Genomic DNA, 57,671 nt, shown 5'->3' with positions numbered 1-57,671 from the left:
CCGCATCCGACCGGCGGCTAGCACCTTGCCGCTCGACACTCACACCTCACCCAGCATGTCAAACCGTGATTGACCGCGCACTTAGCCTCCCGCCCCTCACCGCCGGCCAGCCAACATGGTAAGCTGACGCCACTGTTTGGGAACCGGTCCCAACGCTTCCGACCCGCAATTCGCAATGAGCCTAACATGGCAGAGCGTGGATGGAAACAGTTGCTCGCGAACCACACTTGGTTTCACGGCAAGGGAAAATACCCGATCAGCGCGTATTCCGAATACATGCCTCCGCCGCGCTTGGGATGCAAGCCCTACGGCTCGCACGATCGCACGCTGTTGCTGGACGACGACCCTTTTGGCTGGGGAATCACGGAATTCGAAGAAGCTTTTGAAATGCGGCCGGGCTTGATGCAGGTTGCCCGCCAGCTCGTGACCGTGCTTCATCATCTGGGGCGTTGCCAACCGGCACATGGCATCTCGCAATACAAGCTGCGTGACAACCCGTTTTGGACCGAGCACACGGTCGTTCCACAGGGCGAGCGCTACGTCGTGCTCGCCCCGCTCGCGCTTTCGCAAACGCAGGACGACAAAGGGCGCGTGCGCTGGACGCTGTTCGGCGCCAGCGAGCAAGGGCCGGCCAAGGCGTTTTGGCGCGGATTCTACACCGAGCCGGGCGTGGAATGGCCGGTCGAGCGCTCGCTGGATTTCATTCGCCGCTTGCTCGCTGCCGCGTATGGCGAGCCGATGGACAAGCTTTCCGATTTGAAGCAGGCTGGTTTTCGCGTCATGGCCGACGACAGCGAACCGCTTCTGCCACATTGGCGCGTGAAAGAGTTGCCGAATTGGACCGGGCCGCTGATTTGGAAGGTGGGGCAGAAGCTCGCGGGTGTGAAATACCTGCTCACCTTCGAGCCCTACGAGCGCCTTCCGGCGCCGGTGCGCCGTGCTTATCTCAGCGGCGATTTGCACCTGCTCCCCTTTCCCGGCAGCTTGGTGTTTTGGGGTTCAACGACGTACAACCAATTGGCCCAAGAACTCGCCTTTTCCGGCCAGATCGCGCTGTTGCATTCGATCGTTCGCCGCGAAGCGCCGGGCGGATTCCGCGTGCCGCAGTCGGGTTGGCTGCACGAGCCGCAAGGCAAACTTCCCCCGGGCGACCTGCACGGCCCGCTGCGCAACACGTTTCAGCGCACGCATCGCTGGAGCCGCGTTCATCGCTATGAAGACGAACTCGCATGCACGAGCGACGAAGATCGCGTGGCCCATGTGCTATTCAGCACGCAGGCCGACGACCTCGGTCTGTATGGCAAGCCGATGGCCCGCAATTGTCAATTCTGGACGCGCGATTTTCATGCCCTGCTCGATGGCCCACGCGGCTTCGAACGCGATCTGATCGCCACGGCGCGCCGGGTGGCTGACGGTGGGCTGTTTGGATATCGGTTCTATTATCCGCCGCTCCGCGTCGGCCGGCATGCGGTGTTTTATCATCGGCCGCTCGTGGCGTATTTGTCGAACGAGACGGGCCTGCCCGCCATGTTGCCTGATGCGCCGCTCGGGTATTTGACGGCTTACCGCGCCGACAAGCCCGACTTGGACCGCCCCATCGAGCTTTGGCCGCGACTGCTCGACCGCGAACCCCACCGCCTGGCCGTCGAAGCGTTTCAGCGCGATCATGATGCCCGCTACCATCGCACGACGATCAATCTGCGCAAGATTTTCGAAACGCGCGATTTGATGAACGCGGGCCCGCTCGAGCCGTCATTTGCGCGCAGTCTGGTGACTGCGGCCAAGCAAGAATCGTTGTCGGATTGGCTGAAATCGATCCCGATTCGGGCGAGCTCTCCGGCCGCCGGCGAGCGGATGGTGGCCTTATTGCACGAAGCGATTCAGCTGGATGACTCAGATTCGGCCAATGGAGATGCCGCGGCTGGTCGCGCGGCGGCCAATCTCGCCGCGTCGAGCGGCGGTTCGACGGCCGTCGTCATCAAATCTCGCAAAGCGGCGCGCACCCTGCGCTCGCTTTCCTATTCCCGCACGGCCAAGCGATCCTATGAAAAGGCGTATTGGAATTTGATCGCCGAATTAGCCACCGGCCAATACGTCAATAAAGACAACGCCGATTGCGTGCGCGACCCGGCCACGCAGTCCATGCTCGGCCATCATCACCGCGATCTCGAAGCGCTCGGCGATTTCATCCTCGATTATTATCGCGATCTCGTGCAGCGCAAGTGGCCCGGCAGCGATGTGCTGGTGGGCGATTTGCCGTTCCGCTGGCAAACCGAGTTTCCGTTTCCCTGGATGGGAGGCTGGCTGCAAAACCAAAATCGCGAGACGCACGAGCGCGATCTGATCGTCGTCATCCCCGGCGGCGACCGCAGCCGAGCCGTCGTCATGGCCGACCACTACGACACGGCCTACATGGAAGACACGTTTGGCTACGCTCACGGCGGCCACGGCCCACGACTTTCCGCCGCGGGCGCCGACGACAACCATTCCGCCACCGCCGCGCTGCTGCTCGGCGCCGAAGTGTTCTTGGATCTGAGCCGCGCGGGCAAGCTGGATTGCGATATCTGGCTCGTGCATCTCACGGGCGAAGAATTCCCGTCGGATTGCATGGGGGCCCGGCACCTCTGCCAGCAGCTCGTGCAAAACACACTGCAAATGCGGTTGCGCGACGGCACGATGCACGACCTATCGCGCACCCGCGTGCAGGGCTTGTATGTGCTTGATATGGTAGCCCACAACAACGACCGCAATCGCGACGTGTTTCAGATTTGTCCCGGCCATGGTCGCGAATCGATGTGGCTGGCCTATCAGGCGCATCGAGCAACTGAGGCGTGGAACGCGTCGGTGCCGCAGTGGAATCAGCGTCCGGAGCGGGTCAGCCGTGGCCGCGGCCGCCGCACCACCGACGGCACAATGCCCGAAGTGGCGGCGCACCCGCAACTGTCCGGTGAGGTTCGCACCCAGTACGACCCACACAGCACGCTGTTCAACACCGACGGGCAGATTTTCTCCGACGCCGGCGTGCCCTGCGTGCTGTTCATGGAAAACTACGACATCAACCGCAAGGGCTACCACGACACGCACGACACGCTGGAAAACATCGACCTCGACTACGGCGCCGCCGTCTCCGCAATCGCGATCGAATCCGTCGCCCGAGCCGCCACCGAACCGCCGCCGCGGGGAAATTGAGTCGGCGCGATACATGAAACCAGCGTTTTGCGAGGGTCGCGTTGGCGCTATACTGGCATGGATAACTGATTTTGCTGAAAGGGATGAAGATGTTGGAGCGGCTTCACATCGAGAATTACAAGTGCCTGAGGGACATCACCGTCGACCTCGGCGACTTCACCATCCTCGTGGGGCCGAACGACAGCGGGAAGTCAAGTTTCATGCAAGCCGTCAGGGCACTGGACTTGATGCTCGGAAAATCTTTTCCGAAGAATTTCAATCAGAACGTGCTTGGAACGCTCGTCTGGCGGCACCATCGCGACCAGAGAATCAAATGGGACGTAACCGGGCGCGCCGCCGAACGCGGCTTCCACTACAAGGTCGAGTTGCCGGCAGATGGGGGGCCGCCAATCGAGGACTTGGTAGTCGATCAAACAAGGACCGTTCTGACCGAGAAAGCAGAATCGCACGGCCAGTCAATGCTCGTTAATAAGCTTTTGAATGGCGGCCAACAACAGCAATCTCAGGCACTCCCGGGCTCCACGTTTCTAGCGCGGAATCGGCAGGCCGATCCATACAAGACGATCGCAAGGGCGCTCAGTTCGAGCATCGAGTATCGGTTTGACGTTGATCTTCTCAAGAAAGCTGCCGTTCCAAAGCAGGGCGACGTCTTAAGTTTCAATGGCGAAAATCTCGCGGCCGTGCTCGACATCATGCAAAACTCTGCAGACCGCTCGGATTTCGACGCTTTGCAGGGCAGTTTCAAAGAGGCGGTTCCGACACTCGATCGATTTATCCTGCCTCCGGCCCGTAACGGTCATGGGAAGGTTTTGGAATTTGTGCTCGCCGGCGGCAGTGTGCCGCCCGTGACAATCCCTGCTAGCCAAGTTTCGACCGGTGCTCTTTTACTAATGGCTTTCCTCACGATCGCGTATAGCTGCACAGCTGACGTACTACTAATCGAGGAGCCCGAAAATGGGCTTCACCCGTCGCGACTTGAGTTTGTCGTGAACCAACTACGCAAGATCTGCTCCGGCGAGATCGGTGGGCGGAAGCGGCAAGTGATTATCACCACCCACAGCCCCCTGCTGCTGAACTACGCGATGCCGGAGGAAGTAAGGGTTTTCATTCGCCGCGATAATACCCTAGGCAGCCAGGTTCAGACGATGAAAGACATCCCGGACCTGGAGGATCTGCGCAAGGAGTTTTCCACCGGAGAGCTCTGGTACCTCCTCGGAGAGAACAAACTGTTTGAAGAGAATCGGACGTGAAAATCCTGTTCGTGGGTGAGGGCGCAAACGATATCGGAGCCCCGACTAATATTCCCGGTTTCGTTCGGCCCGCAGGGGGAACGGTTTGTGCTCTCGCGCGCCGGGCGTCCGATGTGGTTGGCACGGATTCGATCGCCATGGAATGGCGCGAAGTACCGCGGTTCAGCCGAAACCCTTCGGCAAAAAGGAGCGGATATTCCGGTAAAATCGCTGCGGCGGCGTTGCTTGCGAAGATTCAATACAATTGCGCTGGAACGGTCGTAGTTGCAGACCGCGACCGCGACGCTGATCGGAATTTGGATCTTCAGGATGGAGTCGAGCGCGCAGCGAAAAGCGTGAAGGATCATGTGACGATTTGGGGGCTGGCAATCAAGTCGATTGAGGCTTGGACGCTTGGAGCGCCGGCGGCAATCGCTGGCGTACTTGAGGTTGATGTCGAACGTGTGCGCGAGCACTACCCGCGCGGCGTTGACGTCGAGTCTCTTTCCGAATCGAGCGGCAAACCGGAGTACCGACCAAAGCAACTTCTGGCTAGAATCGCTCAATTGAAGCATCAAGTTGACTGCACTGAATTCCGCGAGGCTGTCGCCGAGCGTACCGACGTGGATGAGTTGGCGCGCCAGTGCCCGCAGGGCTTCGCGCCGTTCTTGCAGCGGCTTCGCTCATTATTGGAGCCAATCAAGCCGGATTGAACTGCTTGCGTTTCTTCGCCGGTCGTTACAACCGCCTGCCGGGAAACCGCTTCGTTACGGCACGAACTGTTCGCACCAATAGATCGAGCCGTCGGCGGCAGTGTAGGCCGCGGCGCCGATCTTGTGGTAGCTGCCGTTCAAGATGTTTGCTCGATGACCGGAAGAATTCATCCAGTCGGCAACGATTTCTTGGGCCGATCGCTGGCCGAGGCCGATATTCTCGCCCACCGCGGCCGAACTGTGCTGTAGCGAGCGATTGTTCGTCATCCAGGCCGTGTGATTGCGGGCCTGCCGTTGCAAGGCCGGATCGATCTCCAATGCCGGCAACCCAAATCGTGCTCGCTCGGCGTTGGTACGGTCGACAATGCCCTGTTCAAACGCGTTGATATCCAGTTTCTTGATTTCGGGCCGGACGGCCAGGGTGCTTAGTGAAACCGGCTGGTTTGCGGTATCTACAAAGAATATGAAGGCGATCGTAGGTATCACTGCGGCCAATTGGAACATGATCGGGTCCTTGTTGCAGGGTTTCAGACTTGAAAACGAGGGAAAAACTGGCAAGAAAAGGCCGCCTTGGCCAGTCTTGGTAAATCAGCGGTAGGGTTGGCAAACTGCGTGAAGTTTGCCGGCAGGAGCGTCCACCTTAGCCGACTTTCGCTCCTTGGCAAGGGGGCGGATTGCAGGAGAAGGGGCCGCAGCTCGGTATCCCCGCCCTACACATGGCCTTGGCCGCGCGGCCGCTCGCCATTAAAACGAAGCTATCCGGCCGCATTCGTCGTGCATCACGCTGCAACCGCGTAACGAAACGTACCCACACTATCTATGGCTGTGCTGCTACAAATCAGAAACGCTCATAAAAGCTATGGCGAGCAGGTGCTGCTCGACGGCACCGACGCGACGCTCATCGATGATGTGAAGGTCGGCTTCATCGGCCGAAACGGAGCCGGCAAGAGTACGCTGCTCGGCGTGCTCCTGGACGAAGTCGAACTGGATGCGGGCGAAGTCATTCGGCACCCCAAGCTGCGGCTCGGCTATTTGCGGCAGCACGATCCGTTTTTGCCGGGCGAAAGCGCTCACGATTTCTTGATGCGCGACAGCGGCCAGCCGGAATGGAAATGCGGCGAAGTGGCCGGCCAGTTCGAACTGAAAGGGGATTACCTCACAGGCCCAATCGCCAAGCTCTCCGGTGGGTGGCAAACGCGCGTAAAACTTGCCGCCCTATTGCTGCATGAGCCGAATCTGCTGCTGCTCGACGAACCGACGAACTTCTTGGACCTGCGCACGCAGATCCTGCTCGAACATTTTCTCCGCAACTACAAAGAAGCCTGCCTGATCGTGTCGCACGATCGCGCGTTTCTGGGCGCGACCTGCACCCACACGCTCGATCTCTCGCAGGGCAAATTGACGATGTTTCCCGGCAAGATCGATGCGTTCTTGGAATATCAGCGCGAGCAGCGCGAGCATGAAGCCCGGTCGAACGCGTCGATCCTCGCCAAGCGGCGGCATCTTGAAGAGTTCATCGCCAAGAACAAGGCCCGCGCAAGCACCGCCACCCGCGCCAAGTCGAAAAGCAAACAGCTCGAGCGGCTGGAAACAATCGAAATCGCTGCCGACGAACTCACTGCCCGCATCCGGGCCCCGAACATCGAGCCGCGCAAAGGGCCGGCCCTGCGGTGCCGCGATCTGGCCATCGGCTATCCGGAACGACGGATCGCCACCGAAATCAATCTCGATATCGACCACGGCTCGCGAGCGGCGGTCGTGGGAGACAATGGCCAGGGGAAGACGACATTCCTCCGCACGGTCGTCGATTCGCTGCCGCCCTTGGCGGGCGAAATTCGCTGGGGCTATGGCTGCCAGATCGGCATCTACGCCCAGCACGTCTACACGAGCCTGCCGCAAGATCAAAACGTGCTCGATTACCTCGAGCGCAACGCGGCCTCGGGCACCAAGACGCAAGCGATCCTCGATCTGGCCGGGGCAATGCTGTTTCGCGGCGACCAAGTGAAGAAGCGGATCGCGGTGCTTTCCGGCGGCGAACGGGCACGGCTTTGCCTGGCCGGCCTCTTATTGAGCCAATACAACGTGCTGGTCCTCGACGAACCGGGAAACCACCTGGATGTCGACACCGTCGAAGCGCTCGCCGAAGCGCTCGTGGAATACAAAGGCACCGTGATCTTCACCAGCCACGATCGGCATTTCCTGAAGCGAGTTGCCAGTTGCATCATCGAAGTCCGCGACGGCCGGGTGACGAACTACAACGGACAATACGATGCGTATCTCTACTCCGTGAATAAAGAGATCGACGAAGGCGAGCGCGAAGCGGCAACTCGCCTCGCGCAGCCGCCGGCGAGCATCGGCACAACGGCGAAGACAGCTCCCAAAGGCGCGGCGAAGACGGCCCTAAAACCGCGGCGCAACGATCGCGAGCTGCGCAAGGAGATCGCCAACGTAGAACGATCGATCGCCAAGTTGGACGAGCAGAAGCGCGAGATCAACGGCCGGTTTCTCGCGGCGACCGATCCGGCCGAGTCGCTACGATTGCACGACGAGCTGGCAAGCGTGACCTCACAGCTCGCGGCGGCCGAAGAGCGCTGGTGCGCGTTGCAGGAAGAAGTCGGCGACGCCGAATAATCGCCGGCTCATTTTGAATTGAACGCGCGAAACCACAAGCGAGCATTGATCCGCCGTTTGATAGCAAAGCTCGCTTGCGGTTTCGCCCGTCGCCGCCCATTTTGACGGTCCTGCCTGGCCGCTCCGCTAGCATCAACCGGTCTTGGCAAGAAATGTCGGCTCTGCAAAGATGGGCTCCTTTGGCAAGGATGCCTCAGGGGGGCTGTCGATGCCCAAGTTCGTCTTAATCGATTCTTCGCTGCAAGGCGTCGGCGGCCATCATTTCGAATATGCCCGCCATCTGCTGCGCGCGGCAGAACAGGTCGGCTTCGAGCCGTGGCTGGCGACGCATCGCAAGTTTCGCGATTCCGCCGAGTTGCCCGAGCATTGGCGCGTGTTGCCGACCTATCAGCGAGGCATTTACTCGCGGCGGCGGATTCTGGCTAGAGCCGCTGCGGCGATCGGCTCCGTCTCGGCAGAACCGCGATTACCGGAATCGCGATCGTCTGCGGCAGAGCCAGCACAATCCGAAGCGGCTGAGGCGTCGAACCGGGGTTGGCCGATGCGCTGGCTGACCACGTGGTGGAACGAGCGGCGGCGCGCGAAACGGTCGACGGCCTTCGAGCGCGACACCGTCTCGCTTTTCCGGCAACTGATTCTGCAACCCGGCGACCAGGTATTTCTCGCCGCCATTTCCGAACTGGAGCTCTTGGGCTTGGCCCAATTCCTGTCGCGCGACGACCGTAGCGGCGGCGTCGATTGGCACCTGCAATTTCATTTCCCGATCTTCGCGGGCTACGAACCCGACTACCACGCTCAGGCGTCCAACCTGGAAGGTCTGCAACGCGCTTTTCGCAAAGCGACGACTTTAGCGGCCGATCATCGGCTCCATTTCTACGCGACTACCGAAGGACTGGCGGTTCAATACAATCGGCTTGGCGTCGCGCAGTTTCAATCACTCCCCTATCCGGCGAATCCCGCGCTGCAGTCGAGCCGGGATCGCAGCGCCACGCACAGCGGCCCGCTCCGCATCACGTATCTCGGCGACGCACGTCATGAAAAGGGGTATCAATTTCTGCCGCAAATCATCGGCGGCATTTCGAACGATGCCGCGGCCGGCAACCGCATCCGATTCATCATCCAGTCGGATTGTAACTTCTCGCTCCCGGCACAAGGCGCGAACGTTGCCGTCGTGGAAAGCAAAGCCATGCTCGAACGGCTTGATCCCAAGCACATCAAGCTGCTCGATGCTCCGCTCGATAGCGAAGAATTCGCCCGCCAAACCTTGCAAACCGATATCGGCCTCCTCCCCTACGACCGCGCGGCATACAACGTTCGCTGCTCGGGCATTCTGGTCGATTTGCTGGCGATTGGCGCGCCGGTCGTGGTGCCTGCCGGAACCTGGCTCGCCGATCAATTGGCCGAGCCAAACCGCGAATATCATGTCAGCCTGCGGCATGGGCAACGGGTGTGTGCCCGAGCGATCACCAAAGCGGGTGTGCGATTGGCTGTTCCGAGCGGCGCGGGCAATTTGGTCTTATTCTGCCGCTGGCCGGTCGATTTAAAATTGTGTTCCGGAGCCTATGCCGCCGTAGAAGCCACCTGCTGGGGATCGAATGGAACCCGGCTCGCAAGTTGGCCAACTGTGGTCGGCCCGGGGCGCCCCGATCGCCTGTCGACAGCCTTCGTGCGATTGCCCGAGGGAACCGAAGCGGTTTCGCTGGAATGGCGGAATGCCTATGGTTCTCAGCCGCTCGATTTCCGCGAGGTGGAAGCCTGTTTTCTCGCTGCCGAAGCCGACCGGCAAACGCCTCGCGGAGCGGTGGGATTGGTTGCGACAGACGCGGCCCAATTTTCAATCCTGCTGGTGGAGATCATCGAGCAATATGCTCACTACCGTCAAACGGCCCTTGGCTTGGCCCGCCGTTGGATCGATTGGCACAGCCCGGCCCGCGTCGTTGCCGAGCTACTCTCGCAACGCCCGTCGATTCCGCTGCCCGGCAGCAGCCCATCCACGCATCCTGGCCCGAAGCCGATCGGACGCGTTTTGCGGCGATAGCCGCGACGGGGCTCGTGGCTCGGAATTCGTGGCTCGGAAACCGCGGAGTCACGAACCACGACGTCCTACCGCATGGCATGCCAGCCGTCGGCATCGGCGGCGGTCAGCGGCTTTGGCGCCGCGGGGGCTTCGGCCGAAGCGGGAACGATCGGCATCAACGCGGCGGTCGTCTTTGCGATCGGCCACGGGCTCGAATAATTTATGCCCGGCCTCATCATCGGCATCGAATAGGCCGTGCGGCTGTTCGGATCGAGCGGCCGTTGCGAACCGCTCGAACTGGGTGCTGCCGGGATTCGTATGTCGGGAATCATCTTTTGTGGCGGCGAGGCCGGCGTTGCGGGCTTTTCGAACGTTTTTTGCGTGCCCGGCTGCGTGTCGTCCGGCGATGCTGGAATTCGCGGTTGAATTGTGTTGGGCGAGGCCGGCGCGGCATTTGGCGAAATCGATCCGCTGGGCGGCACGGGCCCAGGAAGCCGTGGAGCGACATCCGCCGACGATCCGCCGGCCGGAGGCGCCAAAGTCGGCGTTCCCTGCGGAATCACGCCGCCGTACGTCGGCGAACTTCCGGCCGGTGGAATCCCAGCCGGCGGTGCGCCCGGCGTTAGCGGCATCGCATAGGTGGGGCTCAACGTGTTCGCCGCGCTCGGGGCACCGGACACGGGGCAAGGCTGTGGCGAATAACTCGGCGGATATGTCGAAACGACCGGCACCGGCCCAGACGCATAAACAGGGCCCGAATCGATCGGCCCTGCAGTGGCCGCGCTCGGCAGATACGGCGTCGAAGTGATCGGAGCGGCGATCGACGAAGCGACGTAGCCCGTCGCTGGCGAAGCCATATAGCTGATCGAGGGCGCTGCACTCGCGGCGACGGGCAGCGCCGGCGCCGCAGCCACCGCCGCTCCGCAACTTGAGCAACCCGTCGGCGCAAAGCCGCCTGTCGCAGCACAGCCGCCTGTCGCACAGCCGCAACTCGCGCAGCCGCACGAACCGCAGGCGGGCGCTGGCGGATAATTGGCCGTCGCACAGCCGCAAGCCGGCGGCGGAGCGACGATCGGTGCATACACCAAGTGATACGAAGTGTAAGCCTGCAAGATCGGCTTCTGCACGTACGTGGTCACCGGCATGTACGACGCCGCGGCCCCCGCGCCGCATGCCCCACAGGCGGGCGTCGTTGCCGGCATGTAGCTCGTTACGGCCACGGGGCTATACAACGTGCGATACGAAGTCGTGGGCACATAATAATAGCCGGCCGTGATCGGGGTCGGCCGATTCCAGCCAAGCCAATCGCCGAGCCAATCGGCTCGCGCTGTATTGCAGAGGACCAGCGCCATCGCGGCGACGATCGCTGCCATTGGCGCCAACGAGCGAAGCGTTCGTGAAGCTCTCATAGAATTCCCGGTCGAGCGGGCTCCGAAAAGATCGAAGATTTTCGAGCGCGAATGGCTCCGACTCCGTTAGACCGCCGATCGAAACAAGTGTCAATCAGCGGAGAATGCCGCGCTGCGATTTGGAAAGACGTTTTATTTGTGTGGGTTGTCGCGGGTGCACAATTCGTGCCGGCGCGCGGGTCGCGGCACTGGTAGACCGCGCTTGCCAGTGCCACACCGACCATTGTCGCAAACAAACGAGCATCTCCACGCCGTGTGCCACTTGGAGTTGTGTGCCACTGGAGTTGTGTGCCACTGGCGTTGTGTGCCACTGGCCAGCGCAGTCGCCAGTGTGAGCGAAGCAAGACTCGGCGGCTCTCCGGCAAACGCCGCCGTTTGCCAATCGATTGCCAAACGACTCGCGACCGCCGTCCCGCAAGCGTCCGCGGGGCAAATTGCCGTGAAAAGATAGCTTGCAAAGCGAATCGCCGATGCCGCTGCATCCGGCGCGATCGTTTCTGCCGATTATGCAAATTTTGCCGGCAATTCTTACAATCGCCGCCTTTCCGCCGGCGCAGCCCGTTCCGCCGCTGTACCGTGGGGAATAGAATCCAGCCATGGATGAATCGCGCGAATTGCTCGAAGCGAAGGAGAACCCCTACAAATCGCCGGCGATTGGCGAAACCGGTCTCAACCGGCAGGGTGCCCGATGGTGGATTCGCAGCGGCAACTGGCCGTTGCTCGCGGCGAGCGCGGTGATGCAAATCGTGCTGTGGGACCTATATCTTTCCAGGCCGCCGCTTCCCCAATTGCAAAACGCGATTTGCTTGGCGCTGCTGGTGGGAATGGGCGTGCTGCTGGCATGGCGCGTTGCCCATCGCCTGCGCCGACAGTTGCGCCCGAAACAACCGCCGCGCGTTTGAACTGGCGTGCGCTCGCCGAACCCCCGCGCCAACCAAGGCGATCTAAGCACCGGTGGCCAGGGTCATCGCTGCTTGGCGAAGAGCGCGGCAACATCGAGTCGTGTTTCGGCAAATGCAATCGGGGCGACGAGCGAGCCGGGGCCGAACGATTGCACGTTGTGGTAACGGCCCCCGTGCGGATCGCGGTGCACCTCGACCGTGCGTTCGATGAGATTCACGATCCAATAATCGCCGATGCCCGCTGCGGCATACAGATTTGCCTTTTCACTTCGATCGAATTCGAGGCTGCTATCGGAGGGCTCGATCAGCAGCAACACGTCGGCGACGGTCGGATGGTGAGACGCATAATCCCGCGACTTGGCCCACACGACATCGGGCTCCGGCTCACTGTCTTAATCCATAAACGCGACGGGATTCTGAATGCGCACTCGATACTTGCCGCGCGGCACCGCGAAATGGCTCCAATCGTTCAGCCAGTCGATTGCCGACGCATGTTCCGAGCCGATCGGGTTCATTAGGCGCAATTCTCCCCAGATCGGTTCAATCCGCCGCCGATTCTTGCCATTGAAAACGCCGGTAGCGACGATCTTTTCATGCCCTGCGACGGAAAGTTTAGCCAATGTGCTCATGATGCGCTATTATAAGCCCGCAAATCAGCCGCGACCAACACCACGTGCGTCTGCGGCCGCCGCTCCGCGTCCTCCGCGACTCCGCGTGAGCAATTCATCCCGTTTGCTTCGCCAAATCGGCCGGATCCAACAGTAGCGGAAAGAATTGTCCCCGCAGCGGTTGGCCATTCGGTACGGGCGGCACTCCGGCCAACAATGGCTCGTCGCTCACCGATTTTACCCCGTCGCGCACCACGTTGATTACCGCAGCGCGGCGCGGACGGTCGGTGTTGTTGGCAAAGCTCCCGTGGACCAACAGGGGATGATGGAACGAACATTCGCCGCGCCGCAGCTCGATCGCCACCGGATGCTGAAACTGCTTCCACTGCTCGTCGTCGAGCACTTCGCGAATCGCTTCCATATCGCCGGCGAGCCCGGTGATCGGCAACAGCGGCCAGCGATGGCTCCCCGGCACGTAATGCAGGCAACCGTTGTCGCGCGTGCTGTCGTCGAGGCCGATCCAGCAGGTGAGATGAGCCATCGGCAGCGTGCGCGTCCAATACGAATAATCCTGATGCCAGGCGACGACGCCGCCATGCCGGGCCGGCTTGCAAAACAATTGGTCGTGCCAGAATCGCACCGCGCCGCCCAATAATTGGCTGGCCGCCATCACGAAGGCGGGAGCCCACAGCAAATCGTGAAATCCGGGCGTGATCCGCCAAGCCCCCAATGCATGAAACAAAATTCGCGACGCATCGACCGATTCGTTCGAGTGAAATTCGTAGAACAGCTCGTTGCCGGGATGATGCGGATCGAATAGCCCGGCCAGTTCCTCGCGCAATATTTCGATCTGCCGCTCGTCCAAAACGCGCACGCCTTGCAGATAGCCATGCTCGTGATAGAACCGCACCTGCTCATCGCTCAGTCGATAGGGCTCCCATTCGCGCGCCGTACGCGGCATACGAAGCAAATCTCCGATGGGCTTGCTGAACTGCGACAAATCCTGGGCAACCATAAACGGGCTCCAATGTTCCGCCAAGCGAATGCATGTAAACCGATTCGGGGCGAAGCGTGCGCGCCGGCTTCCGCGATGGCTCGCGAGGTACGACACTTTCCGGCCAAATGGACAGTGGTTCTGTCACCGACTATTATGCCACAACCGTCAGGCGGACCAATTGGGGGTAAAACTTTTTTCCGCATCGCCGCCATCCCACGTCTGTACCGCAACACAGGAACAAATCATCCATGCGACACGCGCCCAGTTCCGCCCATACAGTCCATCCGCTGGCGATCGCAACCATCGCCGTTCTCGGCCTGCTCTCTGGCAATTCCATTTCGTCCGCCGCGCCGCCGAAGACTGAGTTGCTTTGGCCCAATGGCGCTCCCGGCGCCAAAGGCGATAAGCCGGCCGACAAGCCGACGATCAATCTCTTTCCCGCACCCGCCGATAAGGCCACGGGCGCGGCGGCGGTGATCACGCCCGGCGGCGGATATGGCGGCGTGATGATGAGCTACGAGGGAAACGATGTCGCCGTGTGGCTCAATTCATTAGGCATCTCGGCGATCGTGCTCGACTACCGCCATGCCGGCCGGGGTTACCATTATCCGGCGCCGCTGGACGACGCGCAACGCGCCATCCGCACGCTGCGATCCAAGGCCGACGCATGGAAGCTCGATACGCATAAGATCGGCATCCTCGGCTTTTCCGCCGGCGGCCATCTGGCTTCGACCGCCGGCACGCATTTCGACGCCGGCCATAGCGACTCCGCCGACCCGATCCAGCGCCTCAGTTGCCGCCCCGATTTCATGGTGCTCATCTATCCGGTGATCACGCTAACCGCTCCCTCGACGCACGCTGGTTCGCTCCATAATTTGCTGGGCCCGAATCCCGATCCGAAGTTGGTCGAAAGCCTGTCGAGCGAAAAGCAGGTCACACCGCAAACGCCGCCGACTTTTCTGGTGTCGAGCTCGGAAGACACGGTCGTGCCGTCGGAGAATTCGGTGATGTTTTATCTGGCACTGCGGAAGGCAAAAGTTCCCGCGGAGCTGCACGTATTCGAAAAAGGCCAGCATGGCTTCGGCATGTCGCTGAACAACCCGGCCACGTCATGGACCCCGCTGTGCGCCAATTGGTTCCGCGTAAACGGATTGATCCATTGAGCCGGCGAGCGGCCCGCTACGGGGTTAAGTTTCTCCTTCGAATGCGGTTATTCGGCTATCGGAAAAGGTCGAGCCGTATCGCAGACGCGAAGCACATACCGGCCGGAAACCGAGAATTGCAATACTAGCCCGAAGCGTTAGCGAGGGAGCGACGCCAATGGACCGACCACTCGCCGTTCGTCCTCGCTAACGCTTCGGGTTAGTGTCCTCGCTAACGCTTCGGGCTAGTGTCCTCGCTAACGCTTCGGGTTAGGGTCCTTGCTAACGCTTCGGGTTAGTGTCCTCGCTAACGCTTCGGGTTAGTGTTCTTGCCGGCGCTCGACGGATGTCGTCGGAAACGCTTCGGCCTGATAGGTCGCGCGATTATGCCAAGTCCAATGGGGAGCCATGATGCGAGCCGTGGTGACGGGTGGGAGCGGGTTCATCGGCACGCGGCTGCTCGAGCAATTGGCGGCGGCCGGTTGGGAGCCGCCGGTTGTGTTGAGCCGCGATCCGCAACGGGTTGCGAAATCGCTCGGTCGTTTTCAAGCGGCCGTTCATCGCTGGGAACCGGTGTCGGGTCCGCCGCCGGCCCAGGCCTTTGACGGCGTGACGGCCGTCTTCCACCTGGCCGGCGAATCGGTTGCCGCCGGACGCTGGACGAAAACTCGAAAAGAGCGGATTCGCGATAGTCGTGTCACGGGTACACGCAATCTGGTGGCGGGTTTGGAACGGCTCGCGAAGCGGCCGGCCGTGCTCATTTCCGGCTCGGCGGTCGGATATTACGGTTCGCGTGGCGACGAAAGGCTTGCGGAATCCTCGCCGCCCGGGCACGATTTTTTGGCGGAAGTTTGCGTCGCTTGGGAAGAAGAGGCCAGGAGGGCGCAAGCGTTGGGGATGCGCGTCGCGCTAGGGCGCACAGGCGTCGTACTCGGCGACGGCGGGGCGCTCAAAAAAATGCTGCTGCCGTTCAAGCTCGGCCTGGGCGGACCGTTGGCCGGCGGCCGGCAATGGATGCCGTGGATTCACGTCGACGACGAGGCAGGTCTACTGCTGTTTGCAGCGCAGACCGCGAGCATCTCGGGGCCATTCAATGCCGTAGCGCCCCATCCGGTCACGAACAAGGCCCTTACGCGCGCGCTGGCGAAGCAGCTTCATCGCCCGGCATTTCTACCAGCCCCGTATTTCGGCCTGAAACTGGTTCTCGGCGAGATGGCGTCGATGCTGGTGGCATCGCAGCGAGTAGTGCCACAGGCAGCGGAAAAGGCTGGCTACAAGTTCCGCTACCCCGAACTCGATGCGGCGCTGGCCGCTATACTCAACCGATCCGCCGCGGAGCGCCGTGCGACTTAGTTTCTTACCGATGAACTTCTCCGCAACTTGCGGAGAAGTTTTGGAATTCCGCGAGTTGTGCGATGGCCCTGCCAGTGTCTTGGCGCGGGAAGCGTGCCAACTCGCAGTTCACACCGGCAGAGCCAGTGGCACAGCAGAGCGGCCTTTGGCCGCAACCAACGTAGCAGGCACACTCCGTGTGCCGTCTGCCACGCACTGTGCGCGACGCACCGCGGAGCGCCGACGGCACACGGAAAGAATGTGCGTTTTTCAGATTTTGACAAACCGCAGGCGCCGACGGTGAAAAACGACCTCGGAAAATCGCTCAGAACCGACTCCAAAGCGGTTCATGACAAAAAGGTCGTTTCAGAAAACGGACGAAACCGAAAAAATCACAGCCTCGGAGGGTGCCGTCTGCCACGCACTGTGCGCGACGCACCGCGGAGCGCCGACGGCACACGGAGTGTGCCTGCTACAATTCAGCCGTCTCGCCGCGCGTTGCAAAGATCGCGGATGCGGCTGGCTTGTTGTCCCGCTCTCTTGAGCCTAATCAATCCTTCTTCCGCACGTCGTAGCAATAGAGCGAATTGCCTTCGCGCAAGTAGAGCCGGCCGCCGACGACCACCGGATGGGCCCACGCCTGGCCATCGGTCTTCACGTGAAACGAGCCGGTTTCCTTGTAGCCGTCGGGCGATGCTTCGACCAGCGCGATCACGCCATTGTCGTATTGCACATAGAGGCGGCCATCGGCATACGTGACCGAGGCCGAACCGCGGCCGTCTCCTTCGCGAGCTCGTTTCCAGAAGATTTTGCCCGTGCTCACTTCGGCGCAGAATGGGTGCCCGCTGTCGTCGGTGTCGCCATAGGCAAAGCCGTCGACGACCAAGACGCCGCCATGCTTGTTGGTGAGCTCGCGTTTGAAGTAGACCTGTTCGACTTTCATCTGGTTGCCGCTGGCGGTGAGCTTCAAGAGCGCGCCCCCTTTGCCATAACCTGCCACGGCGAGGATTTCGTCGTTCAGAACGATGGGTGTCGGGATGTTGGCCGTGTTGGGGCCAAGCTTTTCATACTGCCAGAGCGGTTTTCCGTCGGTCGACACACCCGCCACTCCGCCATTGAGCAGTTGCACATATTGCTTGATGCCCCCGACCTCGGCGACAACGATCGACGAATATCCCGCTTCGGGCGACTTCAGCGGGACTGCGCATTTCCAGACCGTCTCGCCGGTCAGCTTGTCGAGGGCCGCCATCGTGGCTTCCTTTCCGCCCGGGGTGACGACCAAGTGGTTGCCATCGACGAGCGGAGATTCGCAATAATCCCAGACACCCTTAACGCCGCCGAGATCCTTGATCAGATCGCGATGCCAGATTCGGCTTCCGTCGCTGGTGCGCAGGCAAACCAAGTCGCCCTTTTGGCCAAGCGCATACACGCGGTCGTGGTCGACCGTGGGCGTGCAGCCGAGATTTCCGCCGCTCGCTCCGACCTCGGCCGACCAGAGAATCTTGCCACCGTCGCGGGCCAAGGCAAACATTTTTGAGACGTTGTCGGCATTTCCCAACGTATAAATGTGGTTGCCGGCGACGCTGACGCTCGAGTAGCCGTGCCCCAGCCCTTTTGCCTCCCAAACCAGCGAGGGCCCTTCGCTGGGCCACGACTTGAGCAAGCCGGTTTCGCGCGAAACATCGTCGCGATTAGGACCGCGGAATTGGGGCCAGTCGGCCGCAACCGCGATTTGTGCGATGCTCAGCAAGCCAATGATCGTTGCGAGGCGAGGCTTCATACGCGGGCAAATCCTTGTATTGATTTCGATTGAGGGAAAGATCGGACCGGGGCGGCCGCGCGAGCAAAGGAGTGATGCGCATCCACGTTTTCGACCGTTGCAGCTCCACGATACTCCATTTACGGGCCGAAAAGCGAAATCCGCTCGCGATCGTCGCTGGCCCGTGATTCTAGCGAATTGCCGCACGCCATGCCGAGCCCGATACCGCGCCAATTCGAGATTGAAACTGCGGGCTCCCGCGAAATTGCCGTTCCAGAATCTCCTGCGTGTTTTCTGGAGCGCGGCTAGTTGAGCCGCTCCCAACGCATCGGTTAGAATGTTGCCGTTTCGTCCCCCGACGCGCGTGCCGTGGGGGACGGATTGCGTGGCTGAGCATTTCTACGTCCAAGACTTTCTAATTTCGTTGTGAGGGCCAGAATCATGGGCGACACAGTTGAAGAACTTCTGGACAAGAACATCAAGGCCGCGAAAACCAAGGACATGGCTTTCGCAATCATCTTCCAGGGAAAAAATGCGGCGATCGGCGTGGGCATGGATGAAACCGCGGCGAAGAAAATCGCCAACGATTCGGCCCAAAAACAGAAGATCAGCGGCAGCGCGAAAACCGGTGTTTGCCGCTGGGACAAACTGGCCTCGCGATATCAGTTCGAAATCGCCGAAGCCAGCCCGACCATGGAAACTGCCCTGAAGCTGGGTTTCGAGCGCGATCTCAAGCGCAAAGTCGCCTTGGATTGCGTGCCGCCGACACCGGTGGTGAACGACCCGTTGCCAAAAACCCCGCCGGAGCAAGACGGCAACGGCAATGGCAACGGCAACAGCTCGAGCATCGAAGAGCAAATCAATCCGCGGATGCGGCGGAAAATGGAATTCGAACAACAGGAGTTCGACAAGCGAAATCCACCGCCGGTCAAGCCGGTGAAGTCGCCGATGGACAAAAAGCTGGAGTTCGAAAACCAACAATACATCAAACGCACCTACCCCGGCCGCGATGTCTGGGATGGCAAGATTCAAACCGTTGGGAAAATGCCGAAGGAAAAGCAGACGGCCGGTTATGAAATCGTCGCCCGCCAAGTCAACGAGACGCTGCTGAAGGTGAAAGACGAGAAAGAAATCGACGAATCGTTTCGCAACGAGCAGCAGCAAATGTTGCAGTCCGTGGCCGAGTCGATCGAGAAAGCGCGCAACCAACTATCCGGCGGCAATAATCAGCCCCCCGTCGAAGACAAAGGCAAGCAAGACGTCGAAGATCAGCAAAACACGAATACCGAGCGGCGCAAGAAAATCGAGCAGCGCCTGAAAAATATCCAGGCCGACTTACTGAAAGCCGAAAAGTCACAACCCGTGCCCGACACCACCAAGCCCCTCGCCGACATCAAATTGGCCAAAGCCAAGGTGCTCCAAGGCTTGCAGAACAACCAATACGAGTCGGCTGAAGAGGGAATGGACCAACTGGAAAAATTGGTCCCGCTCGTGATCGGCACCAGCGGTCTGACGCTCGATCGCCTCAAGGGCCAGATTCAGACGAAAAAGTCGCTCGACAATCTCGCCAACACGCTCACCGATCCGAAAGCCACCTTCCCGCCGAATCAGTCGAAGCAGATCGGCGAACAGACCGATCGCGGCGTGTTGGGAGGCGGCCATGGGAAAATGTTCAAGCCGGTGCTCAAAGCGCTGGCCGACGTCGAGAAATCCGCCGGCGACAAGGAACTCGACGCCCTCGAACTAGCCGCCAAAGCCTATTTGGCCGATTACGACGAGCGCGTGAACGAAGCGACGCAAAACGGCAACGAGCAAGATTTACAAAAGCTACAGACCGATGAAAAGACGAAAATCAAGGTCGAAACTTGCAAAACGGCCTTGGAGAAGGTGCGCGCGCTGCGGGCCCGCAAGCAACTCAAGACCGAGATGGACCAATTGCCGCAAGGCCAGTGGAGTGAAGAGCAATCGGCCCAGGCGAATCGGATCAAGGCCAAGATGATCGTCGAAGGGGGCGGCAGCAAGCCGCTGGGCGATAGCGATGGCCGAGGCGCGTCCGAGTCGTTCTTCCTTACCGATCCGGTGACCAAGGAAAAGGCGTTCATCTTCAAGCCGATCGACGGCGAGTTCGACGCCGGCGGCGGTTGGCCGAAAGGTGGCGGCGCGCCGCGCGAAGTCGTCGTCAGCAAAGTTAATGACACGTTGCGCTCGCTGACCGGGCTGGATTGTGGCGTTTCCTCGACCACATTGGTGTCGATCGATAGTCCCAACGTCGCTTCGGAGAAGAACGGCAACAGTTCGAAACGAACCGGCGCGATCCAGAATTTCGTAAAAATCGACAAGGAGCTGAACAATCGCATCAACGGGCCCGAAGTCAAACCCAAGGACTTCATCAATCAAATACCGCCGCAGGAAATCGAGAAGGTGGCCATCCTCGATTTCGCCACGCTGCAAATGGATCGGCAGCGCAACAATCTGCTCGTCGCGTCGGATGGAAATGGAAACCCAAAACTGATTCCCATCGACGCAGGCAATGCCATGCCGACCCGCAAAGCATTCGAGGGAAGCCGGCGACAATTCACCAACAATGCCCTGTTCGCCGGCGACGAGGGTCAAAAGCCGTTTTCCAAAGAAGCGCTCGACAAGATCAACGCGATCGACGAGGACGAGGTGGCCAAGGGGATCGAAAAGGCCAACGAGGAAATGAAGAAGCTCGATCCGAAGGCGGGCGAGTCGGTCGGCAAAGACACGATCGAAATGACGCGCCGCTCGATCCGCTTCCTCAAAAAAGCGGCCCCGCGGCTGACGAAAGTGCAAATCGCCGACGCCTATGCCAACGTGTTGCACAAGGTCTTCGATGCCAAGCCAAACGAAGTCGACACGGCGATCGAAAATGCCATCCTGGAAGAAATCGCCCGGACCGGCAATATCGCGGAAATCGAGAAAATTCCCAACGGACCAGATCGCTTCACCGAACTCGGCTGGCCGAAGAAAGCCTTCGACGAAATGAAGGGCGACGATCCGGCCCGCTTGTTGAAGGTATTGCAAAAGAACATGGAGTGCCCCGCCGCCGTGGCCGAGATCAAATCGCTCACGAAGGAAATCGGGCCGGAGAAGATCGGCTTCGATCCGTCGGCAATCAAATCTCTTTCCGAGCGGCTCGACAAGCTTCGCCTGCGACGGCAGACATTGGACGACGACAAACTCGTCAATGATCCGAAGCTGCAGGAAGAAATGCAAAAGCTGGGCTGGGACTTCACCGTGGATCTTGGCGGCCTGAAACGGACCAAGCTGACCGACAACAAAGACAAGGCCAAGCTCTTGCGCCGGATGCAGGCCTTCATCGAGGCCGGCGGCGACGAATTCTTGAAGACGATGGATCTCGATCCCGCGAAGATGTCGCCGGAAGAGAAAATGTACGAAAGCTTCGGCGGAAACGCCGCGACCGAGCGACTCGTCCGCGAGGGACTCAATCCCTACCTCGGCCCGAAAATCGATCCCAAAATCAAGGACCTCGAAGACGTTCGCGAATACCGAGAACTCGGCGGCGACGCGGCCTACGCACGCGCCGGCGGCGTACAAAGCGTCGAAACCAGCATTCGAAACCGTGTCGAAACCTTGAATCGCTTCCAAGAAACGCAAAGCGATCCCGAAGTCGTCAGCCAGAGTGTCGAGCCGATGTTGAAATCGCTCGGCGAATTGCTCAACACGATCGAAGACGCCAAGAAAAAGTGCGAGGAAGCCGAAACCGCCTTCGACAACAAGCGCGAACTGCTCTCCCGCTACGACGCCGAGTCGAACAAACCAATGCCGCAAGAAGCACAAACGAAGCGGCTCGAAGAGCTCAACAAGGAAGACATGGAAGTCAGCACCATCATGAAAAAATTCGGCGGCTGGAATGCTGCCATTATCAGCCCCTGGAAAACGCTCCAAGGCGAAATCAACCGCAAGTATCTGTTCACCGACAAACGCGTCCAAGAGCTCAACCACAAAGTCACCCAGTCCTACGATGCTTACGTGGCCGTGTTCGGGGCGGCCCAGGATTTGGGCCAAGACGAAGTCGACGTGATCAATCGCGCGAAAAAGAAAACGCAAGGTCAGCGCCCAACCATCGAAAATGCCATTCAAGAAGTCGGCAAGCTCCTCGAAACGATGACCGGCCAGCCCTTCGGCGCGGCCACGAAGGTCAAAATGCAACTCGAGGAATCGAAATCCATCGGACAGCTCGCCGACAACGCGGTCGGAAAAACCGACCAGTTCGCCGATGAGCAGTGGGACGACGTCGACGAATGGGATACGAAAATTCGCCAGTCGTTCGAAGTGGTCAAGGCCAACTACCGTGCCACCAAGCGCGCCAAGGCCAATGCCAACGACTATCTCAACGCCTGGGGCAACGACGAGAAGATTCAGAGCGGCGTTCAAGCCGTGCTAAAAGCCGTCGGACAGGCGGAAACCGACTATAACGAAATGGACAAGCTCGTTACCAGCACGTTGAAGACGATCGAAAACCTCCGCGCGGCAAAGAAAGTCGATATCTAAGAATCCGGATCCGGGCTGCGCCGTGTTTCGGCGGCCAGCCCCGTGGCGGATAGTCGATGCCATGCCGCCATGGTTCCGAGCCAGAAGTTTTTCACGGCGGGCGGCAACCGCCGAACGTTTTGCATTCGCTTCCGATTGGCCACGAGAAATTGCAGTTAAGCGACGAAGCTGCATAGAATGCGGGCCGCTATTCCGATCGTTCGATTCGGAACAACGGAAATCGCCCGGAGCCCGATCGATCTCGTCGGATTCGCTGCGGGGGCGATAGGGCTTCGACGGCACGGCCTCGTTCGACGGAGGGCAAGATGGCGGCCACATATGCGGCACCCCGGTATCGAATAGGCGCCTTGGTTTGCAGCGGCGCCTTTGTGCTGCTAAACCTCTTCTTTCTCGCCGGAAACGCTTTCCACGATCGGCAATCGACCATCGGCGTTTGCATCGTCGATGCGATTCTCCTGACCGCGGCAATGATGTTGTATCGCCGAAGTCGGCGATTGCGCCCCGCCAATCCCCTCGCGCAATATTATCGGGTGGATTGACCGGCCGCCGCGGCGAACTCGCTCGCCAGCGCCGAACCGCGCTACATCCGCGGCGAAAGATCCGAGAACTCTCTTAATATTGCCCTTTCCGCGTGTTCAGCGGCTGGCCATCCGCATAGCCAGGGCCGTCCGTGGGATGGAACCCGCCATCGGGATCCCAATCGAGCGCCTCGCTGCCGCTCCCCGGCTGAAAAGCTCCACAGCCAGCACATCCGCTAGCAATGATCGCACGGTTCCGTCCGTGCAGCGCAGCGGGGCGAAACCGTGCCTTTTGGATCGAAACCGTGGGAAGCCGGCGAAATTTCGTCGCCCGAAAACGAATTGCCCGACGCTCCGCAAGTGAAGCGCCGGGCGAAGTTGTGCCGGCGAGTGCGATCGAGAATGAAAACAGGCGCCGGTGGGAGTCGAACCCACGATGGCGGATTTGCAATCCTCGACCAATCATCAAAATACCCGGCGGAAACGGCGATTGCAAGTGCGAGCGCAGTGCTAATGCAGTACGGGCCGGATTTGCAACGCATCGTTGATGCCTGGCCGACACTCTCGGAATCGATCCGCCTAGCGGTTATGGCCCTCGTCGGCACCGCGGCACCGTCGCCGGCGGCTAAGGCCGCTCGCAGGCGTCGAGCCGAAGCGGAAGGGATGTGATCGATGACCGCCGCTAAACTTGTCGCTATCGGAGTGCCGAAACTTGCCGAATGGGGAAACGGACCAAGAACACAAGGCACGGAGGCCAACGCAAATGGATGCCCCCAAACGCGTCGGCACTATTCAAGTATTTTCGATCGACCATCGACAGCGACGCCGCGGCGGCCGCCCTCACCCTCGCTGCTGTCCTAGCCGAGACTCCGGCCCAGGCCAAAAACGCTTTATTGAACGACAATTTCTGCGCGAGGCGTCCTCATATCGGCCGTTTGGCTATGCGGCGTAGGCGGCGAGGTGCTTGAATCGACGTTGCCCACTTGGCTACCATAGAACAAGCGGGCAGCAATGCCCGCGATCGCCGGCCGATGCATTGCCCCGCGTCGAGCCGGCTTTTTTTGCGATTCCCGTGTCGGGTTTCTGGCGTGTTGTATCGGGTTGATGCTATCGACGCCGACAGCGTTTCGCTAGCAATCGGGCGCCGCGCCGTAATTCTCACGCGCTCTTGAGTTTGCGGCGCCCGATTGCCGATGAAACATGCGCCGCGGGGCACGATTAAATAGCTCGCTCGCTGCCCCGTGGAACTCCCACTTCGGCCCGTCGATCCGCGGGCGGCCTGACCTTGCGCAGAGCGCATGCGTCCGCGGATCGACGTGGCCATTTTCGTTTCCAACCACGGATGGATGGAGGTGCGAACATGACCGGCGACGCGACCGACGAAGCTCTGCTCGCGGCCTATGGCTCTGAAGGGTGCGAGGCGTCGTTCGCCGAATTGCATCGGCGATGGAATGCCCCGCTGCGATGCCTTCTAATTCGACGATTCGGCTTCGACGATTCGGCTTTGACGATTCGGCTTCGACGATTCGGCTTCGACGCATACACCGCGGATGAAGTCGCTCAAACGACGTGGATCACGCTGGCGAAATCCGCCGGCCGACGAATAGGTCACTTCCGCAGTTGGCTCTGTGACCTTGCCCGCAACGCGGGGGTCGAAATCCAACCACCTTCGGCGGCCAAAGGGCCCGACGCAGAAGCTTGACAGGGCGACCGCCTGATTCCTCGTGCGCCGCGGCGCCCCGGCCGCTTCTGACCTTTGGCGTGATTGCAACCCGCCACCGGGCCGGGCGCCGCGGGCGTTATTTTCCGCACTGCCGGCAAACTTGCCACTAGCCGGGAGATTTTTCGCATCTTTCGCGCTGCGAAAACTCGACGCACACGTTATCTTGTGCAACGCTTGTCGTGCTTACACCACGAAATTCTGACCGCGATTCAGCTCGCTGATTCGCGAACCGCAGGGTAAGCAACGCATCTACGCCGCACTTTCGAGAAAGGGGGCGTCGCTGCGCATTGCCCCTGCCGGCCGTCAGAAGCCTCGTGGTGGCGTGCCGGCGGCGCTCCCGCTCTTTTTCTGGGCGGCAGGTTTTGCCTGGCACGGTCTCTACACTGTGAGGGCTTCTCCTATGGCGGCCGCTGTCTATTCCGAATGGACTGACGAAGCGTTGCTCGGCGAGTATGGCAAGAATCGGTGCGATGGGGCGTTCACCGAATTGCACCGGCGGAATAACCCAAGACTTCAGCGTCTCTTGAAATGGTGGTTTCGCTTCGACGCTTACACCGTGGACGAGGTGTGCCAAACGACGTGGATCAGGATTGCAAAACTCGCTGACAAGCCGATCGATTGCTTCCGCGGGTGGCTCTGCCACATCGGCCGCTTGTCTGGCAAGAATTGGCTTCAATGCCGATCGAGGGGCCAGCGCAAAAAAGAGATTCGCAGCCAAGCCGAGTTTGCGGATGCTCGCACGCCGCTGCCTCTGGACGAACTGATCGCGCGTGAGGAAATCTCCGCCATTGGCGCCGCGTTGGCAAAGCTTGAGCCGCCCCAGCGGGCGATTCTCGAATCGTTCTACCTCGATGATATGATGGCCCGCGAGGCGTGCGGGACGCCTGACGATCGCACCGACCGGCCGCTTGAGATCGTCAAAAAAGCCAAGCGCGCATTCGTTCGGGCACTTTCGCCCGAAAAGAGAATCACCCGTGGCAAGACATCGCCGAAAAACACGCGTAGCGACTGGTTGCTCAGAAAAAAGAAGCTCGCGCGGAGCCCCGCACGATCGTATTGCGACGAGGCGTCGCGGTTCATAGAAGCCGCTCTAGGCCACGAGGAAGGCGACACCGCGCAAGCGATCGGTCGGCTCGATTATCGCTTGCAATCAGTGGCCGCGATGCACTTCATCGACGGATTGTCCGACCGCGAAATCTCGTCCCGGCTGAACATCCACAGATACACCGTCGTCAGACGATTGCAGAAGGCGAAGACGGCTCTTGGGCGCCTCGTCGATGGCACCGCACCTGAAACAATGAAGATGATCCTCGACCCCCAACTGCAATCAGTGGCCGCGATGCACTTCCGCGATGGGCTATCACTTCGCGAAATTGCACGACGGCTAGGTATAACGGCCGCGACGGCGTCCAAGCGACTGCGGAAAGCGAAGCTGGCGATGCAGTCTTCCGCAGCGACGGCGGCATGATCGGCAACTTTTTTCTGGTCTCACGGTTCGGAGGCGATGCCCAATGATTACGATTTCAAAAGTGATGCTCGACATCGATGGCGTTTGTGGCCGGCTGATAATGCACGCGCTAGAAGTAAACGCCTGCGGGGTCACTCAATTCGATGATGACAAGTGGCCGAACCCCGGCAGTTATGACATCGTGCGAGCGGCGAATGAGCTACGGGGCCCGCGAGGATTACCGCCCGTCTCCACAAGCGAATTCTGGAACGCCGTACCACGTCGCATATGGGGCACCTCGGCGCTAACGGCGGAAGCAGGGGAATTGATCCGTTGGGCGGAATGGGCAGTCGGGCGAACGAGCGTGTGCATGCTCACATCGCCTACGATTGATCCGGACTGCCTTGCAGGCAAGCTTGAATGGATTCATTCACGCCTCCCCTCGTGGTTGCGGCGGCAATATCTGATCGGGCCGCGAAAACATTTCTGCGCCCATCCAGCGACGCTGCTCATTGATGATTCGGACCACAACGTCGATGAGTTTCGGCAACACGGAGGCCAAGCGGTTTTGGTTCCCCGGCCGTGGAACTCTCGGCACGCTGAATCGCCCCGCATGGTATTTTCCAACCTGGAGGAGATTCACAGGGCCGCCTTGCAGCCTTCCGAGGGGACGGCGGCATGATCGGCACAAGCGATACCCGTCGGAACGCCGAGCGTGAAAATAATCCGATCGGCGGCCACCTGGCTGGAAGCATCATCCGTTTTTCTTTTTCACAGGGGGAGAATGTGAACGCTCTCGATTCGCTCTTCCGCCGGCTACTGGACGGCGACGGCACCGCGCGCGACGAACTGATAAAGACGGCGATGCCGGTGGCGGAAACCATTGCCAATAAGCTTTGCCGCGATCGTCGCGTGCCGCGAGACGATCTCGTTTCCGACGCGTATCTCGCGCTCGTCGAGGCCGTGGGTGCGTTGCCAAGTCTCCGAACGTCGATCTACGACGTGCGAGGATTTTTGGCAATGAGGATCGTTCAACGTCTCAAAAACAGCCGGTTTTATCAGCCGCTGATCCGCGTGCCGCGGACGACGCGTCGGCGTCTCGGCGAGAAAGCCCCGGTGTTCAAGCAATCGGGACTGTGCCCCGAAGCGTTTGAAGCCGGTGACGATGACGCCGGCGACGGCATAGGGTTGAACGAGATTTTGAAATGTTGCCGGACCGGCTTGGAGCAAGAGTTCGTCGAGCAACGCTCCCTTGGCGCCTCGTATGAAGAGGTGGCCGAGCAATTCGGCAAGACGGTCAGGCAGGTGCAGGCCATTGGTTGGGCGTTGAAAAAGCGGCTGCGTGAAAGCGTATCTGCCACGGCCGCGTGAGCGGCTTCCGTCTAAAGCGATTTGAAGATTCAAGCCGGCAAACAAAACGGACCGCGCATGGAACCACCCGTAGCTGCTGCTGCGTAGGACGGGTTGTATCGGTTGTCCCAGGCCGGGAAACTTTCGGCCGGGGACTGCTCGGATTTCTTCGTGCGGAAGCTCTGAATGGGCCCCCTGCTATATAGGCGGCCGCGCAGCCGGCCGGAAGATTTTTTCGGTGTGAAATCCGGAAATGGCCTTCTTACTTAGATAGAGGGCCGCGCGATGCGTTCTTTCGTTACTCGTTTGATTAGCAGGAAAACTCCGTGGAAACCGTTTGCAGCGAAGATGACGGCGAGCTACTCACCGCTGAGGGCGCCGCCTGTTTGTTGAAAATTTCGTTCGCCGCGATCTGGCGGCTGGCGAACGACGGCAGGCTACCAAGAGTGCGGATCGGCCGAAGCGTTCGGTTCCGTCGCGCGGACTTGCTAGCGCTCGCGGGGCTCAATCGATGAACGCAACGCTTCTTTCGACCGGTCCGATCACGACGGCCTTCTCTGCCACCTGCACGACGCAAGACGCCGTGAATTTGGCAGCGCAGCGCGGTTCTCCATGGAACCGCGGCAGGGGAGCCAATTCAAGCCGGGCTCTGAAATCTGCGTCACGCTCACCAAGGTAGAGTCTCCCTAAAAGGCGGCATTCTCCGAGTCGCCGCTTTGCCTCTCGCCCGCGCTCGCAAACCGCGGGCGAGAGGTTCTTAATACACATGTTGGGTTGGAATGCCTGTTGTCGAAGCTAATTGTGTCCCCGCGGAAATCCGCGAGCGAACGCAATGGGTCTGCTGGCGCTCGGTTGAACGGAAGGGCCGACTGACAAAACTGCCGGTCAATCCGATGACTGGTCGGAACGCGTCCAGCACAAATCCCGCGACGTGGGCTAGCTTCGACGACGCCGTTTCCGCTTGCGAGCGGCTCGGCTGCGATGGCGTGGGCTACGTGTTCGCCGAACACGATTCGTTTTGCGGGATCGACCTGGACGCCTGCCACGATCCGGCAACGGGCAAACTGACACTATGGGCGCAGTCGATCGTCAAAGGGCTCGGCGGCTACTGTGAAGTGTCGCCGAGTGGATACGGCGTCAAGATTTTCGTGCGAGCAAAGCCGCGACCGGGCCATTCGGTTTTCAAGCCGAAGAACGTGCCGACGTTCGGCTCCAAATCGCCTGAGGTGGCCATCTACGGCAGCGGCCGATTTTTCTGCATCACCGGCCAGCGATATGCCGAGTCGCCGGCTACGATCGAAGATCGGCAACGCGAACTCGACGCGCTCTGCAGCGAATTATGGCCTGTGGGACTGACGCCGGCCGCCTCGCCACCGACCACCTTGCCGCCTGCGACGGCGGAACTTGGCGAATGGTTCGCCACGCTCGTCAATCGATGCGCGAACGCTTTGGCGGGCGAGCGCAGCCAAACCGATTTCGCGCTAGCTGCGGAATGCAGCCGTCGCGGCCTTGATGTGGAAGCCGTCTGGCCGCTGGTCGAGTCGATCGGAAAATTCGCCGAAGGCGGCCGACGATATTTCGATCTGACGTGGAGAAAGGCCGCCGAAGCAGTGGCCGCATCGCGGCTCGGCTTGCTCGAAATTGAAGGTAGAAACGACCTCGCTAATGCAAAGCGGTTTGTCGCCTGGCTTGAAGCGCGGCACGGGCTGATCGTCCGGTACTGCGATTCCTGGCGGCGATGGTTGATCTTCGACGGCCGCCGCTGGGCCACCGATGAGGTTCGGGCAATCGAATCGCTCGCGAAGCAATACTCCGTTTCGCTTTGGGAAGCGTATCGTCGGCTCGATCACAAGGCGATAGACGACAAAGCGCTCCGCGAGGTGCGGAGCTTCATTCGGGCGACTAACGGAGCGACCGGGATCGCAAACTTTCTTGCGTTGGCTCGCAGTGAGCCCAGCGTTGCCATTCGAGCGGAGGAATTGGACGCCGATTCGTGGTTGTTCAATTGTGAGAACGGCACGCTCAATCTGCGAACAGGTGAACTCCGACCCCATCGACGCGAAGATTACATCACGCAATTGTGCCCGGTGCCATACGACCCGGGCGCAACGTGTCCAAGATTCGATCAATTCCTACAAGAAATCTTCGCGGCGTCGGAAGCGCTGATCGCGTTCGTGCAAAGATTGTGCGGTTATTTTTTGACCGGCTCCGTCCGCGAACAAAAACTGCCGATCTGGCACGGACTCGGTGGGAACGGAAAAAGCATCCTGATGGAATTGTTGCTTTTCATTTTCGGCAGCTACGGATTGAAGGCGCCTGCAAAGCTACTTATGGCGGGCCGCGATAGGCATCCGACCGAGATAGCTGCATTGTTTCGCAAGCGGGCCGCATTCTGCTCTGAGACTGATGAGAATGGCCGGCTGGACGAGGCAATCGTCAAAAGCCTGACGGGCGGCGATCGGATAACCGCTCGCCGACTATATCAGGACTTCACGGAATTCGATCCAACGCACAAGCTCGTGCTGGTAACCAACCACCGGCCAGCGATCCGCGGCAGCGACAATGCAATTTGGCGACGAATTCAGCTTGTGCCGTTCAATGTGACGATCGAGGAAGCGCGGCAGAACAAAGATTTGAGCAAGGAACTAGTCCAAGAGGCGCCTGGCGTGTTGGCGTGGCTCGTTCGCGGTTGTTTGGAGTGGCAGCGGAAAGGGCTCAATGCACCGCCGGAAGCGAGACAGGCGACTGACGCGTATAAGGCAGACGAAAATATATTAGGTGGCTTCATTGATGAATGCTGTACTGTGAGTGTCGATGAGGAAGCCGGCGCGTCAGAGTTGCTCTCGGCATACCGCGACTTGGAAGGCAACCCAGCGATGACTCCGAAACAATTTGCGACGCTGCTCCGCAGCCGCGGCTTTAGGAGCAGTCGATATACAACCGGACCTCACAAGGGGCGCATCCGGTGGCATGGAATCAGGCTGCGAGTGAAAGAAGGTGAAGAGGAGTGAGGCGATTTCTGAATACTTTCTCTATGCGCTCTCTCGCGTGGAGAGAGTTATGCGAAAGTGGTTCACCAGCCTTCGCACTACCTTCACTCCGTGCAGACCCCAGGGGCGGGTCAATTTTCTAGGACGTGCGACCGGCTGACCGCCAACCAAACGCCGCGCGAATTTTCGCGAAAAATCAGTTGTTGCCCAGGCGACGAACGGAATAATCAAAACAATCATGCTTAAAAAACGGACTCCCGCTGCGTGGGAGGGCGATTCGTGGAACGCCGAATTGCGGAATGCGACCAAAAACACTGACCTGGAATTCGCCGATTTGGTCGAAATGCCGCCTACCGTCCGAGCGGCGGGAGGAGGCCACCGGGCCGGCGGTGACTGGGAGTTTCGCACAACGTTTGAAGGGCTCTCGGTCCGTTCGGCGCCCGAACGTCGCGGCGGCGGCGTCGAGCTGAGCGGCTACGGTGCGGTTCACAACGTCCTTTCTGCCGATCTCGGTGGGTTTCGGGAAATGCTCGCCCCGGGCTGTTTTGCCCCCGCGCTCGCGAATGAGGATTCCGATACTCTCTTCCTCGTAGATCACGATCCAAGCAAGCTGCTGGGGCGACGCTCCGCAGGCACCTTGCAAGTTTGGGAAGATTCGCACGGACTCGCTTTCCGCGACCTGCTGCCCGACACAGAGCTTGCACGCTCTGTTTCAGAGTTAGTGCGTAGAGGCGACCTGAACGGATGCAGTTTTGGCTTCATGGTCGCCGCGCGCGGCGACTCTTGGGCATACACGGGCACCCAGCGTATTAGAACGATTCAAAGCCTTGCTGGGCTAAGTGACGTTTCGGTAGTTGCATGCCCGGCATATCCCAAAACGTCGGTCTCGCTCGCTCGCCCAGCGATGCGTGCGAACCACTTCGACGGTGAACGTTTGCGACTTCTCGAAATCGCTCGCAGGAGTTGACACTTGATGAAATTTCCTTTTCTCCAAACGCGCCCCGCAGTCCGGCCTCTGCGGTTGCGTCCGACCAAGGCCAAATTGAAGGAAGTCGAATGATTCCGAAATTGTGGGACCATCCCGTCGTTGCGTCCGCCGTGCTGTTGTTAGCACGGCTCCGGCAGCAGCTGCGCGACGCCAAGGACACCTACGCCGCGGCCCCCGTCCAAACGAATTCGCTTGCCAAAGCGGAAGCGGCGTACCTTGCCGGCGACGATCCCGGCCGGATTCGCGTTGAAACCAGCAACGATGCCCGAACCCAAGCCGGGTTGAAAATCGCCGTGTTGCGAAACGCGATCGACCGGCAGCTTCTCGTCATCCGAGACGCGGAGCGGGAGGCCAGATCTGAATTGATCGACTCCGCGGGCCTGCCCAATGAGCATCAAAAACTTCTTCAGGCCGTCGCCGACACAGCCAAAGCTTTTGGCGCCGCGGCCAGCCGCCTCGACACGTTCTACGACGCCCTCAATCAAAACGGCCTTGGCGGCTCCAAGCTGGGACATTTTGGTTGGCCTCTGCACCCCGGATTGATAACCGACTGCAACTCACGCCTCGCCGCCTGGTATGCAGAAGTCGAACGCGGAGGCCACACGCTCGCATGATTGAAACTAAAATCGAGCGGGCTGATCGCGAAGGCCATGATTTGAAGGCGCTGCTTCGCAAAAGCCGCGAACAATTGGAACGCGAAGATGCCGAACTCCGCGTTTTGGAACTGGAGACTCGGGCGTCGCCCGACTGTGACGATCCAGCGTCGATGACGCTCGGCCAATTGAAACGGCAGGAAGATGTTGCGATGCGGCGAGCGAAATGGCGACTCGACAGCATCGGCCTGGCCGAAACCGAACGATCGATCGAGGCCCGACGATGACAGCAACCCGTCACCGCGGCCGGATCGATGCCGGACAATGTTCGCAGCGTGGCGGCTGGATCATCGCGAATCATTGCCGGTGGTATTTTCTTTGGACCTCTGCGCCCGGCGTGCAACGTGGCATCGCTGACGTTCGGGTCGAATTCAGTTTGACGCATGACGACTGCGGCCGCGCCGTGGCCGTAGATGTGTTACCGATTCGAGGATAGGGTATGTCAACGATTGCTTCGCTGGATGTCGATCTAGCGCTCAACAGCGCCAAATTCGTCGAAGGGCTGCGCAAGGCCCGCAAAGAGCATGAAGATTTTGCCAAGAGTCTCGCCGAACTCGGCGAGCATGCCAAGGGTGTCGGCGAGATGCTCGGCGTTGGCGTCGCCGGCTTCGGGCTCGGCGGGATGATCGAAAAGGCGATGCAAGCCCAAGAGACGCAAGCCAAACTGGCAGCCGTCTTGCGCGCCACCGGCGAGGCGGCCGGCTTCAATGCGGATGGCATGGAGCAGATTGCCAAAGGGCTATCCAGCGTCACGACGTTTTCCCGCGAGGCCGCTGCGTCCGCCGAAACCGTCCTGGCGACATTCAGCAGCATCCGCGGCGACAATTTCGAGGCGGCGATGAAGGCGGCCGCCGACTTGGCGACTGTGTTCAATATGGATTTGTCCACGGCCGCTGAACACCTCGGCCGGGCCCTGGAAAATCCGGCGGACGGTCTGCGAGCGCTCGCAAAAATGGGCGTGCAGTTCAGCGCGCAGCAAAAGGCCGTCATTCAAAATCTTGTGGACACCGGCCAAGTGGCCAAGGCCCAGGCGGAAATCATCGCCGCGGTCAACGCGAAGATTGGCGACTCCGCCGTGGCAGCCGCTAAGACGGCCGGGGGCGCATTGAAGCAACTCAAAAACGACTATGAAGACCTGGCCGCAACGATGGGAAAAGTAGTGCTCCCCGCCGTGACGGCGGTCGCAGGCTCGATCAACGGCATTGCGCAAGCGTCGGGCGCGATAGGCAAGGTGGTCCAGTCCCTGAAGTCGGTCGGCTCCAAAGTGTTGGACTTTGCACCCGAGATTGCGGAGGCCGCCCCCGCTATTGGAGTCGTGGCAGCCGGCTTGACCGAATTTGTGCAGGCGAGCAATGAGGCATACCACGCGTCTCAGGCTATTGCGGAACGCGCAGCCGAGGCACACGAAGCACCGATCAGAGCAGCAAAGCGTTATGCCGAGGCCTTGAGAGAAGCCACTGAGGCCGCGAGCCGTCTTGCACGCAAGGAGGATGAAGAGGACGCCGCTTTGATAAAGCGGGCGCGAAGTGAATTGAGTCAGCAATCGACTATGGCCGAAGTCCAAAATCGACTTTGGAAGGAACAAGCCGAGTTGGCACACTTGTTGAAATCGGCTAGTACCCCGTATGGGGGAGCTGTCCACCAAGTGACCGATGCCGAAAGCGTCCGCATGTCTCAATTGATGGCAGCCATTCCGCGACTCGAAAAAATCCTTGAAGCATTGCGATCCAACGAGGCCGCCGGACAATTCAGCGAGTCAGCCAAAGAGGCGGCCGAAGAGGCGGAGCGCCAGCGGCGCGACATGGAGAGCCACGCGGCTTCAATCCGCGAATCGATTATGACCCCTCTCCAAAGATTCCAGGCGACGCTTCGCGAGTTGCAAACGTTGGTGGCCAACCATGCCCTCGATCCGATGAGCGCCGGACTCGCTGGCCGCGCGGCGTTGGAAAATCTAGCGCGAGCTTCCATGCAACACCCCGTCGCTGCGGCCGCGCTCTCGCAAGGAAGTTCCGAAGCCTATTCGGCTGCCCTGCGTAACAGCCGCAATTCGGCCGAGAATCCAATGCTGGCGGTCGCCCAAAAACAGCTTGACCAAATGCTGAAAGACGCCACCAGCTTCGATCAAATATCACAGACGCTTCAAAATATCGCGGGCCAAATGGGCGTCAGTGAAACGGTCAGCATGTGACATTTGATTGACTCAATGACCGGGCCCCGGCAAGTGCCGGAGCGCTTCGCACAGGCAATAGGCTGCGGCGATCGCCGTAGCGAGCAGGACGGCGATAATGGCCACCATCGCGAGGCGCCCCAGTCCGCGCGTTCTCCGCAAGCGGAGTTGCTTGTCGTAATGCCGTTCAAGATCGGCGAGAAATTCGCCCGCGTTTGCCGGGCTGCCGGCAGCGTGTTCATCTACAAGCCAATCTTGCGGGTCGGTGTTTTCGATCGCAGTCGGCCGCGGAGGTTCCCGGCCACCATTGACCGCGGCGGCGGCCGCAAGGGTGCGGAACTCGTCGTGCGTGGCCGTTGCGACAATCACCTTATCCCACCATAGCGAGACGGCAACGGTCAGCGTTTCTTTCGGACGGGTCAGAATCGCCCCGATAACTTCACCGGTCGAACCGGCCAGCATATCGCCAAGAGCGATGTTCCCGGCCGCGTTCCAAAAGTTGACACTGCTTTCGCGGTCGATGATTTGAATGCCGCGAATTCGCTCCGGCAAGAAAAACTGTCCGCCTGAAACCGTGATTGAACCGGTCGGACCGATGCGTGCGTTTCTGCGGCCGACGTTCCCACCTGTGACCTGCATCGAACTGCCCTCCGAAAACGTCTCCCTCCAGAATAAAAGACGCCGCTTCTACCTTAACGGGCGCCGCACCGCGGCGTCAAGCACGCCGCAAATCGGATCGAGGCAGAGTCGTTTCCGGCGTCGAGGCAGTTTGACGGCCGCGAGCGTTGGTCGTTGACTTCAATCTTGAGTTGGCGTAGTCGAAGACATCGCAAGGTTTCCTAATGCCAAAATCCAAACCGCTCGATACCGTGCCCCGCTTCGCGGCCTGGCTGCACGCACAATTCGACGCCGTGCAAGTTGGCAAAGCCGGCAAGGCGGCCGTCCGCGAAGCGTCGCTCGCCGCTCTCCGACTCGGTGCCGGCGACATTATAGTTGCCGATCTCGGCGACGATCCGACGCAAACCGCAACACTCGCCGCTTTCGGCAAGTTGCTCGCTTGGTGCCGATCGCAGCCCGATGGCCAGCTGCTTTGGGACGCCGGCGAGGCGGCAGAGCGGCTCGGCATCTCGCCGCGGACGCTCTGGTCTCTCACCAAATCAAGCACCATTCCGAGCGTGAAGGTTGGCCATCTCGTGCGCTACTGCCCGACGATGCTCCGCGAATGGATTTCTGCCAACGGATGCTTGACGCCATAGCAAGCGCTGCTAGAATGTCGGCATGGCAAAGCCGCGTCCAAAGTTCACCGATCAGATTCGACGGGCGATCGAAGATTCCGGCGTGAGTCGCTACCAGATTGCGAAGCACACTGGAATCGAGCAATCCGTTCTGTCGCGATTTATGAACGGTCGGCTTGGTTTCACGCTCGAAACCCTGGACAAGCTTGCCGACTATCTGCAATTCAGCCTTTCCTCAAAAGGCCCCAAGGCGACAAGGGAGTGAATCATGGCATCGGTCTATAAACGTGGTGGCCCTGGCAGTGCCGGAAAATGGGTAATGGCGGTCATCGACCGCAACGGCCAGCAGAAACCTAAATCGTCCGGAACCACGGACTACGCAACCGCGAAGCGGCTTGCGGCCAAGTGGGAAGCGGACGAAGCGGCGCGCCGCGACGGCTTGATTGACGCCACGCTTGAGCGGCTCTCGACGGAGGGCCGGCGGCCGGTCGGTGCGCACGTTGCCGATTTCGAGCGGCACCTACGCGACAAGTCACGCTCTGAAAAGCACGTCATTCAGACGTGCCGCCAGATCCGTTGGATCGTGAAGCAATGCAAGGCTGAACGTATCGCCGATCTAACTGCCCCCGCTGTGCGACGTGCGATCGCATCGTTACGGCAATCGGCGGCGTCACGGACGGCCAGCCCGCGAACGTGCAACAGCTATCTGACGGCGATCAAGGCGTTCTCTCGGTGGCTGAAAGAGCAAAAACTATCCGCCGACGATTTCCTGGCCGGCGAAGATGGCTTCAATGAAGCGTCCGACCGTCGGCACGTTCGGCGCGAGCTAAGCGAACGTGAGATCGAATGCCTTCTGGCATCGGCCGAGAACTACACGGCGCCAGAGCATCGAATCAGCGGCCCGGACCGTGCAATGGTATACCGTGTCGCTCTTGGCACCGGATTCCGTGCCAGTGAATTGCGGCGGCTCACACATGCGTCATTCAACCTTGACACATCCCCGCCGACAATCACGGTATTCGCCAAGCGGCAAAAAATCGACGTGCAGCCGATCCGGGCCGATCTTGCTGAATTACTTCGCCCGTGGCTGGAACGATTCGTGGGCGGCGAGAAAGTTTTCGCCCGTCTACCCGGCGACACGGCCCGCATGATGCGGAGCGACTTGAAGAAAGCCCGCGACGCGTGGATCGAGGCGGCCGGCGAGGCGGCCGAGCGGAAGGGCCGCATCAAATCTGATTTCCTGGCCTACGTGAACGCTGCCGGCGAAATTGCCGATTTCCACTCGACTCGACACGCTTATATTTCTGCCGTGGTGGCCAGCGGCGTTTCCGTGAAAACGGCCCAAGAGCTTGCCCGCCACTCGACGCCGGTGCTGACAATCGGCCGCTACGCCCATGCCCGCCTGCATGATATTAGCGGCGCGCTCGATGCGTTGCCGTCGCACATTGGCCAAAAGCAGCAGCCCGAGTCGATGAAAGCGACGGGGACCGATGGCGGGCGCGCAGTACTAATGCAGTACGGACCGTGCGAAACAGTCCCTGGGATGGCGAAACTGGTTGCGACCGCTTGCGACGAATCAGAGATAGCGGCGAATCAAGCCGGCGACGCAAACGGTTTAGATGCAAGGCTTTATTGCAAGCCGTTGCGCGTAGATGCGAGTGCTTGCGAAAAAGGCGCCGGTGGGAGTCGAACCCACGATGGCGGATTTGCAATCCGCTGCCTTAGCCTCTTGGCGACGGCGCCGAACCAGCGATAACTTAGGGAAAGCTTGCGGTTGGGTCAAGAGAAGCCTGTTGTGCCTAGAATTCCCAATTGCTCGTCCCGTCTTGAGTTTCCGCCACACATCGCACGATCTTTCCCATTGCTGGATCGCACATTGCTCCCGGGTCCGAATTCGACGCGTCTTGGGCTCCGATCCGCGGCAACCGAAACGGCGTCAGGCTGGAAAGCCTGACCTACACGGCGGCCACGGATTGGCGACCGCAAACTCTATTTGGAACGGATTCTCATGCCTCTACTCGCTCTCGTGTTTCCGTTGCACGCTCGACGACGGCTGGCACGCTTGGCCGCCGCGATCGGGCGGCGTTCGCTTCCTCAAGCTGCTGCGGCTGTTGGAGATCGAATGTTAGGCATGACGCTCTCCGAAGCCCGCGGATACGCTCGCGCTCGCGCTCGGATGGCCGTGGCTGCGGAAATTGATTTGCTGTCGCGCACCGACGACGTGGTACCGGCGGCGAGCTGCGGCGAACTCGTCGAGCAGGCCTTGGAATACGTCGTTGGCCGCATCATCGCCCAACGAATGGTCGACGCGCCGGTGGCGCTCCCGGTTCGCAGGGCGGCCTGAGAATCCGGCGAACCGCATCCGTGACGGAGTCGCGGTTTTTTCCTGTACCGCGCCCGGAAACGCTTGGCTGGCGGTGTTTTTCCTGTCACAATGGCGGTCGGCGGCCATTTATTGCGTATCCTAAATTAAACTCTCCGCGCCAACCATGCTTCAAGCCGCTCCTGCCGTGCCCCGTGCGCGCCGCATTGATGGAACACAAGTCCCCTGTTGCGTGTTCGATTCCAATCGCGATCTGGCCCGCTATGTCGCCCAAACCGTGGCGGGCATCGTTCGCCAGCGGAACGCCGCCGGAGCGCATGCCATGCTCGGCCTGCCGACGGGCTCGACGCCCGTGGGCGTCTATCGCGAGTTGATCCGATTGCATCGCGAAGAAGGGCTCGATCTTTCGCAGGTCGTCACGTTCAATCTCGATGAATATTACGGCCTGCAGCCGACGCAATTGCAAAGCTACCACCGTTGGATGCGCGAGCATTTTTTCAACCATGTCAACATCCCGCCGGAGAATATCCACATTCCCGACGGCACCGTGCCGCCCGAATATGTCGAAGCGCATTGCAAGCACTACGAGGCGGCCATCGCCGCGGGCGGCGGCATCGATATCATGCTGCTCGGCATCGGCCGCAACGGGCATATCGGTTTCAACGAACCGTTCAGCCAGCGCAACAGTCGCACTCGGTTGGTGACGCTCGACTCGGTCACGCGCAAAGGGGCGGCCAGCGATTTTTTCAGTGAAGAACACGTGCCCACGCAAGCCATTACGATGGGGCTGGCGACGATTCTCGAATCGCGCAAGATCATCCTCATCGCACACGGCGAGCAGAAGGCCAAGATCGTTCGTGAAGCGGTCGAAGGGCCGCTGACCGATCGCGTGCCAGCGGCCCTTCTCCGCGAGCATGCCGATGCGACGTTTCTGCTCGATGATGCCGCCGCGGCCGCGCTGACCGGTGTGATGACGCCGTGGGTGCTCGGCAATGTCGACTGGACCGATTCGATGATCAAGCGGGCCGTGATCTGGCTCAACGAGCAAACCGGCAAGGCCCTCTTGCGGCTCGACGACAATGATTTCCGCAAGCACAACCTGCATCAGTTGCTACGGCATCACGGGCCGGCCGAGCGGCTCGCGAAGCGCGTTTTCCAATGGATGATGGACACCATTGCAGACCATCCGGCCAGCACGGCCAAGAAGCGAATCCTGTGCTTCAGCCCCCATCCCGACGATGACGTGATCAGCATGGGAGGCACCTTGATTCGGCTCTGCGAGGATGGGCATGAAGTGCACGTGGCGTATATGACGAGCGGCAATATCGCCGTGTTCGACGACGACGCCCGGCGGGCGGCCGATCTGCTGGCCGAATACAATCGCTTGTTCGGCATCGATTGCGAGAAATCGTTGCATGTCGAAGAGGAAGTGAACCACTCGCTGAGCGCGAAGAAGCCGGGGCAACCGGATGGCGAGGCCGTGTTGCGGATCAAGGCTCTCATCCGTTGGAGCGAGGCGAAAGCCGGGGCCATCGAGGCCGGCTGTTGCGAGGAATGCCTGCACTTCTTGGATTTGCCGTTCTACCAGACCGGCACCATCGCCAAACGCCCGCTCTCGGACGACGATATTCGCATCGTGCGCGAATTGATCGAGCAGCTTCGGCCGGATCAGATCTATCTGGCCGGCGACCTCTCCGATCCGCACGGCACGCACCGGCTGTGCGCCGAAGCGATTTTGCGGGCGATGCAGCAGCTCGAGCAAGCAGGGGGAATTCGGCCTGACGTGTTCTTGTATCGCGGGGCGTGGCAGGAATGGGCGGCCCATGAAATCGACGTTGCCGTGCCGCTCAGCCCCGGCGACTTGGAGCGGAAGCGGGCCGCGATTTTCTGCCACGAGTCGCAGAAAGACCGGGCCTTGTTTCCCGGGCCCGACGATCCGCGCGAATTCTGGCAACGGGCCGAGGAAAGAAACCGCCACACCGCCGACGTCTACAATCGCCTCGGCCTGCCGGAATTCTTTGCCATCGAGGGATTCGTCCGCTGGAACGGCGCCCAGATTTGACGGCTGCTACTGTCGTGTCTCATACTCGCCGGCAGCTAACCACCGAGTCACCGAGGACGCCGAGGGCAGCGGTGGTGAAGCACATGACCCTTCGACTTGGCTTTGTCGTTTCGGCGTTCCCGATGACTCGGTGGTAAGTGAACGAAGCCAGCTGGGCGTGTTCGATAAAAGACGGTCGCCGCAGACACTGCACAGGCGGGGGGCCCTTCTCGGCCAGTCTTCAAGCCGGGCTCAAATTGGTACGCGCACGGGCCCGTCGTTCAAAATTGACCAAAAGTCTCTAGATTTCGGGCATGGCCCAGCGGGGGATTAGCCTATACAATAAGGCAGAATCGTCGATTTGCGGCGTTTCTGATCCAATCTTTTCGATTGCCGAAGCTTCATTGCCGATGGGGGATGGGATGGGTTCGACCATAACGACTGCTTTACGGGCCAGCTATTTGATTTCTCCCATGCGAACGATGGCGATTCATCTTTACCACCTCCAAGGGGGCGGATTCAACGGAACAGGCCTTGTGCGCTTTAAAGCGGCGTCGTTCAAGGACGTTACGCCGGGAACCGTGCGGCAGCAAGTTGAAAAACGGTTTCGCGAACTGATCGCCAGCGATCCGGATTTGCCCCGCGTCGTGGTTGTGGCCCCGGAAATGGGAGACTCGCCGGGCGAAATCATCGCGGCTGAATTGGTGCAAAACAAGCCCATCCGCGGAAAGAAGCGCCCCGTGCGAGAACTCGTCTGGCTGACCGATCCTTCGACCGGCATTGTTTGAGCAAAGCCGGTCGTTAATGCGGTCGTGCTAGCAATCCCGGCGAGAAACAGCAACCGTGAATTCGGTTCCTACCGCTTTCTCCTACCGATGCACGATCACTCGCATGCCCACGATCATCAGGATTGCGGTGGGCATGGAGATGGCCATTCGCACCGCGGTTCTGTCGAATCTTCGCATGCCCATGGTCATGCATGCCACAGCGCGACGGCGGACATGTCGCGCTGGAAGCTTGGCCTTGCCGTATCGCTGACGCTGGCCTTCGTCCTCGGCGAAGCGATTGCCGGCGCCGCGGTACACAGCCTTGCCCTCTTGTCCGATGCCGGACACAACTTTGCCGATGCGGCAGCCTTGGCTTTTAGCTGGTATGCCCTCTGGATCGCCAGCAAGCCGTCCCATCAGGGCATGACCTTCGGCTACCATCGCGTCGGCATTCTCGTGGCCCTGGTGAATGCGGTTTCCCTGGTCCTAATCGCGATCCTGATTCTCGCCGATGCAATCGCGCGCCTGCGGCATCCGGAAGCGCCGCAAGGCTGGGTGATGGTCGGCGTCGCCCTGGCCGCAATCGGCATGAATGTGGTAATCAGCTTCTGGCTCCGCTCGGAGGCCAAGCACGACATCAATCTTCGCAGCGCTTATCTGCATATGCTCGGCGACGCGCTTTCGGCATGCGGCGTCGTGGTGGCCGGCATCGTCGTGGCGACGACCGGAATTTCGATTGCAGATCCGATCGCATCGCTCGCGATCGCGGGGCTGGTGCTGGCGAGCAGTTGGGGCATTTTGAAAGAAAGCGTGACGATTTTGCTCGAAGGCACGCCCGCGGGCATCGACATGGCAATGGTCGAACGGGCGATCGGCAATGTCGGCGGTGTCGAGGGAGTGCACGACCTGCACGTGTGGACGGTTGGCCCTGGCGTGATCGCCTGCAGTTGCCACATCGTCGTGGCCGAGCAGAGCATTCGCGAGGGGCAACAGGTGATTCGCTCGGTGGTCGACCGCCTGCACGTCGAATTCAATATCAACCACTCGACGGTGCAGGTGGAAGTCGAAGGGCACGAATCGAACGAAATGTATTGCACGCTCCGCGCCGGAGCGAAACGGCCGCCCTGTGCGTGACGCGAAAGGTTGCATGGCTGCTCGAGCGACGTCGGAGCAAGTGAACGAGGCTGAAGGCTCTGCTCAAGTGAGCCGTGGCTCGACCAATCGAGCCGATGCGCAGATGCGGAGGATCGATGGAGCAGTGTTTTAGCGGCGTCCGATTGCGGGCGAGCGCGAATCGGCGTCGCCGCCGGCACACGGAGTGTGCCTACTATGTAGCAGGCATACTCCGTATGCCGTCGGCCACTTGAAACGCGTGCCACCATGCCGTTCGAGCGTTTCGACCGCGAGCAAGCATGCGCAGGTGCGGGATCGGTTGAAGGAACAGCATTTTAGCGGCGTCTGCTTGCGAGCGAGCGCGAATCGGCGTCGCCGCCGGCACACGGAGTGTGCCTACTACGTAGCAGGCATACTCCGTATGCCGTCGGCCACTTGAAACGCGTGCCACCATGCCGTTCGAGCGTTTCGACCGCGAGCAAGAATAGTTAGGATCGATGGAGCAGCGTTTTAGCGGCGTCTGACTGCGGGCGTACGCGAATCGGCATCGCCGCCGGCACACGGAGTGTGCCTACTACGTAGCAGGCATACTCCGTATGCCGTCGGCCACTTGAAACGCGTGCCACCATGCCGTTCGAGCGTTTCGACCGCGAGCAAGCATAGTTAGGATCGATGGATCAGCGTTTTAGCGGCGTCTGACTGCGGGCGTGCGCGAATCGGCTTCGCCGCCGGCACACGGAGTGTGCCTACTACGTTGGTTGCGGCTCTGCCGCGAGGCGGCGCTAGCTATAGAGCTGGATCGCCTTGATAATTTCGTCCAGATCGTTGTTCACCGCCACGGCACGATTTGCGAACAACGCCCGTTTCACGCCGCGGCTGCCGAGCACTTGGTTGAACTGCGATTGGTCGGTCGTGTGATAGGCGACCGTGGCGGTGGGATCTTTCAATTGATGCCCGGTGAGAATGCACACGACGCGCTCATCGGGTGCGATCACCTGTTGCGAGATCAATAGCTTGGCGCCCGCGACGCTTGCGGCGCTGGCCGGTTCGCAACCGAAACCGCCCGCGCCGACTTGGGCCTTGGCGTCGAGAATATCCTGGTCGGATACTTCGCGCACGACGCCGTCGCAGATGTCCAAGGCCCGCAGGCACTTGGTGAGATTCACGGGCCGATTGATTTCGATGGCGCTGGCGATCGTCGACGCCCGGCGTGCGGCAGCTTCCATTTCGGCTTTGTGCACCGACACGAGCGACATATCCGGATCGCCGCCATTCCAGCGCAAGCCACGCTGTTCATAAAGTTCGTAAAGCGTATTGGCGCCGGCGGCGTTGATCACGGCCAATCGCGGCACGCGGTCGATCAAGCCAATTTTATGCAATTCGGCGAATGCCTTTCCGAACGCGCTTGAGTTGCCAAGATTGCCTCCCGGCACAACGATCCAATCGGGCACTTCCCAGCCTAAGCCCTCGAGCACGCGATACATGATCGTCTTCTGCCCTTCCAAGCGAAAGGGATTGACGCTGTTGACCAAATAGATGCCCAACTGCCGCGACACTTCCTGGACCCGCTGCATGGCGTCGTCGAAATCACCGGCAATTTGGACGGTTAGCGCGCCGTAGTCGAGGGCCTGCGACAGTTTGCCGTACGAAATCTTGCCGCTGCCGATGAAGATCAGGGCCTTCATCAACCGGCTTACGGCACAGTAGAGCGCCAGCGATGCGCTTGTATTGCCGGTGGAGGCGCATGCCGCCCGCGTGGCCCCGATCATATGGGCATGCGTAAATGCGGCCGACATGCCATTGTCTTTAAAGCTGCCCGACGGATTCAATCCTTCGTATTGCAAGAACAACCGACCGGCATCCAAGCCGACATAGCGGGCGACCGGATCGGCAGGGAGCAACAGCGTTTGCCCTTCGCCGACGGTCACGACTTTCGATGGCGGCGCGAACGGCAGCAGTTCGTGAAACCGCCATACGCCGCTCAAGCACAACGGATCGCGGCGGCGCGACCATTTGGCTTCAAAGTGCTTCCAGGAATCGGGCGGCCGGAGGCGCTCCCAATCGTAGCTGACATCCAACAAATTTCCGCATTCGCAAGCGACGCGGGCCTCATCGACGCCATAGGTAGCTCCGCAGCCGGGCGAAATGCACCGTTGGAAAGCGACATTCGTAGAAGCTGCGACGCTAATGGGCGATTCTCCTGCGGCGATTGTCTATGTAGGGCAGGTTTTCCAACCTGACAGAAAGCAGCGCGGGGTCGATCAACGATCAGGGGCGAGACGCCCAGGCCAAAACGACGCGTGGAGTTTTAGTCTAGGTGAGCTTCCGATGCCGGGCAAGGCATACTCTCTCGGTAAGCAACGCATGTTCCGAAGCGAGCCGGCAAGCAGGATCGGCGTGGCGAAAATTGCCCGGTTCCGCTAAACTACCGGGCCGAAGGAGCTTGCTTTTTACCCGTAATTTCCAGTTGGGGAATCCATGTCGAGTCGGCCGTTGCGATTCGTTCAGGCCGGCGATTTTCTGCTCCACCAGCCGTTCGACGGGCTGATGGATGTGCCAGACCATCTCGCCCAGCGGCTTATCGAAGCCCCCTATCGAGTGGCCGAACGAGTTTTCGACGCGGCGATTGCCGAGAACGTCGATTTCGTCGTGCTTGTCGGTAATCTTTGCGATCCGCATCGCGCCGGGCCGCGCGGGCTGGTGTTTCTCGCGGATCAAATTTCCAGGTTGGCGGAACGCGGAATCGCCGTTTATTGGGCCTCCGCGGAGACCGATCGCGGCGCGGATCGGCCGGCACATTTGCAATGGCCCGCCGGAGTGCATCGCTTTGCGGCAAATCGGGTCGAGCATTTGATACATCATCGAGACGGAATGCCGCTCTGCCAGATCGCCGGCCGCAGCATTGACAGGAATTCGCGCACGTCCGACCTGCTTGCCGCCGCATTTGCGCCCAGCCCCGACGGATTGTTTTCGGTCGCGATTGTTCCGGGCCCGGCCCCGGGCAATGCCGCCTCGCTACTCGCAGTCGGCAATCGTTTCTGGGCGTGTGGCGGGTCTCGGCAGCCGGTTACGGTGCTGGCCGAATTCGATCTGCCCGGTGTCGTGCATTGCGCCGGCACACCGCAAGGCCGATCGCCGCAAGATATCGGCGCATTCGGATGCACGCTCGTTCGCGTCGAGAACGACGGCGCAATCGAGCCGCGCGATCGAATCCGTCTTACGTCCATCGCCACCGACGCCATCCGCTGGCACGACGAACGATTGCTTCTTCCAGAAGCGCCGGACGATTCTGCGATCCAACGACTGCTCCACGAGCGGATGCAAAACTTGGTGGCCGCAGCGCCTGACCGCGTGCAATTGATTCGGTGGACGATCGAGTGCGGGCAGCCGAGCGGCAATCGAACCAGTTCATCGTCGTCGGCCGGCGCCGAATTGTTGGCGATGCTGCGCAGTGAATACGGCGCTTGCGAACCGCCCGCTTGGAGCGTTTCGCTTTCAATCGCGCCACCGCAGATTCCGGCAGCATGGAGCGAACAGCAAACACTGGTGGGAGAGTTCTTGCGCCGCGCCCGAACATTCGAATCGCCCGAAGCCGAGGGGGCGCAACTGCGTGTCGCCTTGACGGATGAGGAAGTGACGGATGAGGAAGTAACGGATGAGGAAGTAACGGAGCTTCCGGTCGATGGTTCCATCGACGAACTGCTGGCCCCCTTATTGCCCGCTGGCCCCGCTTCGCTCAGGCAGGCCTTGTTGGCCCGCCTCGCCGATTCCGATTCCCGGACAAGTGTCTTGCGGCAAGCGAAAGCTCTCGGGGCCGAACTGCTATTGCCCAGTGGAATGCAGCGAAATTCTCTCTGCCACGTTGGCCCGTCGCCGCGAAACGAGGCGTCCGTGCGATGAACTTCACCGATCTCGGCATCGACGGGTTTGGCGTTTGGAGCGGGCTGGAAATCCGCCATCTTGGCCCGGGGCTGAATGTGTTTTGCGGCCCGAACGAAGCGGGCAAGTCGACGTTATTGGAGTTCGTGCGAGCGGTGCTGTATGGCTTTTCGCCCGAGCGACGCCGGCGCTATCTTCCGCCTGTGCATGGCGGCCCCGGCGGCGGTTGGCTGGCTATCGCCACTCCAAGAGGAAAATTCGACGTCGCCCGCACCGACCGCGCCGACTCGCTTCTCAGTGAAACGATTGTCACTGCGACCGACGGCACCTTACCAGCCGCGGCGCGGAGCGACGAGCAGCTTCGCGAACTGCTCGGCGATGTCGACGAAGCGATTTTTCGAAATGTGTTCGCGCTCGGGCTCGAAGAACTTCAGCATCTCGGCACCCTGGAAGGCACCGACGCGGCGCGGTTATTGTACGGACTTTCGGCCGGCATGGACCGGGTTTCGCTGACCGAGGTGATGTGCGAGCTCGACGCTTCGCGCCGCCGCCTTTTCGGCAATGAAGCGGCAAGATCGCGGATCGCCGATTTGTTGGCCGAGCGAGACACGCTTTCGCAGGGTGTTGTCGAACTCGGCGAGGCGACGAATCGCTACTGGCGGCTCGGCGCCGAGCGCGATGCGTTGGCCGGCGCGATTGGGGAAGCCGAAGCCGATGTCGAGCGGCTTGACCGCGAGGCCCGGCTGATGCAGCTCGCCGTGTCGCTGGCCCCAAAATGGGACGAGCGAGCAGTTCTTGATCGGCAGTTGGCCGCAATCGGACCGCTCGGCGATTTTCCGCCGAATGCCCACGAGCGGCTCGGCCGCATCCGCAACAACATTCGCGCGCATCGCCGCCGCCTGGTGCAAATCGCGGCCCGGGACAAGCAACTTCAGACGGAATCCACGGCCGTTTCGGTCCGCCAAGCGCTCTGGCGGCTCGCGCCGCGCATCGAAGCGCTGGCGGACAATGAATCGTGGATCGCGTCGGTCGAAAAAGAGCTGCAAGCGGCTCGAGCAACCGTCGAACAATTCGAGTCGCGGATGGCGGCCAGCCGTGGCCAATTCGATCTTGGCGGCGAAACCACCTCCGGCGTCGCTCCCGATTTGTCGCACCGGCGCCTGTCGGCGCTTCGCGCGCCGGCGACCGAGATGCGCCGAGCCGTGCGAGCCGCGCGCGAAGTGCAGACGACCGTGCGCGATGCGGAGCAAGAAGTCGAATCTCACGCGGAATCGCTCGAGTCGGCGCTGGCCGCACGCGGTTTAAACGAATTGGCCCCCGCACTGGAAAAATCGGGGCAATCGGCCGCTCAATGGCGCCGCCGCGTGCAACTCGACGATCGACTCGAGCGAATGGCCCGTCATCGAGTCGATCTGGAAGACGAAACGCACGCATCGCTCGATCGGCAGATGTTGCCCGGCTGGATGCTGGCGAGCTTGGGAGGCGTGTTCATCGTCGGCGTGTTGCTATTGTTTGCCGGTTGGCTATTGCCGCGGTCGTTCACCGGCATTCCCGGCCTGATCCTTTCGCTGCTGGGCATCGCGGCATTCGGCGCGGCCGCGGCGGCGAAATGGATTCTCGAACGCGCGGCGGCGCAGCGGCTCGAGTCGTGCCAGAAGCAACTGGCAATGCTCGAAACGCAAACGAAGCAAATCCAAGATGAACGTTCGGCGCTCGACAAGCAACTGCCGAAAGGGGGCGCGCCCTCGGCACGGCTGCAGGCCGCCGAAGCCGAGTTGGCAGCCCTCGAAGAACTCTTGCCGCTCGAGGCGAAACGCCAATCGGCCGAGCAACAATTGCCACTCGCCCACCGCGAGGCCGAGCAAGCGAAGGAAAAACTTCGCGCTGCCCACGAGCAATGGCAGGCCGCCCTTGCCGCGGCCGGCCTGCCAAAACAAATTTCACCGAAGCAGCTTCGCGCGTGGAGCCGCCAACGGGCTGGTATGGCCGATTTGAGCCGACAATGGTCGGCCGCGAAAGAGCAGCGCGACCGGATCGAACGCGAGCTCGCGGCGCTCACGTCGCGCATCGAGCCGCTGTTCGCCGAATCCGGCCTGGAGCCGCAAAGCGATTCGCCTGCCGCGCGGATTCGTCAATTGAGCCGTGAGCTTGGCGAGGAAAAAACGCGCGCGGCACGCCGCGACACATTGCTCGCCGAAATCAAACAACTTGCCCGCACCCGCGCGAAACATCGGGCCGCCATCGTCCGGCTGCGCCGGCGCGGTAAATCGCTGTTGCACCGCGCCGGCGCCGCCAACCGAGCGGAGCTTGCTTGCCGTGCCGCGGAACGTGCCTCTGCCGAAGAATTGGTGCGCCGCCGCGATTTGCTCGACCAAGAGTTGAATGCCGCGTGTACCGGCGTGTGTGTCCCGGCCGCATTGGCGGCGCTGCTCGACGGCCCCGATCGATCGCAGCTTCTAAGGCCCGACCAAAAAACAACTTCTCCGCGATCCGCTCTCCCGCTTGCGGGAGAGGGCAAGGGGCCTGAAGAAACGGAAGCCACTTTTCGGTCGAGCCTAAGTGACTCGCCGCAAGGTCCGTCTGGAGCATCGCAATCCGCTCGCGATCGCCTGCACGAACTGCTCGAACGGCGCGGCCGGTTGGCACGGGAAATGGAATCGCTAGCCGATGATCGCCGGCTGGCCGCTAAGCCATTGCAATTGGCCTGCGTCGAAGCGCGGCTTGCCGAGGCCATCGAACGATGGCAGGTTCTCGGCATCACGTTGCGGATTCTCCAGCAGATCAAAGAAGATTACGAGCGCAAGGGGCAACCGGAAACGCTGCGGGCGGCTTCGCAGTATTTGGCCCGCCTGACCGGCTCTCGGTATCAGCGTGTCTGGACTCCGCTCGGCGAAAATTCGCTGCTGATCGACGACGCCGGAGGAAATTCGCTGCCGGTCGAGGTTCTGAGCCGAGGCACGCGCGAACAATTGTTTCTCGCGCTGCGGCTCGCGCTCGTGGAGGTTTACGCTCGCCGCGGAACCGAAATGCCGTTGGTGCTCGATGACGTGCTCGTGAATTTCGACGACGACCGCTCGGGTCTGGCGGCAGAAGTGTTGCGCGATTTCGCCGCGGCGGGCCATCAATTGCTGGTTTTTACGTGTCACGAGCGATTGGCGAGCGTCTTCGAGTCGCTGGGGGTCGGAGTCCGGCGGCTGCCGCGAAACACCGAGCCGGGCCAAGTCGTGGAAAGAGTCGCCAAGCTGCCGCCCCCGGTTGAACCGGCTCTCCAAACGGAGACACGGCCGGTCGAAGAAAGCTCGCCTACGCCGCAGCCCTCGCGCCGCCGCCGAACGAAGCCTGCGAAAGCCGAGGTCGATCTCGAAGGCCAACCGCCGGGAGATTCCGCGTCGAACGGAGCGACGAATGGGCACGCGCCAGCCCCGATGCCGGTCAAATCGCCGGCTGATGTAAAGCCGCTCGCCGACGAACCGCCGCCGCCCGCGATCGCCGAGGTTTCGCAGCGGACGCCGCCCCGGCAGCGGCGCGCCGACCCGGCGCACCGTGTAACCAGGGTACAAACCGAGAGCCGCCGCTGGTCGGCCGAGGAATTCGACGGCGAACTGGAAGACCGTGTTCGCGGCACGATTGCCCGAGACGACGCCGGAGCCGATGAGACCGCCGGCGACGCGGCAGCCGGCTAACCCGGAATCCCGGTCGGTTGAATATGGTTCGGCTTGAGGGCGAGAAAACCGGGCACCGGTTCGAATCGCCCGAATTCATCAGCCGACTATCCTCGCCTTGCCCTCGGCGTGATAATTGATTGATGCCTTGCTCCTACCTCATCGCCGGTTGCCGCACGCCCATCGGAAAATTCTTGGGCTCGCTGTCGGCCGTCGCCGCGCCGCAGCTCGGCGCCACGGCGATTCGCGAGGCCGTGCATCGCGCCGGTGTGCGGCCTGAGGAGATCGACGAAGTGATCATGGGCTGTGTGCTCGCGGCCGGCGTCGGGCAGGCGCCCGCTCGGCAAGCGGCCCTTGCGGCCGGTTTGCCGCCCACCGTCGCCGCCCTGACGATCAACAAGGTCTGCGGTTCGGGTCTGAAATCTGTCATGCTGGCCGATCAGGCGATTCGCGCCGGCGATGCGCGGCTGATTGTTGCCGGTGGAATGGAAAGCATGAGCCGGGCGCCGCATCTGCTTATCGGCGCTCGCGAGGGTTGGAAATTCGGCAACCAAACCGTGCTCGATTCGATGGTTCACGATGGTTTGTGGTGTGCCTTCGAAAATGTCGGCATGGGCGAAGAAGCCGAATATATCGCTGCCAGCCGACAGGTTACCCGATCCGAGCAAGACGTCTGGTCCGCCGCGAGCCATCGCCGCGCCATCGCGGCCCAAGCCGCCGGTACGTTCGACGCCGAAATCGTGCCGGTCGATGTGCCGGGCAAAAAAGGGACCGTGCATGTAGCCAACGACGAAGGGCCGCGCGCGGATTCGACGCTCGAATCGCTCGCACGACTGCGGCCGGCATTTCAGACCGCTGGAACGGTGACGGCCGGCAATTCGTCGCAACTGAGCGACGGGGCCGCGGCGCTGGTGGTGGCCGATGAATCAACGGCCGAGCGCAGCGAATCGCCGCTCATGGCGCGGATCGTTGCCGCAGCCACTTCCGGCGTCGCCCCGAAAGAGATTTTCATCGCCCCGGTGATCGCGATCGAAAAAGCGCTGGCAAAAGCTGAATTGACGCTCGCCGACATCGATCTCATCGAACTGAACGAAGCGTTTGCCGCGCAATGCGTCGCTTGCGCAAGACCGCTCGGCCTCGATCCGGAAAAAACAAACATTTCGGGGGGCGCGATCGCACTGGGCCATCCGATCGGCGCCAGCGGAGCTCGAGTGCTCGTTACGCTGCTACATGCCCTGCATCGCCTTGGCCTGAAGCGCGGCCTGGCGGCCCTCTGCCTCGGCGGCGGCAATGCCGTGGCGATGATTATCGAACGCGGTTGACACGTTCTTCGGCAGTAGATTTCGGTCGATACATCTCAACGATTTCGCCCGCGGACATTGATCGCGATTTTAATGGCCTTCCGGCGGGAGTATGCAAACTGACGATTGGCAATCGCATTTTTTGCGGAACTTCAGCGTTTGCCCCTCTCCGAGCAACCTGCTGCCTGCGGCTTGGCCGCAAAGTGCTCGCCCCCCAAGACGCCGCTTGTTAGACTTGTTGGAAATCGTTCGTTTCGCCTGCCATGCAATCGTGAGAATCCTCAACATGAATCGCCGAGATTTTGTCTTCGCAAGCGCCGCCGGCATGGCTTTGTCGAGCAGTATGGCCAATATCGGCCATTCCGCCAACCTCGCAGATCGCAAGCCCGCACGCGTCGGTTTGATCGGCACGGGCTGGTATGGCAAGTGCGATTTGCTGCGACTGATTCAAGTCGCGCCGGTTGAAGTCGTTTCGCTGTGCGACGTCGATTCTCGCATGCTGGCCGAGGCGGCCGAGATCGTTTCCACGCGGCAAGCGTCGAAACAACGACCGCGGACGTTTGCCGATTATCGCGAGATGCTGAAGCACAAAGATCTCGATATCGTGCTCATCGGCACGCCCGACCACTGGCACGCCCTGCCGATGATTGCCGCAGTCGAGGCCGGGGCCGATGTGTATGTGCAAAAGCCGATCAGCGTCGATATCGTCGAAGGCGAGGCGATGGTCGCGGCAGCCCGCAAAACAGGCCGAGTGGTGCAGGTCGGCACGCAGCGCCGCAGCACGCCGCATTTGATCGAGGCCCGCGACACGATCGTCCGCGAAGGAAAGCTCGGCAAAATCGGGCTGGTGGAAATCTATTGCTACTACCATATGCGGGCCACCGCGAATCCGCCCGACACCGCCCCGCCCGAAAATCTTGACTACGAAATGTGGACCGGCCCTGCCCCGATGCGCCCCTACAACAAGCTGGTGCATCCACGCGGCTGGCGCGCTTTCATGGAATATGGCAATGGCATCGTGGGCGACATGTGCGTCCATATGTTCGACATGACGCGCTGGATGCTCGGACTCGGCTGGCCGAAGCGGATCGCCTCGACCGGCGGCATCCTGGTCGATAAGGCCAGCAAGGCGAACATTTCCGACACGCAAACCGCCAGCTTCGACTACGGCGATTTGAACGTCGTCTGGCAACATCGCACGTGGGGCGATTCGCCCGATCCAAAATATCCCTGGGGCGCGACATTCTACGGCGACAAGGGGACGCTCAAGCTAAGCGTAATGAGCTACGATTTCACCCCCTTCGACGGCAGCAAGCCGATCCATCGCGACGTCGCCTACGAGCTCGACAAATATCCGGAAGATCGCACGGAAAAGGATTTGGAAAAACACGTCGCTCCGGCGATCCGAGGCCACATGCGCAATTTCCTCCAAGCGATCGACACCCGCGGCAAGCCTGTGGCCGACATCGAAGAGGGGCACATTTCCACCGCGAGCTGCATCATGGCCAATATGGCGATGAAACTCGGCCGCACGTTCACGTGGGACTCCGAAAGGCGTCAGATTGTCGGCGACGACGACGCCAATCGCCTGCTGCGCCGCCCGTATCGCAAACCCTGGATCCACCCGGAAGCGTAGACCCCGGCTCTACAAGACCAGGAATGCTAGCTGCGTCGTTACGGGGAGAATGAGGGCGGCGAGGGTCGAAATCGCCAGAACCAGCGATTCGTTCCGCGGCGGCCGCGTGGCCATTGCCACGAACCCGGTGACGACTGCCGCGATCGCGAAAAATACTTCAATGTCCGCGGCCCTTTCGTGCGCGACCGAGTCGGCGGTGCGCCCCACCACAATAAATGCCACGATTGCGATTGCCATCGAGACTGCATGCACGCCTTGAATCACACGGCACAACGAATCGCGATTTAGCGGAATGCGATACATCGTTCGGCGCAGCTCGCGATTCACCAGCGGAAGAAGCGATAGGGGTCGTCCCATTCCTCGGGTTGGTCGAGATACAGGCCGGTCAGCCAGCGCTGTTCGTGCTTCGACAGATCGACCGGGGTTTGGAATCGGGCGAGGATCGGCGGCGAGGGGGCGACGCCCATGTTCGCTAACAGCCGCGAGAGCAAGAACGACGAGCGGCGGAATGTTTTCTTGAGATAGTATTGCCGTTTGTCGAATTGCCACGGCACGAGTTGGCAAAGGACGATATCGCCCGGCCCGGCCGTGGCCAGGATGCCGTCGCCGATCGGTTTCGCGCCGATTTGCTTGGCGCCGGACACGATGAGCGGCATCTCGCGCGGGTCGCGATTGTAAACATCGGCCGGGCCGACGCCGGCAAATGGCGACGAAAGGTTGAATGCCGTGAAATAGGCGCCGACATGTTCGCGGCCTTGAATGCCGGCGTTCAACGAGGGAATCGCGGCGGCATCTTGTCGGCCAAGGCCGACGCCGAGCAGATGCCCGCCGGATTTGAGCCAATCGGCGATCGCCGCGGCGGCAGGTTTGAGGCTCTTTCCGCCCCCTGGGCCGACGATCAGCACATCCTCGGGCGAAAGCGCTTTGCCGTCGAATGCGCGAGGCGAAAGGCCGGCCGATTCCAGATGCGCTCGGCCCGCCGCGTCGCCGGCATAGACGGCATTGCGTCGCGGGCTGGGCTTCCAAGCCTCCGCATAGCGGAGCGTGTTGACGACGAGCGTCTCGGCGGCAGGATCGGATTCGGTCCGGCCGGTCACATCGAGTTGGCAGAAGAGGATCATGCCGCGGCCTTCGCGATATTCCATCAGCGGGCTGTATTGCAGGCTGAATCCGCCGTCGACGATCGGCAGGAAATCGCCGCAGGCCGGTTTCTCGATCAATGCCGACGCCACGTCGCCGCGATTGCCGCAGCGCCAGACTTGCGTTACCGGCAGGCCGCACCACTCGATCGTCGGCCCGACGCTCGGCCGCATCTCGTATTTGAGCCGCGGTGGCAGGAGGGTCGACTCGCCGCGCCAATCACGCAGATTGTCGGCCGTGAGGCCGGCAAGCAGCGGATGATCGGCGACGCGGGGGAAAACCTGCCGCAAGCCGTATTGAGCCACGCGGAAGCCGAATCGCTTTTCCAACACTTCCGGCGATTGCTCGAACATGATCACGCGCAGCCCATCGCGCACCCGGGCGATCGACGGCGCGGGGCCATCGAGAGTGATGGCCGATTTGCCCACGACGAGCACGCCGATATCCGCGAACTGCGAGGCGGAAAGATCGTCGGTCGCTTTGATTGGAACGGTCGCGACGCCGATTCGCCGCATCGCCGCGCGCGTTTCTCCTTTCGGGTCAAAGAGCGCGAACTTCGTGGCAAAACGCGGCGCCGCCGGGCGAGGCAGAACGCTGATCGCCAGCGCGTCGTCTTGCGTTTCGCGAGTCTGCATGGCGTCCGAGCGGCCGACGACCGGGTCCCCAAACCGGATTTGAACGCGCAGCTCGTATTTCCCGGGCGGGATGTCAGCGGGCAGTGTGACGCTCGTGTCAATCCGGCGCTGCGAACCGGGCGGCACCCCGCCGGCTCCGTGGCCGCCGAGCGAATTCCCGCCAATGGCCAACGTCCAGCCGCAGACGTGGCCGATCGTTCGGCGCGAGCCGTTGATAACGACAAGCTGCTTCTCGACCTTCTCGCCAGGAAAGAAATTGTGATCTTTGCCGGTGAATGCCGTCGGCTTGCCGGCGATGTAGGCCAGCAATGGCATGTTATTGCGATACATCGCCTCGGCCGCCGGAGTCGGAATCCAGTCTTTCCGGTCGAATGCGACATCCATCCGCTCGTAGCGCTGATCGATGTAGTCGGGACTGAAACCGGGACGCTGCAGACGTTCCCAATCGATCGCGAGATTTTTTCGACTGCGATCGACGCCGTAGCGGAGCTTCCAAAAAAATTCGTGCTGCCAGGCTGAAATCGCCGACACGCCCCAAGTGCGATAGGCCCGCCAATTGTCGGTCAAATATCGCGCCATGACTTGATAGCGGCTATCGAAGACTTTCGAATCGAAGCTGTAGGGATCATCCCAGCGAAACCAGCCGTCTGCGGTGCGAAATTGCTTCGCCTCCCAGCGAAGGTTTTGTTTTTCCTCGGGCGTCGTATGGAATGCCGCGTCGCCTAAGAATTGCGAATTCCATTCGGCGAGGCAAAATTCCCACGGCACCTTGGCGCTGCCCCACTCGCGCTTGCCATGATAGAAGCCGCGGTACATGCCCCAATCCCACGTGAATGGAGCGCCGTATTCGCAGGTGAACACCGGCTTGATGCCCACGGTGGCCCAGTGCTCGAACCAATCCGATAGCTCTTGGATCGGCGCGAAATTCGGATAGAAATTGCTGTCGTGCATCGGGCCCAGATTGCCGGACGCGTGGTGATACACGATTCGGCTCGGATCCATGCGGTGCACGATTGCCTCGGCCCGCGTTGCAAGCTGCACGTTCTTGAGCGCCCAGCGATCGCGGGGGGCATGAATGCCGTCGATCAGATCGGGATTCATGTCTTCATCGTAGCCGGTCGCATTATGGCTCATCGCGTACGCCACGATCGACGGATGATTCTCCGCAGCGCGAACGTAGAATTCCGCGGTTCGGGCGTAGCCATTGGTTCGATCGGCGTCGGGCTTCGTCCAATCAAAATGCGAAAAATGAGGTTGCGTCAGCGAAACAAGCATGCCTTCGTCGTCGGCCGCACGCAGAATTTCGGCAAAGCCGAGATGCGCGCCGGGATCGCAATCGTAGTTGTGCGTGTAGACGAAATTCACACCGAAGCTCTTCAACCGCTCGAAGCTTTCGCGAGCAGCTTCGTAAGTGGCCCAAGCGACGCCGATTTCGGCGTTGTCGAGCGGAACGGCGGAAAGGAAAATCCGAGTGCCGTTCAAATAGAAGTCACGGCCGACGATCCAAAACTCGCGGAAGCCGAACCGCATCGGCAGCGCCCGATCGAGCACCTCGTGGCCCAGATCGAGCGACACGGAAACATCGTACATGTTCGCGGGCGTATCGGTATCCCAAAGCTTTTCAGGCTTCCATTTTTCGGTGAATGCAAACCGGCCGGCTTTGAGATCGCTCGATTTGAACGGGGGGCTGTGAAAATCGCGAACCGGTTTGCCATGCTCGGTCGCGCGCGCTACCAAGTCAAAAACACCGTCGACTGGAAGATTTTCCAGTGCCACATCGAACATGATTTCGCCGCGGCGGACCGAAGTCTCGACTCTCACATCGGCAATCCGTCCCTTGGCGGGCATGCTTTCCAAAAACACGTCGCCGCACAGGCCGCGGCGCGGCACCGTCGCCCGTTGCTTGCGCGCCGAGTTCGTGTCTTGATACGAAAGGAGCACTTCCTTGAGCGGCATCGCCACGACCAACAGGCTCAGCACGTGCTTGCTGCCCGGACGACATGCCGACGTGAGATCGGCATCGCCGCCGGGAAAGTGAATCTCACCCGCCTTGCGGCCATCGACGAACACGGCCGCATACGAATTCACATACTCGGCCGATAGGGCAATGCGTCGCCCGGCCCACGCGAGCGGAATCGCGATCGCGCGCTGATACCAGGCCGCGGTGCTGGCGGCAAGATTTTCGTTCTTCCAGCTCGGGTGGGCAAAAACGGTCTGGCTGTCTTTCTGCAGATAGTCGCGGATGCCGGGCCAGCAGCCGGGGACTTTGAAATAGCCCCAGTTCTTGGCGGGAACATCGTCGGCGACCGTCTGCGCGGGCTGCCAGCGCCACAAGCCGTTGATGCAGATGCGCTCGCGAGTCGGCGTGATCGCGCGATCGGCCTTGGAAATATCCCATTCGGCCGTCACGCCGCTCGGCAGCGCAACGGCAACGTCGTCGGCGCGAAGCGCCTCGCCGAACGTCAAAAACGCGAACGTCAGGAATACGCAGAATAGCCCAATGATCGGAAGCCGATAGCTTGGCATTCGAGCCTCCCCCGGCAGGCAGCCGCCACGGCGAAAAGTGGATCGTCGAACCGGGCACGCAGAGAGAACTCAACGGCCGCCGACAACCCGCTTTTGCACGTCGGGTTCGAGCACGCCGAACACCGCTTCGTGGCGCTGGAGCGTTAGCTGCAAAGCGTGCAACATGCGCTTGGCCGTATAGTAATTGGTAACGATTCGCTGGGCGATCGGCACCGGATGCGGCGGGGGCATGATGAACGGCTGCGGATTCAAGCCAAAGTCGATGATCAGTTCTTCCGGCGTTCCGGTGACGCGGCAAAAATTCGCATAGCACGTGACCGTCTTGCTGTCGTCGACCTCGATGCGCGGACCGCCTTGGCCGGCAGACTGCGCGGCCGGATCGGCGGCTGTTGGAGTATCCGAGGGAATTCGTTCGGTGGGTTTGGACACGAAATGGTCTCCTTTCAAAAGGCCCCGCGGGCGCACGGGCGGTGCATCCATGGTTTCGGCTGGCATATCCTCGGCGGCCAGTGCGGTTGGAAAAACCGCGGTTCTCAGGCGGCCGCGCGGCTGCACACCGCGATCCGGCAGTTTACTACCCCCGCCGCAAAGGCACCAGTCCCCGGCGCCGGCCACGGTGCGGCGATGCCGGGGCGCGCCAAGTCGACCATCAGGATGCGGCCGGCGGCTTTGGCGGCTCGATCATCGCCTCGCGATCCCAAATCTTTGGCGCGACACAAACCCGAAGCGTTAGCGAGGGAGCGCCGCAACGGCGGCATCGTCTCGCTGCAGGCGACAAAGCCGCATGCACATTGGACGACGCCGCGAGGCCGACCCCGCAACGGAGCGCTCCCTCGCTTACGCTTCGGACTAGTGTTGCGTCAACGCTGGATTTTGGGAGGTCAAACCACCTCGCCCGACGATTCGCCGCCTCGCGATCCCAAATCTTTGGCGCGACACAAACCCGAAGCGTTAGCGAGGGAGCGCCGCAATGGCGGCATCGTCTCGCTGCAGGCGACAAAGCCGCATGCACATTGGATGACGCCGCGAGGCCGACCCCGCAACGGAGCGTTCCCTCGCTTACGCTTCGGACTAGTGTTGCGTCAACGCTGGATTTTGGAATGGTCAAACCAC

38 protein-coding genes, 1 tRNA gene and 1 pseudogene are annotated in these 57,671 nt (G+C 60.9%); 27 read left to right on the top strand and 13 right to left on the bottom strand.

What is annotated here, in order from left to right:
* Positions 1-186: 186 nt before the first annotated feature.
* From VHX65_16795 to VHX65_16785, 3 genes are all read left to right on the top strand, one after another.
* Positions 187-3,189 (top strand): M28 family peptidase, encoded by a 3,003-nt coding sequence (locus VHX65_16795; GenBank protein HEX4000213.1) that lies wholly within the window; start codon positions 187-189, stop codon positions 3,187-3,189.
* A gap of 71 nt (positions 3,190-3,260) precedes the next feature.
* The gene (locus tag VHX65_16790; GenBank protein HEX4000212.1) at positions 3,261-4,439 is read left to right on the top strand and encodes an AAA family ATPase; all 1,179 of its coding nucleotides are present in this window, start codon (positions 3,261-3,263) and stop codon (positions 4,437-4,439) included.
* A complete protein-coding gene (locus tag VHX65_16785) occupies positions 4,436-5,131 on the top strand; it encodes a hypothetical protein (protein ID HEX4000211.1) in 696 nt (231 codons plus the stop codon). Before VHX65_16790 ends, VHX65_16785 begins: the two co-directional genes overlap by 4 nt.
* A 54-nt stretch (positions 5,132-5,185) precedes the next feature.
* Here VHX65_16785 and VHX65_16780 read toward each other — a convergent pair whose 3' ends face one another.
* A complete protein-coding gene (locus VHX65_16780) occupies positions 5,186-5,635 on the bottom strand; it encodes a CAP domain-containing protein (GenBank protein ID HEX4000210.1) in 450 nt (149 codons plus the stop codon).
* A 315-nt stretch (positions 5,636-5,950) separates the two neighbouring features.
* On the opposite strand from VHX65_16780, the gene VHX65_16775 reads away from it, so the two are divergent.
* Together VHX65_16775 and VHX65_16770 are read left to right on the top strand one after the other, a co-directional pair.
* A complete protein-coding gene (locus VHX65_16775; protein ID HEX4000209.1) occupies positions 5,951-7,762 on the top strand; it encodes an ABC-F family ATP-binding cassette domain-containing protein in 1,812 nt (603 codons plus the stop codon).
* A 208-nt stretch (positions 7,763-7,970) separates the two neighbouring features.
* Entirely contained in the window at positions 7,971-9,800 is a 1,830-nt protein-coding gene (locus tag VHX65_16770; GenBank protein ID HEX4000208.1) for a hypothetical protein, read from the top strand.
* Positions 9,801-9,865: 65 nt separating this feature from the next.
* Here the strand turns inward: VHX65_16770 and VHX65_16765 are convergent, their stop codons facing one another.
* On the bottom strand, positions 9,866-11,152 hold the full coding sequence (locus VHX65_16765; GenBank protein HEX4000207.1) for a hypothetical protein: 1,287 nt from the start codon (positions 11,150-11,152) through the stop codon (positions 9,866-9,868).
* 632 nt (positions 11,153-11,784) lie between these two features.
* Here VHX65_16765 and VHX65_16760 point away from each other — a divergent pair.
* Positions 11,785-12,090: a hypothetical protein gene (locus VHX65_16760; GenBank protein ID HEX4000206.1), complete on the top strand. Its 306-nt coding sequence runs from the start codon at positions 11,785-11,787 to the stop codon at positions 12,088-12,090.
* Positions 12,091-12,152: 62 nt separating this feature from the next.
* Here VHX65_16760 and VHX65_16755 read toward each other — a convergent pair.
* The 3 genes and pseudogenes from VHX65_16755 to VHX65_16745 all read right to left on the bottom strand — a co-directional run bounded on the left by VHX65_16755 (position 12,153) and on the right by VHX65_16745 (position 13,659).
* A pseudogene (locus VHX65_16755) lies at positions 12,153-12,470 on the bottom strand (Uma2 family endonuclease).
* Between the two features lie 12 nt (positions 12,471-12,482).
* On the bottom strand, positions 12,483-12,719 hold the full coding sequence (locus tag VHX65_16750; protein HEX4000205.1) for a hypothetical protein: 237 nt from the start codon (positions 12,717-12,719) through the stop codon (positions 12,483-12,485).
* 94 nt (positions 12,720-12,813) lie between these two features.
* Positions 12,814-13,659 (bottom strand): phytanoyl-CoA dioxygenase family protein, encoded by an 846-nt coding sequence (locus tag VHX65_16745; GenBank protein ID HEX4000204.1) that lies wholly within the window; start codon positions 13,657-13,659, stop codon positions 12,814-12,816.
* Between the two features lie 284 nt (positions 13,660-13,943).
* On the opposite strand from VHX65_16745, the gene VHX65_16740 reads away from it, so the two are divergent.
* Both VHX65_16740 and VHX65_16735 read left to right on the top strand, forming a co-directional pair.
* The gene (locus VHX65_16740) at positions 13,944-14,858 is read left to right on the top strand and encodes an alpha/beta hydrolase (protein ID HEX4000203.1); all 915 of its coding nucleotides are present in this window, start codon (positions 13,944-13,946) and stop codon (positions 14,856-14,858) included.
* Between the two features lie 390 nt (positions 14,859-15,248).
* Positions 15,249-16,190 carry a TIGR01777 family oxidoreductase gene (locus VHX65_16735; protein ID HEX4000202.1) on the top strand — a complete coding sequence of 314 codons (942 nt, stop codon included), beginning with the start codon at positions 15,249-15,251 and terminating at the stop codon, positions 16,188-16,190.
* A gap of 529 nt (positions 16,191-16,719) precedes the next feature.
* Here VHX65_16735 and VHX65_16730 read toward each other — a convergent pair.
* Positions 16,720-17,949 carry a PQQ-binding-like beta-propeller repeat protein gene (locus VHX65_16730; protein ID HEX4000201.1) on the bottom strand — a complete coding sequence of 410 codons (1,230 nt, stop codon included), beginning with the start codon at positions 17,947-17,949 and terminating at the stop codon, positions 16,720-16,722.
* Between the two features lie 420 nt (positions 17,950-18,369).
* On the opposite strand from VHX65_16730, the gene VHX65_16725 reads away from it, so the two are divergent.
* The 8 genes from VHX65_16725 (at position 18,370) to VHX65_16690 (ending at position 32,360) form a co-directional block, all read left to right on the top strand.
* Positions 18,370-22,464 carry a hypothetical protein gene (locus VHX65_16725; GenBank protein ID HEX4000200.1) on the top strand — a complete coding sequence of 1,365 codons (4,095 nt, stop codon included), beginning with the start codon at positions 18,370-18,372 and terminating at the stop codon, positions 22,462-22,464.
* Between the two features lie 1,878 nt (positions 22,465-24,342).
* Positions 24,343-24,684 (top strand): hypothetical protein, encoded by a 342-nt coding sequence (locus VHX65_16720; GenBank protein HEX4000199.1) that lies wholly within the window; start codon positions 24,343-24,345, stop codon positions 24,682-24,684.
* Positions 24,685-25,105: 421 nt separating this feature from the next.
* The gene (locus VHX65_16715; protein HEX4000198.1) at positions 25,106-26,173 is read left to right on the top strand and encodes a sigma factor-like helix-turn-helix DNA-binding protein; all 1,068 of its coding nucleotides are present in this window, start codon (positions 25,106-25,108) and stop codon (positions 26,171-26,173) included.
* Positions 26,174-26,830: 657 nt separating this feature from the next.
* Complete coding sequence (locus VHX65_16710) at positions 26,831-27,523, top strand: hypothetical protein (protein HEX4000197.1); 693 nt, start codon at positions 26,831-26,833, stop codon at positions 27,521-27,523.
* An 872-nt stretch (positions 27,524-28,395) separates the two neighbouring features.
* Positions 28,396-30,513, top strand: coding sequence for a phage/plasmid primase, P4 family (locus VHX65_16705; protein ID HEX4000196.1), 2,118 nt, complete (start codon positions 28,396-28,398; stop codon positions 30,511-30,513).
* 217 nt (positions 30,514-30,730) lie between these two features.
* A complete protein-coding gene (locus tag VHX65_16700) occupies positions 30,731-31,459 on the top strand; it encodes an HK97 family phage prohead protease (GenBank protein HEX4000195.1) in 729 nt (242 codons plus the stop codon).
* A gap of 89 nt (positions 31,460-31,548) precedes the next feature.
* The gene (locus VHX65_16695) at positions 31,549-32,094 is read left to right on the top strand and encodes a hypothetical protein (protein HEX4000194.1); all 546 of its coding nucleotides are present in this window, start codon (positions 31,549-31,551) and stop codon (positions 32,092-32,094) included.
* Entirely contained in the window at positions 32,091-32,360 is a 270-nt protein-coding gene (locus tag VHX65_16690; GenBank protein ID HEX4000193.1) for a hypothetical protein, read from the top strand. Before VHX65_16695 ends, VHX65_16690 begins: the two co-directional genes overlap by 4 nt.
* A 242-nt stretch (positions 32,361-32,602) precedes the next feature.
* On the opposite strand, the gene VHX65_16685 is transcribed toward VHX65_16690, so the two are convergent.
* The gene (locus VHX65_16685) at positions 32,603-32,782 is read right to left on the bottom strand and encodes a hypothetical protein (protein ID HEX4000192.1); all 180 of its coding nucleotides are present in this window, start codon (positions 32,780-32,782) and stop codon (positions 32,603-32,605) included.
* Here VHX65_16685 and VHX65_16680 point away from each other — a divergent pair.
* Positions 32,717-34,321, top strand: a complete 1,605-nt coding sequence (locus VHX65_16680; GenBank protein ID HEX4000191.1) for a phage tail length tape measure family protein — start codon at positions 32,717-32,719, stop codon at positions 34,319-34,321. The two genes, VHX65_16685 and VHX65_16680, sit on opposite strands and share 66 nt — an antisense overlap.
* 12 nt (positions 34,322-34,333) lie before the next feature.
* Here the strand turns inward: VHX65_16680 and VHX65_16675 are convergent, their stop codons facing one another.
* Positions 34,334-34,939: a hypothetical protein gene (locus tag VHX65_16675; protein HEX4000190.1), complete on the bottom strand. Its 606-nt coding sequence runs from the start codon at positions 34,937-34,939 to the stop codon at positions 34,334-34,336.
* Positions 34,940-35,142: 203 nt separating this feature from the next.
* Here VHX65_16675 and VHX65_16670 point away from each other — a divergent pair, with 203 nt between their 5' ends.
* Both VHX65_16670 and VHX65_16665 read left to right on the top strand, forming a co-directional pair.
* Positions 35,143-35,556 carry a helix-turn-helix domain-containing protein gene (locus VHX65_16670; protein HEX4000189.1) on the top strand — a complete coding sequence of 138 codons (414 nt, stop codon included), beginning with the start codon at positions 35,143-35,145 and terminating at the stop codon, positions 35,554-35,556.
* A gap of 22 nt (positions 35,557-35,578) precedes the next feature.
* Positions 35,579-35,800, top strand: a complete 222-nt coding sequence (locus VHX65_16665) for a helix-turn-helix transcriptional regulator (protein HEX4000188.1) — start codon at positions 35,579-35,581, stop codon at positions 35,798-35,800.
* Between the two features lie 1,406 nt (positions 35,801-37,206).
* Here the strand turns inward: VHX65_16665 and VHX65_16660 are convergent.
* Positions 37,207-37,278 (bottom strand) — tRNA-Cys (locus VHX65_16660).
* Positions 37,279-37,666: 388 nt separating this feature from the next.
* Here VHX65_16660 and VHX65_16655 point away from each other — a divergent pair.
* The 4 genes from VHX65_16655 (at position 37,667) to VHX65_16640 (ending at position 41,800) form a co-directional block, all read left to right on the top strand.
* Positions 37,667-37,879 carry a hypothetical protein gene (locus VHX65_16655; protein ID HEX4000187.1) on the top strand — a complete coding sequence of 71 codons (213 nt, stop codon included), beginning with the start codon at positions 37,667-37,669 and terminating at the stop codon, positions 37,877-37,879.
* Positions 37,880-38,024: 145 nt separating this feature from the next.
* Entirely contained in the window at positions 38,025-39,920 is a 1,896-nt protein-coding gene (gene nagB / locus VHX65_16650; protein ID HEX4000186.1) for a glucosamine-6-phosphate deaminase, read from the top strand.
* 452 nt (positions 39,921-40,372) lie between these two features.
* Positions 40,373-40,687: a hypothetical protein gene (locus VHX65_16645; protein HEX4000185.1), complete on the top strand. Its 315-nt coding sequence runs from the start codon at positions 40,373-40,375 to the stop codon at positions 40,685-40,687.
* 213 nt (positions 40,688-40,900) lie between these two features.
* Positions 40,901-41,800: a cation diffusion facilitator family transporter gene (locus VHX65_16640; protein HEX4000184.1), complete on the top strand. Its 900-nt coding sequence runs from the start codon at positions 40,901-40,903 to the stop codon at positions 41,798-41,800.
* A gap of 761 nt (positions 41,801-42,561) precedes the next feature.
* Here VHX65_16640 and thrC read toward each other — a convergent pair.
* The gene (gene thrC, locus VHX65_16635; GenBank protein ID HEX4000183.1) at positions 42,562-43,857 is read right to left on the bottom strand and encodes a threonine synthase; all 1,296 of its coding nucleotides are present in this window, start codon (positions 43,855-43,857) and stop codon (positions 42,562-42,564) included.
* Positions 43,858-44,257: 400 nt separating this feature from the next.
* On the opposite strand from thrC, the gene VHX65_16630 reads away from it, so the two are divergent.
* The 4 genes from VHX65_16630 (at position 44,258) to VHX65_16615 (ending at position 52,257) form a co-directional block, all read left to right on the top strand.
* Positions 44,258-45,679 (top strand): hypothetical protein, encoded by a 1,422-nt coding sequence (locus VHX65_16630; protein HEX4000182.1) that lies wholly within the window; start codon positions 44,258-44,260, stop codon positions 45,677-45,679.
* Positions 45,676-49,341, top strand: coding sequence for an AAA family ATPase (locus VHX65_16625; protein ID HEX4000181.1), 3,666 nt, complete (start codon positions 45,676-45,678; stop codon positions 49,339-49,341). Before VHX65_16630 ends, VHX65_16625 begins: the two co-directional genes overlap by 4 nt.
* Before the next feature lie 122 nt (positions 49,342-49,463).
* On the top strand, positions 49,464-50,642 hold the full coding sequence (locus VHX65_16620) for an acetyl-CoA C-acetyltransferase (protein HEX4000180.1): 1,179 nt from the start codon (positions 49,464-49,466) through the stop codon (positions 50,640-50,642).
* Positions 50,643-50,907: 265 nt separating this feature from the next.
* Positions 50,908-52,257 (top strand): Gfo/Idh/MocA family oxidoreductase, encoded by a 1,350-nt coding sequence (locus tag VHX65_16615; protein ID HEX4000179.1) that lies wholly within the window; start codon positions 50,908-50,910, stop codon positions 52,255-52,257.
* Between the two features lie 9 nt (positions 52,258-52,266).
* Here VHX65_16615 and VHX65_16610 read toward each other — a convergent pair whose 3' ends face one another.
* The 3 genes from VHX65_16610 to VHX65_16600 all read right to left on the bottom strand — a co-directional run bounded on the left by VHX65_16610 (position 52,267) and on the right by VHX65_16600 (position 56,987).
* Complete coding sequence (locus tag VHX65_16610) at positions 52,267-52,494, bottom strand: hypothetical protein (protein HEX4000178.1); 228 nt, start codon at positions 52,492-52,494, stop codon at positions 52,267-52,269.
* A gap of 86 nt (positions 52,495-52,580) precedes the next feature.
* Positions 52,581-56,558 (bottom strand): hypothetical protein, encoded by a 3,978-nt coding sequence (locus VHX65_16605; protein HEX4000177.1) that lies wholly within the window; start codon positions 56,556-56,558, stop codon positions 52,581-52,583.
* Between the two features lie 69 nt (positions 56,559-56,627).
* Complete coding sequence (locus tag VHX65_16600; GenBank protein HEX4000176.1) at positions 56,628-56,987, bottom strand: DUF3467 domain-containing protein; 360 nt, start codon at positions 56,985-56,987, stop codon at positions 56,628-56,630.
* Positions 56,988-57,671 lie beyond the last annotated feature (684 nt).

The sequence above is a fragment of the Pirellulales bacterium genome (assembly GCA_036267355.1).
GTDB lineage: Bacteria > Planctomycetota > Planctomycetia > Pirellulales > DATAWG01 > DATAWG01.
The sequence above is the reverse complement of the archived record's forward strand: the minus strand, read 5'-3'. Positions and strand labels throughout refer to the sequence as shown.

Bases quoted from the DNA above. Each gene is read 5' to 3' on its own strand.
- VHX65_16750 (HEX4000205.1), bottom strand. From the start codon at position 12,719: ATGAGCACATTGGCTAAACTTTCCGTCGCAGGGCATGAAAAGATCGTC.
- VHX65_16605 (HEX4000177.1), bottom strand. From the start codon at position 56,558: ATGCCAAGCTATCGGCTTCCGATCATTGGGCTATTCTGCGTATTCCTG.
- VHX65_16670 (HEX4000189.1), top strand. From the start codon at position 35,143: ATGCCAAAATCCAAACCGCTCGATACCGTGCCCCGCTTCGCGGCCTGG.
- VHX65_16725 (HEX4000200.1), top strand. From the start codon at position 18,370: ATGGGCGACACAGTTGAAGAACTTCTGGACAAGAACATCAAGGCCGCG.
- VHX65_16640 (HEX4000184.1), top strand. From the start codon at position 40,901: ATGTCGCGCTGGAAGCTTGGCCTTGCCGTATCGCTGACGCTGGCCTTC.
- VHX65_16745 (HEX4000204.1), bottom strand. From the start codon at position 13,659: ATGCCGCGTACGGCGCGCGAATGGGAGCCCTATCGACTGAGCGATGAG.
- VHX65_16765 (HEX4000207.1), bottom strand. From the start codon at position 11,152: ATGGCAGCGATCGTCGCCGCGATGGCGCTGGTCCTCTGCAATACAGCG.
- VHX65_16700 (HEX4000195.1), top strand. From the start codon at position 30,731: ATGCTTAAAAAACGGACTCCCGCTGCGTGGGAGGGCGATTCGTGGAAC.
- VHX65_16760 (HEX4000206.1), top strand. From the start codon at position 11,785: ATGGATGAATCGCGCGAATTGCTCGAAGCGAAGGAGAACCCCTACAAA.
- VHX65_16610 (HEX4000178.1), bottom strand. From the start codon at position 52,494: ATGGCAATCGCAATCGTGGCATTTATTGTGGTGGGGCGCACCGCCGAC.
- VHX65_16780 (HEX4000210.1), bottom strand. From the start codon at position 5,635: ATGTTCCAATTGGCCGCAGTGATACCTACGATCGCCTTCATATTCTTT.
- VHX65_16715 (HEX4000198.1), top strand. From the start codon at position 25,106: ATGGCGGCCGCTGTCTATTCCGAATGGACTGACGAAGCGTTGCTCGGC.
- VHX65_16620 (HEX4000180.1), top strand. From the start codon at position 49,464: ATGCCTTGCTCCTACCTCATCGCCGGTTGCCGCACGCCCATCGGAAAA.
- VHX65_16665 (HEX4000188.1), top strand. From the start codon at position 35,579: ATGGCAAAGCCGCGTCCAAAGTTCACCGATCAGATTCGACGGGCGATC.
- VHX65_16720 (HEX4000199.1), top strand. From the start codon at position 24,343: ATGACCGGCGACGCGACCGACGAAGCTCTGCTCGCGGCCTATGGCTCT.
- VHX65_16775 (HEX4000209.1), top strand. From the start codon at position 5,951: ATGGCTGTGCTGCTACAAATCAGAAACGCTCATAAAAGCTATGGCGAG.
- VHX65_16690 (HEX4000193.1), top strand. From the start codon at position 32,091: ATGATTGAAACTAAAATCGAGCGGGCTGATCGCGAAGGCCATGATTTG.
- VHX65_16795 (HEX4000213.1), top strand. From the start codon at position 187: ATGGCAGAGCGTGGATGGAAACAGTTGCTCGCGAACCACACTTGGTTT.
- VHX65_16740 (HEX4000203.1), top strand. From the start codon at position 13,944: ATGCGACACGCGCCCAGTTCCGCCCATACAGTCCATCCGCTGGCGATC.
- VHX65_16735 (HEX4000202.1), top strand. From the start codon at position 15,249: ATGCGAGCCGTGGTGACGGGTGGGAGCGGGTTCATCGGCACGCGGCTG.
- VHX65_16705 (HEX4000196.1), top strand. From the start codon at position 28,396: ATGACTGGTCGGAACGCGTCCAGCACAAATCCCGCGACGTGGGCTAGC.
- VHX65_16655 (HEX4000187.1), top strand. From the start codon at position 37,667: ATGACGCTCTCCGAAGCCCGCGGATACGCTCGCGCTCGCGCTCGGATG.
- VHX65_16730 (HEX4000201.1), bottom strand. From the start codon at position 17,949: ATGAAGCCTCGCCTCGCAACGATCATTGGCTTGCTGAGCATCGCACAA.
- VHX65_16675 (HEX4000190.1), bottom strand. From the start codon at position 34,939: ATGCAGGTCACAGGTGGGAACGTCGGCCGCAGAAACGCACGCATCGGT.
- VHX65_16615 (HEX4000179.1), top strand. From the start codon at position 50,908: ATGAATCGCCGAGATTTTGTCTTCGCAAGCGCCGCCGGCATGGCTTTG.
- nagB (HEX4000186.1), top strand. From the start codon at position 38,025: ATGCTTCAAGCCGCTCCTGCCGTGCCCCGTGCGCGCCGCATTGATGGA.
- VHX65_16710 (HEX4000197.1), top strand. From the start codon at position 26,831: ATGATCGGCACAAGCGATACCCGTCGGAACGCCGAGCGTGAAAATAAT.
- VHX65_16770 (HEX4000208.1), top strand. From the start codon at position 7,971: ATGCCCAAGTTCGTCTTAATCGATTCTTCGCTGCAAGGCGTCGGCGGC.
- VHX65_16625 (HEX4000181.1), top strand. From the start codon at position 45,676: ATGAACTTCACCGATCTCGGCATCGACGGGTTTGGCGTTTGGAGCGGG.
- VHX65_16680 (HEX4000191.1), top strand. From the start codon at position 32,717: ATGCTCGGCGTTGGCGTCGCCGGCTTCGGGCTCGGCGGGATGATCGAA.
- VHX65_16645 (HEX4000185.1), top strand. From the start codon at position 40,373: ATGCGAACGATGGCGATTCATCTTTACCACCTCCAAGGGGGCGGATTC.
- VHX65_16695 (HEX4000194.1), top strand. From the start codon at position 31,549: ATGATTCCGAAATTGTGGGACCATCCCGTCGTTGCGTCCGCCGTGCTG.
- VHX65_16630 (HEX4000182.1), top strand. From the start codon at position 44,258: ATGTCGAGTCGGCCGTTGCGATTCGTTCAGGCCGGCGATTTTCTGCTC.